This window comes from Gallibacterium genomosp. 3 (assembly GCF_001678475.1).
GTDB lineage: Bacteria > Pseudomonadota > Gammaproteobacteria > Enterobacterales > Pasteurellaceae > Gallibacterium > Gallibacterium faecale.
The window spans coordinates 115,343-172,728 of record NZ_JTJR01000035.1; the positions used below are offsets into that span (position 1 = coordinate 115,343).

Consider the following 57,386-nt stretch of genomic DNA (forward strand, 5'->3'; position numbering starts at 1 on the left):
AAACGATTTTGCTAAACTAATTATCGAATCATACAAACTTTTAGCCACAGAAAAATGATAACAGAATAAACCTACTTATATTCTGTCATTCTCATCTCTAATATTATTAGAAAATAACTAAACATCTTTTTCACAATCTAGTATAGAAAGATTATTCTCTAAACCGAAAGAACACACTCACAATGAAAAACCATACTATGCAAAAATTCTACTCATACCCAAAACAAAGAAGAATCTTTGCAGTTAAAATTTTTGGAATTAGAAGCAGAACATATAAAAAATTGATATTATCCGAGAAGTAAAAACACACTTCTCGTTAAAATTGTGGTTAATTTACATTCAGTTAAGGAGGTATAGTTTTTTATCATTTATATAATAAAAACTTAACCTTTAAATTGAAATCAATTTTTTGAGATCAAAATTAGAATTTTTATATTATAAACTTTATTCAAACTCATCTAACCAACAGAGAAAAATCGCTTCTAAAATACGTTCATTTGATTTTTCTGGGTCATCGTCAAATTCATCTAATTCACAAATCCAACGGTGCATATCAGTAAACCGAACAGTACGAGGATCCAGATCTGGAAAACGCTCATACAATGCTTCACCAATTTGTTGTGCATCTTGCCATTTCATCTTAGTGCTCCTCTTTCGCATGGTTAATGGTGTAACGTGGAATTTCAACCACTAAATCTTCATCGCCTACTACTGCTTGGCAACTTAAGCGGCTATCTACTTCAAGCCCCCACGCTTTATCTAACATATCATCTTCTAAATCAGAGCTATCATTAAGCGAATCAAACCCTTCTCGCACAATCACATGACAAGTTGTACAAGCACAAGACTTTTCACAAGCGTGTTCAATTTCAATCCCAGAACGCAATGCCGCATCTAAAATCGTTTCACCTGTATTGGCATCAACTACCATACCTTCTGGACAATGTTCTTGATTTGGCAGAAATACAATTTTTGGCATTTGTTATTTTCCTTCTTATTATTCAGTAAATTGATCAACAGATTGACCTGCTAAGGCTTGTTTAATTGAACTATCCATTCTTCTCGCTGCGAATTCACGTGTTGCTTGATCTAACTGTTTAATACCTTGTGCAATACGTTGGCTGTCATCTTCTTTAATTAGTGATTCTAAGGTTTGTAAGGCAACCTTTATTCCAGCAAGTTCTTGTTCATTGAGTAATGCAGCATCTTCGGCTAAAGCACTATAGACATTTTCTAGTACGCGAGCGGCTTCAACACGTTGTTCAGCGAGTTCACGTGCCTGCAAATCCGCTTTAGCATTTTCGTGTGAAGATTTGATCATTTGAGTGATCTCTTCATCGGTTAAGCCATAAGATGGTTTAACTTGGATTGATGAATGTACACCAGTTGATTTTTCCATTGCAGTCACACTTAATAATCCGTCTGCATCGACTTGATAAGTTACGCGTACATGTGCAGCTCCTGCTACCATAGGTGGAATGCCTTTGAGGCTAAAACGTGCTAATGATCGGCAATCTTGCACTAACTCACGTTCACCTTGCACGATATGTACTGACATTGCGGTTTGACCATCTTTAAATGTAGTGAACTCTTGTGCTCTTGCCACAGGGATAGTGGTGTTACGAGGAATAATTTTTTCAACTAATCCGCCCATGGTTTCAATCCCTAATGATAATGGAATGACATCCAATAATAACATCTCACTATCTGGTTTATTGCCCGCTAAAATATCCGCTTGAATTGCAGCGCCTAACGCCACAACTTTATCAGGATCAATTGAAGTTAATGGCTGTTTACCAAAAAATTCTGCAACTTGTTCACGCACAAATGGCACACGAGTAGAACCACCCACCATCACAGTTTCAATCACTTCTTCAACAGTCACCCCAGCATCTTTCAACGCACGACGGCAAGCTAGTAGGGTACGTTTCACTAATGGTTGGATTAATTGATTAAATACTGCACGTTCAACAGTGACTGCTTGTTGATTGACGGTTATTGTTACTGACTCTGCCGCAGAAAGCTGAATCTTAACTTGGGTAGCAAGATCTAATAATTGACGTTTTTCTTGGTCAGTTTTTGCAGTGAATTGCGCTTGAGTAGCTAAATAATCGGCTAATAAGTGGTCAAAATCATCACCGCCCAATGCAGTATCACCACCTGTTGCTAACACTTCAAACACCCCTTTACTGAGGCGTAAAATAGAAATGTCGAATGTACCGCCACCTAAATCGTAAACTGCAATGACACCTTCTTGTCCACTATCTAAACCATAAGCAATCGCAGCAGCAGTCGGTTCATTCAATAAACGTAATACATTTAAACCAGCTAGGCGTGCTGCGTCTTTTGTGCCTTGACGCTGTGCATCATCAAAATAAGCGGGTACGGTAATAACGCAACCAACCAATTCACCGCCTAAACGCTGTTCAGCTAAACGATTTAAACGGCGTAAAATATCCGCCGACACTTCAACTGGGCTTCGGGTACCTTGTTTGGTTACTAATAATGGCAACCCATTTTCACTCGCTTGGAAAGTATAAGGTAAATTCGGATAACGCGTTTGCACATCCGCTAAACTACGTCCCATTAAACGTTTTACAGAAATAATCGTATTATGCGGGTCTTGTTCTGCATAGGCTTTAGCTTCATTACCCACCACTAATTGATCATCACCATAATAAACAACAGAAGGAATCAAAGCTCTTTCTTGTTCATCGAGTAAAATATCTGCCTTACCGCTACGAACGGTGGCGACCAAAGAATTGGTTGTACCGAGATCAATACCTACGGCTAATCTAGCTTGGTGAGGTGCTGCACTTTGCCCTGGTTCTGCAATTTGTAATAATGCCATTACCTTATTTTCCCACAATTAAAAATCAAATAACTTTTCTTCTAAACGTTCTATTTCTTGTTGTAATTTTTGAATAAACTTCAAACGATCTATCATTTGTTTAGTGCCAACCCAGTCTTGTTGTTCAATTTTATCAGTTAAACTGGCTAAATTTTCTTGATAGCTCTCTTTTGCTTGTGCCAATAATGTTTCAAGCAAAACTTCGTCTTGCTGCTGTTCCGCTTGTTCTAATTGTTCACGTAATTCCATTTGTTGCATTAAAAATTCAAGATCATGCGTTGTATTTTCGCTTTCTACTGGCTTTTGTAATGCTAAACTTAAAATCGCTTCCGCACGTAAGATCGGATCTTTTAATATCTGATAAGCATCATTAACTTGCGTTGATTTCTGCAAGGCTAAACGTTGTTCTTGTTCTGTTGCGGTAGAAAAATTATCTGGGTGAAGTTGCTTTTGTAATTGCAAATACTGTTGTGATAATTGTGTCAGATCGAGTTGGAAACTTACTGGCAACGTAAACAATTCAAATGGATTAAACATAATAGTATAAATAATGATAAGGGATTAAACGTGGAAACTTTCTCCACAACCACATTGATCTTTTACATTCGGGTTGGTAAATTTAAACCCTTCATTTAGACCTTCTTTGACAAAATCTAACTGAGTACCATCTAAATAAACAAGGCTCTTATTATCAACAATAATTTTTACCCCGTTATCTTCAAAGACTTGATCATCTTCATTTAATACATCAACAAATTCTAGAACATATGCTAGTCCTGAACAGCCTGATGTTTTGATCCCTAAACGTAAACCAATTCCTTTTCCACGATTGGCAAGAAAATCTCTGACTCGTTGTGCCGCACTTTCGGTTAATGAAATTGCCATGTTTTACTCCTAAAATGGGAAAGGTGTTATCCATAGATAACACCTAAAAGATTATTTAACGTTTTTCGCTTTATAGTCGGCGATTGCTGCTTTGATTGCGTCTTCTGCAAGAATTGAGCAGTGAACTTTTACTGGCGGTAACTCTAATTCTGCAGCAATATCACTATTTTTAATCGCTTGTGCTTCATCTAATGATTTACCTTTTACCCATTCTGTAATTAATGAGCTAGACGCAATCGCTGAACCACAACCATAAGTTTTAAACTTCGCATCTTCAATAATACCGCTATCATTTACCTTAATTTGTAGCTGCATTACGTCACCACAAGCTGGTGCACCAACCATGCCACTCCCAACAGTCGGATCTTTTTTATCGAATGATCCGACATTACGTGGGTTTTCATAATGATCAATAACTTTTTCACTGTAAGCCATAATTCACTCCTAATTAATGTGCTGACCATTCAACGGTGCTAAAATCAACACCCTCTTTATACATATCCCATAATGGAGAAAGTTCACGCAATTTCGCTACCGCTTTCTTCACTAATTCAATCGTATAATCGATCTCTTCTTCTGTGGTATAACGTCCAATCGTAAAACGAATTGAGCTATGTGCTAATTCATCATTTAAACCTAATGCACGTAACACATAGGAAGGCTCTAAACTTGCAGAAGTACAGGCTGAACCTGATGAAACCGCAATATCACGTAATGACATCATTAATGATTCACCTTCTACATAGTTGAAACTCATATTTAAATTTGTGCCAACACGGTGTTCCATTGAACCATTTACATAGACTTCTTCAATATCTTTTAATCCGTTATATAAACGATCACGCAATGCGGTTAAACGAGGCATTTCAGTAGCCATTTCTTCTTTGCAGATACGATAGGCTTCACCCATTCCCACAATCTGATGTACTGGCAATGTACCTGAACGCATTCCTCTTTCATGACCACCACCATGGATAATTGCTTCTAAACGTACACGTGGTTTACGGCGAACATATAATGCACCGATTCCTTTTGGTCCGTAGAGTTTGTGACCTGACATTGACATTAAATCCACTTTTAAAGTCGATAAATCAATTGGTAATTTTCCCACAGATTGGGTTGCATCTACGTGGAAAATAATCTTACGTTCACGACATAATTCACCAATTGCAGCAATATCTTGGATCACACCGATTTCATTATTCACGTGCATAATAGAAACTAAAATCGTATCGTCACGCATTGCAGCTTTTAATTCTTCAAGATCAATTAAACCGTCTGATTTTGGTGAAAGATAAGTTACTTCAAAACCTTCACGTTCTAATTGGCGACACGTATCTAATACTGCTTTATGTTCTGTTTTGCAGGTAATAATATGTTTACCTTTGGTTTGATAGAAATGTGCTGCACCTTTAATCGCTAAATTATCTGACTCTGTTGCGCCAGAAGTAAATACAATTTCACGTGAATCTGCACCAATTAAATCAGCGATATGATTACGTGCAACATCTACCGCTTCTTCTGCTTGCCAGCCAAATTTATGCGAGCGTGATGCTGGGTTACCGAATGTGCCATCTACGGTTAAATATTCCATCATTTTTTTAGCAACACGTTCGTCAACTGGACAAGTTGCGGCATAGTCTAAATAAATAGGTAGTTTCATTATTCACTCCAATAATTCATTAAGAAGTTGTTTCTTAACTTTCTGTATGTTCTAGACGTTGCTGTACGCTGATTTCTGCACGATAACGCTTTTGCATTTTTTCTTGTTGAGAGCTAACCAATTCAGCGACAGTAATTTCATTGAGAAATTCTTCGATACGATCACTTAACTTTTGCCATAAAGAATGGGTTAAACATTGCACCCCATCTTGGCAGTTACCTTTACTACGGCATTTAGTCGCTTGAACATTTTCATTCACAGCAGAAATAATCATACCGATAGAAATCTCTTCGCAGCGATAACCTAATTGGTAACCACCACCAGGGCCACGTGTACTTTTCACAAGACCATGGCGACGTAATTTGGCAAAGAGTTGTTCTAAATAAGAAAGTGATATTTTTTGACGTTCAGAAATATCCGATAAAGTAACCGGGCCATCTTCTGCATTTAGTGCAATATCTAAAATAGCAGTTACTGCATAACGCCCTTTTGAAGTAAGTTTCATCGTAAATTCCCTAACCTTGTTTCAAACGGGGAAAATTCTCACATAACCTACTAAAACAGTCAAGTATTATTCTTTCTATAATACTTTTTTTAATTATCGTTAATTTCTATCTTTTGTGATTAAACGTTCTACTGCGGTGAGCATACCTTGCAAGATATTTAATTCATTACGCTGAATAGCCGTGCGTAAATAGAGGCGGCGTAATTTTTTCATCACTGCACTATTCTGAATAAAACCAAGTTCCTGATAGACTTTCTCAGTTTTTTGGAAAAAATACTCTAACTCTTCAGCGACAACGCCTTCTGCCGCGGTAACTTTCGCAGGTTCTACACCTTCCGGTAATTGCGCTTGTAGATAAGCCATTCGAATTTCATAACTGACTAGCTGTACTGCCATCGCTAAATTAAGAGATGAATATTCCGGATTGGCTGGAATATTTAAATGGTAATGACATTTTAAAAGTTCTTCATTAGTCAGGCCAATTCGTTCACGACCAAAGACTATTGCTACTTTTCCTGCATGAAGATGTGCTATCGTTTTTTCGCCACAATGACGAGGAGTAATCGCGGTTGTGCTCAAATGTCTTGCTCTTGCACTGGTCCCAATAATCAATGAACAATCAGCGACGGCTTCATCAAAGGAGGAAACAATATGTGCATTTTCCACAACATCTGCTGATCCTGCGGATAATGCGATTGATTCTTCATTGGGTAATACTTTAGGAGAAACTAAATATAACTGTGATAAGCCCATAGTTTTCATCGCTCTAGCAGCGGATCCAATATTCCCAGGGTGTGATGTTTCTACAAGAACAATTTTGATTTGGTCTAACGACATACTCTTCTGTAATAGCAAAAAATGATGGCAAATTTTAACACGTTTCCAGTTGTGATGAAATTACTCGCAATTTGAATTAACTTTCCCTATAATGCACACCGTTTTAATTCATAGCTAAAACTGTTCTTTAAAATCTGGTGGAGAAAATAATGAATCCAATGTTAAATATCGCTATTCGTGCAGTACGAAAAGCAGGCAACATCGTTGCCAAAGGCTTTGAACGCCGAGATGAAATCCAAACAAGTGAAAAATCAACAAATGATTATGTGACCAATATCGATAAAGCTTCTGAAGCGGCAATCATCGAGATTATTCGCAAATCTTATCCTGATCATACAATTATTGGTGAAGAAAGTGGTGCCTTAGAAGGTAAACAAAGTGATGTACAATGGATCATTGATCCACTAGATGGTACGACTAACTTTGTCAAAGGTTTACCCCATTTCTCTATTTCTATTGCTGTTCGTGTAAAAGGTCGCACCGAAGTAGGTGTAGTTTATGATCCTATCCGTAATGAACTCTTTACTGCAGTGCGTGGTGAAGGCGCAAAATTGAATGAATACCGTTTACGCTTAGAAGGCCGTAATGAATTAACCGGTGCGGTATTAGCAACAGGTTTCCCATTTAAAGTTAAACGCCATGTTCCAGTACATCTCAATATGATTACAACATTGATTGAAGAGTGTGCTGACTTCCGTCGTACAGGTTCTGCGGCTCTTGATCTTTGCTATGTAGCTGCTGGTCGTGTTGATGGTTATTTTGAACTTGGTGTTAAACCTTGGGATTGCGCTGCTGGTGATTTAATTGTCCGTGAAGCCGGCGGTCTAGTAACCGACTTCGTTGGTGGTCATAACTATTTAACTTCTGGTAATATCGTTGCTGGTGCGCCTCGTATTACCAAACAAATTCTCACTAAATTACAACCTTGCTTATCTAACGAATTAAAAGGTTAATTGCTCTGTATCAATAAAAAAGCTAGCGTAGAGGCTAGCTTTTTTTGTTTGATTATTTTTCAAAATAAACTTTTTTTAATCCTAACTCTAATCCCCTAAATTCAGCTAATCCACGTAAACGCCCTATCGCAGAATACCCAGGGTTTGTTTTCTTCTTGAGATCATCTAACATTTGGTGACCATGATCAGGACGCATTGGAATTAAACGTGTATCACCTTGATTTAATCGGCGATATTCTTCGGTCAATAGCGCTTTTACAACATTAAACATATCTACATCGCCTTCCAAATGTGCTGCTTCATGAAAGCTTAACGGATTATCTTCTCGGCATGTTGAACGCAAATGAGCAAAATAGATTCGATCAGCAAATTTTTCTGTCATTTGCACCAAATCATTATCTGAGCGAACACCATAAGAACCTGTACACATTGTAAACCCATTCGCTGACAAAGGCTCTGTTTCAACAAACCATTGCATATCTTCAATTGTCGAAACAATACGAGGAAGCCCTAAAATTGGACGAGGTGGATCATCTGGGTGAATTGCGAGTTTAATACCAACATCTTGTGCTACTGGAACAACTTCATGTAGAAAATACGCTAGATGAGTACGGAATTTTTCTGGAGAAATCTCTTTATAACGATCTAATTGAGCCTGAAACTCTTCCAAAGTATAACCTTCTTCTGCACCAGGCAATCCAGCAATAATATTTTTTGTTAATTGCTCAATTTGTTCTGCTGACATTTTTTCATAGTAAGATTTAGCCGCTTGACGTTCTTGCTCACTATAACTTTGCTCCGCACCTGGACGTTTCAGAATGTGTAATTCAAATGCTGCAAATGCAATTTGATCAAAACGGAGTGCTTTAGAACCATCTGGTAATTGGTATGCCAAATCAGTACGCGTCCAATCCAATACTGGCATAAAATTATAACAAACTGTATCAATTCCACATTTAGCTAAATTACGTAGTGTCTGTTTATAATTATCAATCCATTGCTGATAATTTCCTGTCTGTGTCTTAATTTCTTCATGTACAGGTACACTTTCCACCACAGACCATGTTAATCCAGCCTGCTCAATTAATGCTTTACGTTTTTCAATTTCATCAATACTCCAAATTTGACCATTTGGAATATGATGTAATGCAGTCACAATACCTGTTGCTCCTGCTTGTCTAATATCTGATAATGACACAGGGTCATTAGGGCCATACCAACGCCAAGTTTGTTCCATTTTCTACTCCTTACATTAAAAATTTTTATGTCTATTCTGTTTCTATTCCCACAATAACAGGACTAACATTAAATAAATAACCATCAAAATTAGGATCATCTACATCAGAAAGCTCAAATAATTTTTGTTTTACATTTTCTAAATGTTGCCACATTGCTTTCCTAGCCAATACGGGATCTTTCTTCTGCATAGCAGATACAATATTTTCATGATCTTTAATCCATAAATAGCGATAGTTTTGATTAGGAATATGCATATGTAATCCCTGCCACATCTTGCTATTCATTCTTAAATCCCATAAAGCTTTTTGCATCTGAATAATCACTTCATTTTGTGTAATTTCCGCAATTGTCCGATGGAAATCTTCATCTGCCACATAGTCTTCATCACCATGTTCCAAAGTTTTTCTTTCTCTAAGAAGAATATCCTTTAATTTAATAATATCCGCTCTTGTTGCTTGAATTGCAGCAAACTCAGCAATACTACTTTCTAACAACTGCCTTGCCTGTAATAATTCAAATGGACCTACATCTATTTGGTTAATTGATTCATCATTTTCAGCTACTCGAGGTAAATCAATTAGATATACCCCAGATCCTTTTCTTACTTCGACAAACCCTTCTATTTCCAACATGATCAAAGCTTCTCTAATTACTGTACGGCTAACGTTAAAAAAATCAGCTAACTCTCTTTCTGTTGGTAATTTGTCACCAATTTTGTATGTTCCTTCAAATAATTGTTTTTTTAATTCATTTCCTATTTTTTTATAAGAACGTAAATCCTCATTAATCATAATGATTTCCTAACTTATTCATCTATATCAGATAGTAAAACCGCTCTATCTAACGGTAAGCTTCTACCATTAATGAATAATTCTCTGCTTTCATTATTTGGCAACCTAAAAAATATTTTTTCATATTTAGGCATAAATGTTCCTGATCTAGATAAAACAATATTAATACGATCACTTAAACAAATAACCTTAATACGTAACATTAAATATTCTTCATTTAAATAATTATAACTTTCTCCATCATCATCGAAAATTTCAAGATCGTATTCCCCGATACCAATCGGTGGCATAACCAATAATTCCCTACAAATATCTTCCTTAGTATTTCTGACATTTTTTGGATTCATTGGAATAATTGATCCCGCCTTAATAAATAAAGGGATTCTTTCTAGCGGGGCAGAAACAGTGATTTCTTGTCCACCTTTATACCATTCATGTGTATAAAAATCGTACCACCCTATATAATTATTTGGTAAGTAAACTCTTCTCTCTCTTTGATTCGGCTCTACTACAGAAGCTACTAATAAATCTTTACCTAATAGATAATCATCTGTTTCAACAAAAGTATGAATATCATGTTCATGATCCAAAAATGTTGGACGTAATATTGGTTCATCATACTTATGCGCCATCCATAACAAATTATATAGGTAAGGCATAAAATGATAACGTAATTGAATAGTTGAGCGAATAATGTCTATTACCTCTGGATACATCCAAGGTTCATTTACAGAATGATCATCATTCCAAGAATGAATAGTAAAACGAGGATGCATTACTCCATTTTGAACCCATCTTACAAATAATTCTGGATCTGGTTTATCCCCAGAAAAGCCTCCAACATCATGCCCTATATTATATAAAGCAGAGAGGCTCATCCCTAATCCCATTTTGATATTATATTTTAAAGTATTCCAATTCGTTCTGTTATCACCACTCCATGTTTGAACATAACGATTCATTCCTGGAGAACCAGAACGAGAAATTAAATACGGTCGATTATTTGGTTTATATGATAATTGAGCTTCATAAGACGCTTTCATCATTAATAGTGGCATTAAAGATCTTAGTAATTTTATTGGTTTTTCATTACCAAAATAATTACAACGAGCTTGATCATCCCAAATTTCAAACTCGTTATTATCATTCCATGTAGAATCAATTCCATATTCTAATAATTGAGTTGTTACATTTTTCTTCCACCAATCTATAGTTTTGGGATTCGTAAAATCTAAATGCGATCCTTCATCATCCCAAAACATAGAACGTTCTGGAAAATCAGATATTGAATCTTTAATAAATAGTCCACTATTAGCAACTTCTGCATATTTAGGGTGATCTTGTAATAGACAAGGTTTAATATTGGCAGCTAACTTCATATTAGCTTGGTGAAAATAATCGCTCATACCTTGTGGGTCTGGAATCTTATCTCTATTCCAATTAAAAACATAACGTTTATTATTTATTGAGGTATATCCAGATGAAAGTTGAAAAGAATCACAAGGAATACTATGAACATCACATAAATCAACAAATTTTTTCAATTGTTCTTGTGCATCCTCTGCATCTGTATAGTGCATTGTTGAGCCACTATAGCCTAAACTCCATTTAGGCCCAAAAATTGTCCCCCCTGTCAAATTACAGTATTTCTTTGTTACTTCTAAAATTTTTGGTCCTAAAATAAGATAATAATCAAGATCTCCATCTTCTGCTTTATAAGAACGATAGGCTGCATGATAATTATCTAATTCATTACCTAAATCAAACCAACAATTTGCAAGATTATCATAATATAATCCATAGCTAACTTTTTCTGTATGAGCAATATAGAAAGGAATATGCTTGTACAATGGATCTGTTTTTTCCGCATTATATCCCATCGCATCCAAGTTTCTCATTTCAAACCGACGACCATAGCGATTTAAATTTCCAGACTTTTCGCCCAAGCCATAATAGTTTTCATCAGAATTTCTCTGCATAAAATGTGAAATTTTATTCTGTGAAATTCCAAATAAATAAGCCCCACTCTTTCTATCTTGTGCAAAAGTAATCCATTCTTTCCCATTATAGTATTGCCACTCAAGCCATAATGGCTTATGGATAATAACTTTTAATTTCTTACTAAAAATTTCTATTTTCTCATCATATTCCTGTAATTCATATGATGGCAAAGTAAATCCATCTAATGACCATTTATCTCTTCCTGTCCATTTAATATCTGCTTGATTTGGCGTAATTGCCCATGTTTCTGGAATACGAAATTGTTCATTTTGAGAAAAGGCAACTCTAAAAATATCTTCTTCTAATACAAAAATATGTAGTTTGAGATTGTATTCACATTCAATATCAATACGATTATTAATATGCTGCTGATATATCCAATTTTTTAATGTTTTCATTTATTATCTCCTTATCAATCAATAACCCAATAACATTCTTGGTAAAAATAAACTAATTTCTGGAATATAAGTCACTAAAAACAATGTAAGAACTAAAACAGCATAAAATGGTAGAAGAGGCTTAATTACTTGATTAATTTTAACGCCACCAACAGAACATCCGATGAATAGTGCACTACCGACTGGTGGTGTACATATCCCAATAGAAAGATTGAACGCCATTAATATCCCAAAATGCACGGGATCCATTCCTAACTCGGTAACAATTGGAAGAAAAATAGGGGTAAAAATTAATAGTGCAGGTGTCATATCCATGAATACACCAACAACTAAAAGAATCACATTAATAATGAGTAAAATTACAATTGGATTATCTGAAATCGATAACAATGCATCACTAATTGTATAAGGAATATCTGCATTAGCCATTGCCCAAGACATTCCCATTGAAGTTCCAATTAACAATAAAACTATTGCGGTAGTGATAACTGAGTCTAGAATAATTTGCGGTAATTCTTTTAATTTAACCTCACGATAAACAATCATTGCAAGAACAAGAGTATAAACAACAGCAAAGGCTGATGCTTCAGTTGCAGTAAAGATTCCACCAATAATTCCTCCCATAATTACAATAATAAGACCTAAACTTGGTAACGCATCTAGTGTTTTCTTTAATGCTTCACTATAAGTAGGTTTTGGAGATACAGGATAATGGCGCTTTTTCGCAATAAATCCAATAATGAGCATAATTGATAGCCCCATCAATATTCCAGGTATATACCCTGCTAAAAATAATGCTCCTATTGATGTCCCACCAGAAATTAGAGAATAAACAATAAATGTATTACTAGGTGGAATAAGTAATCCTGTAGGGCAAGAAGAAATATTTACTGCGGCTGAAAAGGCTGGATCATATCCTTCCTTTTTTTGTAATGGTGACATAATACCGCCCATTGCAGCACCAGATGCTACAGCGGAACCAGATATAGAACCAAACATCATATTAGCTAACACATTAACATGAGCCAAAGAGCCTGGTAATCTTCCACCAATAACCTTAGCAAATTCGATTAGCCTTAATGCAATCCCTCCTCTATTCATAATATTGCCTGCCAAAATGAAGAATGGAATTGCTAATAAAGAAAAACTATCTAATCCTGATGCCATTTTCTGAGCAATAACGGCAATTGCTGAATCTAGTGGCAATGAAAGCATAATAGTCAATAATGACGCTATACCAATGGCAAATGAAATAGGTACCCCAATAAACAACAGAAAAAAGAAGCTACCACTAAGAACAAGAACTGTTGACCATTCCATAATAAAATTTCCTTATTTAATGAGAAAGTTGCTTAGCATTTTCGAAAATGTCACGAACTAAATAAATCAGCATAAATAATCCACTAATAGGAATAGCCAAATACACAACCCCCATTTGGATACCTATTACAGGAGATATTTGCCCATGTGCAATTGTGTCCTGAACTAATCTCATCCCGCCATAACACATAATAGAAAGAGTAAAAAATAACCCAATAATATTGATGCATAAATTTAGTAAGTTTTGTTTACTAGGAGATGTTTCTAATTTTGTAGCCAATAAATCTATAGCTAGATGTTTTTTCTGTCCTAAAGCATATGCAGCACCAATTAATCCGACCCAAATAAATAAAAATCTAGCTAACTCATCTGTATAAGTACTCGGTGTATTTAATACATATCTAGAACATACTTGCCATACAACACATAGCACTAAAATAGAACAGAGTACAACACACATACTTGAAAGAATCTTATTTATGATCTTAATAAATCCACTCATTTTTCTTCTCCCTTTTGTTTTAAATTGGTATTCCAATTTTGATTAAAATAAACCAAATATCAATAAAATTATCTTTATTTTGTGATTTGGATCACCAATTTAAAAAAATTGGATTGCCAATCATCGAAAAACGCCTATATTTAAACCAACAATATATTTTATATTGTCGTTAAAGCAAAATTGATATACCAATTTTAAATGTTAACAATGATACTACTATTACCAGCAGGAGATCTTTTATGAAAAAGACTATTATTTCTGTAGCGTTAACCTCTTTACTCTCCATGGGGATTGCTTTATCAGCGCAAGCTAAAACAGTCCTTAAACTCAGTCATAACAATGACAAAACTCACCCAGTACATATTTCTATGCAACATATGGCTGATGAAGTAAAAAAATTAACTAATGGTGAAGTAATAATTCGAATTTATCCAAATAGCCAATTAGGAACACAGCGTGAATCAATGGAACTATTACAATCAGGCTCTTTGGATATGGCAAAATCAAATGCTAGTGAAATGGAAGCTTTTGAACCATCTTATGGCGCTTTTAACTTACCTTATTTATTTAAAGATAGAGAGCATTATTATCGTTCCTTAAGTGATCCTGAAGTAGGACAAAAAATTCTTGGTTCATCAAAAGATAAAGGTTTTATCGGATTAACCTATTATGATGGTGGTGCTAGAAGCTTTTATGCAAGTAAACCAATTAAATCTCCAGCTGATCTGAAAGGTATGAAAATCCGTGTACAACCAAGTCCTTCTGCTGTAGAAATGATGAAATTAATGGGAGCTTCCCCTACACCTTTAGCTTATGGGGAACTTTATACAGCATTACAACAAAAAGTTGTTGATGGCGCAGAGAATAATGAAACCGCATTAACTCTTGCCCGTCATGGTGAAGTGGCTAAATATTTTAGTGAAGATCAACACACTATGATCCCAGATGTTTTATTAATTAGTGTGAAATCATGGAATAAATTGACTCCTAAACAACAAGCTACACTAAAAAAAGCTGCTGATGATTCTATGCTATTCCATAAAGATCTTTGGACTAAGATGATTGCTGAAGAAGTTGAGAAAGCAAAAACACAATTAAATGTACAATTTATACAAGTTGATAAACAACCTTTTGTTGATGCAGTAAAAAGTATGCATGATACAGCAAAACAGAACCCTATTCTAAAACCATATATTGAAAGAATCGTAGAGTTAGGAAAATAAATCCTATTATTTAAATCACTTAACGGCATTTTCTTACAATGCCGTTTATTTTCTTAAATAAAATAAGGAGTTAAGAATGAATATAGCTCAAAATCATAATTTAAAGGACAAACTTATAGTTATTTCAGGTGCTGGTGGTGTTCTCTGCGCTTTCCTTGCTAAAGAACTTGCAAAGACTCAAGCTAAAATTGCATTACTCGATATTAATTATGATGCCGCTAATCAAGTAGCAAATGAAATTAATCAAGCTGGAGGAATAGCAAAAGCTTATAAAACAAATGTACTAGAATTGGAAAGTATTCAACAAACTCGAGATAAAATCTACGAAGAACTTGGTACCTGCGATATCTTAATCAATGGTGCTGGTGGTAATAATCCAAAAGCCACAACAGACAATGAATTTCATCTATTAAATCTTCCAGAAAATACAAAAACATTCTTTAGCTTAGACAAATCTGGTATTGAATTTGTATTTAATCTTAATTACTTAGGAACATTATTGCCAACACAGATCTTTGCTAAAGATATGATAGGAAAAGAAGGAGCCAATATTATTAATATTTCTAGTATGAATGCGTTCACTCCTCTCACTAAGATCCCCGCCTATTCTGGTGCAAAAGCAGCAATTAGTAATTTTACTCAATGGTTAGCTGTTTATTTTTCTAAAGTTGGTATTCGTTGTAATGCCATTGCTCCAGGCTTCCTTGTAAGTAATCAAAATAGGGCCTTACTATTTGATAATGATGGTAATCCAACTCCTCGTGCAAATAAAATTTTAACTAATACCCCAATGGCACGATTTGGTGAACCTGAAGAACTTTTAGGAACATTACTTTTTTTAATTGATAGTCAATATTCTAGTTTCGTGAACGGTGTGATTATTCCTGTTGACGGTGGCTTTTCTGCATATAGTGGGGTGTAATAATGAAACCGTTTATGGATGAAGATTTTTTACTATCCACTAAAACTGCAACTCTGTTATATCATCAATATGCCGCATCCCAGCCTATTTTTGATTATCACTGTCATTTAAGTCCTAAAGATATTGCTGAGAATCGGCAATTTAATGATCTAACGGAAATATGGTTAACTGGAGATCATTACAAATGGCGAGCAATGAGAACAGCCGGTATTCACGAAGACTTGATTACAGGTACAGCTAGCAATTATCAGAAATATCTCGCCTGGGCAAAAACAGTTCCTCTTTGTATCGGCAATCCAATCTATCACTGGACACATCTAGAATTACGTCGTCCTTTTGGTATAACAAATACACTATTTAACCCAGATTCTGCTGAGAAAATTTGGTATCAATGTAATGAATTATTACAACAACCTGAATTTTCTACACAAGGCATCTTGCAGCAAATGAATGTCAAACTTATAGGCACTACTGATGATCCTATCGATTCTCTTGAATATCATCAGCAAATTGCCAAAGATTCTACATTCAAAATTCAAGTTGTTCCAAGCTGGCGACCTGACAAAGTATTTAAGATAGATTTGTCTGGGTTCATAGATTATATTTCTCATTTGTCTGAGGTAAGTAACGTAGATATTCATTCTTTTTCTACTTTGAAACTAGCACTAATAAAACGTTTAGATCATTTTGATAAACATGGGTGCAAATCTGCTGATCATGGTATTGAAATTGTTCGTTTTGCTCCTATCCCAGACGAAAAAACATTAGACAATATCTTACAAAATCGCTTGCAAGGCAAAGATTTGTCTGACTTACAAATAGCACAATTCACTACAGCAATTCTAGTATGGTTAGCACAGCAATACTCAGAACGTAACTGGGTTATGCAAATGCATATTGGTGCTTTACGTAATAACAATACTCGAATGTTTAATATATTGGGTCCAGATAGTGGCTTTGATTCTATTGCAGATCGTTGTTATGCTGAGCCTTTAGCAAAATTATTAGATCTTATAGATCAAACAAATCAATTACCAAAAACAATCCTCTATTGTCTAAACCCTAGAGATAATGAAATGATTGCCAGTATGATAGGTAATTTCCAAACTGGAGGAATCCCTGGAAAAATCCAATTTGGTTCAGGTTGGTGGTTTAGCGATCAAAAAGATGGTATGGAACGTCAATTACAACAGCTATCTCAATTAGGTTTATTAAGTCAATTTATTGGTATGTTAACCGATTCTCGTAGTTTTCTATCTTATACTCGTCATGAATATTTTAGACGGATTCTATGTGAAATGATTGGTAAATGGGTAGAAAATGGTGAAGTTCCAAATGATATTGATTTACTAGGAAATATGATAAAAAATATTTGCTTTAACAATGCTCAAAACTACTTTAAATAATGCTTTTTTAAAAACAAAAAAACCGCCAACAAAGGCGGTTTTTTATTGGATTACAGATTAATCACTCAATTATTTAGAGATATGAGCAACTAAGTCTAATACTTTGTTTGAATAACCAGTTTCGTTGTCATACCAAGAAACTACTTTAACGAAAGTATCAGTTAATTGAATACCTGCTTTAGCATCAAAGATTGATGTTAATGCACAACCGTTGAAGTCTGTTGATACAACATCATCTTCTGTGTAACCTAAAACACCTTTAAGTTCATTTTCAGAAGCACGTTTCATTTCTGCACAGATTTCAGCGTAAGTTGCTGGTTTTTCTAAGTTTACAGTTAAGTCAACAACAGATACGTTTGGAGTAGGAACACGGAATGCCATACCAGTTAATTTACCATTTAATGCTGGAATAACTTTACCTACAGCTTTAGCAGCACCAGTTGATGATGGGATGATGTTTTGAGAAGCACCACGACCACCACGCCAGTCTTTAGCTGATGGACCATCTACAGTTTTTTGAGTTGCTGTAGTTGCGTGAACAGTTGTCATTAAACCGTCTTTGATACCCCATTTGTCATTTAATACTTTAGCAATTGGTGCTAAGCAGTTTGTTGTACAAGATGCGTTAGAAACGATGTCTTGTCCAGCATAGCTATCGAAGTTAACACCATTTACAAACATTGGAGTGCTATCTTTTGAAGGACCTGTCATAACAACTTTTTTCGCACCAGCAGTGATGTGTTTACGAGCTGTTTCATCAGTTAAGAATAAACCAGTTGCTTCAACAACAACATCAACACCGATTTCGTTCCATTTTAAGTTTGCTGGATCACGTTCTGCAGTAACGCGGATTGTTTTACCATTTACTACTAAGTTACCATCTTTAACTTCAACAGAACCGTCGAAACGACCGTGAGTTGAATCATATTTCAACATATACGCCATGTAATCAACATCGATTAAGTCGTTGATACCAACTACTTCGATGTCATCACGGTGTTGTGCTGCACGGAAAACGATACGACCGATACGGCCAAAGCCATTAATACCAATTTTAATTGCCATAGTATTTTTACCTATATTGAATGTTAAACAAAAAATCTAATTAAGCCACGTTTTATCCTATTTAAAATAGAACTTTCCATGACATAACTGTGGCGAATTATAGCATAAACTTCTTTTTTACGAAAATCCGCCATCTTGCAGTCGCAAGATAACAGATAACTTTTTTGTGATCTACATCAAATTTTATTGATTAAAGTTTTCTGGTAAATGTTGCTGCATAGATGACCAGATAAGACCGCTTTCAATACCATATTGGCGAATACAAGGTCTGACCTGATCTATCTCTCCAGATTGACAAATACTTTGTAATTGATGATAAAACTTTAGTGCTAGCTCTCTACTTAAAGCATTTGAAAAGTAGAAGTGTCCTACCCGCTCATATAAACTTTTTAGGCTATTTAAAATCAAGCCATACACGGGATTTTTAGAGGCAAAAGCAAGTTTACGGAAAAGTTCATAATCAAAAGAAGTATAATCTTCCGCGGTATCTTTGAGTCTAGCTAATGGTTCAAAAACAGCTAATGACTCCTCTTTTGCAATACGAAACGCTTTACTAATATAAATACCAGAGATATTTGTTCTTGCCGATAAAATATTGGCAATAATAGTAGGTACTCTTGTCCCATCTAATTTAATCAGCGCTTCTAAAATATTAAGCCCCGATGTTTCCCAAATATTATTAACACGTGTTGGTTTACCGTGCTGAATACTTAACCAACCATCACGAGCTAAGCGCTGTAATACTTCTCGCAAAGTAGTCCGTGTTACCCCAATTTTATCGGCTAATTCTCTTTCTGCGGGGAGATCACTTCCCGGTGGAAAATGATTATTCCAAATACTTCTGATTATGTATTCTTCTGCTAATCCTGCAGGGCTATGTGCTTTGATGACATCATTATTTGCCATTATCGTACCTTGTTCCTAATTACACTCTAACAGATCATACATAACACCTTTTCTACTGATTTTCATTAATCAAAAAAGGTTACATACTTTCTTAATAACTAATATTTTGTGCATTTCGCATTAAAAAATGCACTGAATAAGCGAAAAAGACGAAAATCTTTGATCATCCACAAATAAATCGAATATCGAATGAATAAATCTGCAAGATTGTATTACAATCGAGCCAGTTGTAAATTAAAAAAACACAACATCACTAATAAATAATGTTCTAAAAGTCTATGGAGATGACGCTATGACCTATTTGCAAGCAAGTATGCAAAATTTTTTAGGGCAGAGTCCAAATTGGTATAAATTATTTATCATTGGCTGCTTAATCCTTAACCCTATCATTTTTTACATTAATCCCTTTCTAGCTGGTTGGCTTCTTGTTGCAGAATTTATTTTTACTCTTGCCATGGCGTTAAAGTGTTATCCCTTACAACCCGGTGGTTTGCTTGCATTAGAGTCTGTCATTATTGGTATGACAACGCCTGAACATATTAAGCATGAAATTATGGCGAATTTTGAAGTCATTATGTTGTTGATGTTTATGGTGGCAGGTATTTACTTTATGAAGCAATTATTACTATTCCTGTTCACCAAACTTCTCCTCGCCATTCGTTCCAAAATTACCTTATCTTTAGCTTTTTGTATTAGTGCTGCATTCTTATCTGCATTCCTTGATGCACTTACTGTTGTTGCCGTTGTGATTAGTGTCTGTATGGGCTTTTATGGGGTTTATCATAAAATTGCATCAGGCAATAAATTTGATGATTCTACGGATATTACCAATGACGATAAAATCACCAGTGCCAAAAAGACATTAGATGAATTTCGTGCTTTTTTACGTAGTTTAATGATGCACGCAGGTGTAGGTACTGCATTAGGTGGCGTAATGACTATGGTTGGCGAACCACAAAACTTAATTATTGCTGAACAAGCTGGATGGCATTTTGGTGAATTCTTCTTCCGTATGGCACCTGTAACACTCCCTACCTTAATTTGTGGGCTTCTAACTTGCTTCATACTTGAAAAATTTAAACTCTTTGGCTATGGTGCACATTTACCTCGTCGTGTTTGGTTAGTGCTAGCAATTCTAGATCGCAGTCAAAGTGAAAAAATGAGTCGTAATGATCGAATCAAATTATTTGTACAAGCACTGATCGCTGTTTGGTTGATTATTGGGTTAGCCTTCCATCTTGCTGCGGTTGGTTTAATTGGATTAACGATCATTATTTTATCAACTTCATTCTGTGGTATTACTGACGAACATACCATTGGTCGTGCCTTCCAAGAGTCTTTACCATTTACGGCTTTACTTGTTGTTTTCTTTACTGTGGTGGCAGTGATTATCGATCAGCACCTATTTGGCGGAATTATCCAATTTGTATTAAGCGCTAGCGAAAGTTCACAATTAATCCTGTTCTATATCTTTAATGGTTTGTTGTCATCTATTTCAGATAACGTATTCGTTGGTACCGTTTATATTAATGAAGCAAAAGCAGCTTTAGAAGCAGGTAAAATTTCTTTAACTCAATTTGAAAATATTGCTGTTGCTATTAACACAGGTACTAACTTACCATCTGTAGCAACGCCAAATGGGCAAGCAGCTTTCTTATTTTTGCTAACTTCATCATTTGCCCCATTAATTCGTTTATCTTATGGTAGAATGGTGCTCATGGCGTTACCTTATACAATTGTGTTATCTGTTGTCGGTTTAATTGGCGTAGAGTTTTTCTTACCTGAACTTGCTGCACTCTTCACACAATGGGGATTAATTCCAACGCCACATATTCCACCAGTACATTAATAAAGGATAGGCGATGCTTACTGTATTTAAATCTTGGTCTTTAACTCGAACAGCGTGGCTAATTATGGCGCTATCAGGATTAGCGCTGGAAAGTGCTGCGCTTTATTTTCAACATGGCTTAGGATTACATCCTTGCGTAATGTGTATTTATGAACGTGTAGCATTGCTTACTATTATTTTTGGTGCACTCATTGGTGCCATTTATCCCTCATCACTATTCTTTCGTATTGCAGGTATTATTGTTGGTGCCTGGGGTGCAATCAAAGGCGTATTACTTGCCCTAGAACACGTAGATTTACAACTTAATCCAGCGCCTTGGAAACAGTGTGAATTTCGTCCTGACTTTCCACAAACACTTCCACTTGATCAATGGTTCCCACAAATTTTCCAAGCAAGTGGTTCTTGTAGTGATATCACTTGGCGTTTTCTTGGTTATACTATGCCGCAATGGTTAGTTGTTGTTTTCGGGATTTATATCGTACTTTGGCTACTTATTGCATTAAGCCAATTTAAACGTGGTTATTCAACACGCCAAAGACGTTTATTTAAACATTAACGTTCAATGATCAAAAAGGATAAATTTAAGCCATAATTTATCCTTTCTTTTTATCTATTTCTGCCAAGGATTAACTATGCTTGATATTAGACATTCTGTGCAAAAATATATTGATTGGGTTATTCGTCTAGGGAGATTACGTTTTTCTCTGCTTGGCATTGCTGTGCTTGCCGTTTTTGCACTCTGTGTACAAATTCTTCTCAGTATTTTTGTCACTGGGCAGATCTATTGGATGGATATTATTCGTTCTATCAGTTTTGGTTTGATTTCCGCACCTTTCGTTATTTACTTTTTTAATGTTATCGTGGAAAAGCTCGAACGTTCTCGCCAACGTTTACACGAATCAAACCAAGAGCTCTCCGAAACACTAAAACTATTAGAAAAAGAGATTACAGAAAAAAACAAAGCTCAACTCGCTTTACAACAAAAAGCCGATTTTCTCCGTTCTTTTATCGATGCGTCTCCTGACCTTGTGTTTTCACGCTCTGAGAGTGGTAAATTTCTAGAATGTAATCGTGCTATGGAATTACTCACTGGGAAAAGTGAAAGTGAGCTACAAGGATTAACCATTCAACAAACTTTCCCTGCTGATATTGCTAAATATATTCAAGGCACAGATAAAGCTGTCTTAGAAAATAATATTGGTATGACTTATGAACAATGGTTTAAATATCCAAACGGTAAAGTCGCTTGTTTTGAAATCAGAAAAGTCCCTTATTATGATCAAATTAATCAACAACACTGTTTGCTAGGTTTTGGTCGGGATATTACTGAACACAAACGCTATCAAGAAACTATCGAAAAAGCGAGCCGTGATAAATCAACATTAATGACAACCATTAGTCACGAATTACGTACTCCATTAAATGGTATTATCGGGCTAAGCCGAATTCTTTTAGATAGCCAACTCAATGAAAAACAACGTAATTACTTACATACAATTAACGTTAGTGCCGTTTCACTTGGGCATATCTTCAGCGATATTATTGATTTAGAAAAATTAGATTCTCGCCGTATTCAGTTATATAAGAAAGAAACTGATGTTCTACGCTTATTAAGTGATATTGAGAACTTTGCCACCTTTATGGCAAATCAGAAAAATCTCTACTTTAAGTTGGAATATGATGACAACTTACCTAAGTTCTTAATGTTAGATTCTGCGCGAGTGTCACAAATTTTATGGAATCTGATTAATAATGCTGTGAAATTCACGACAGTTGGTGGGTTAACTTTGCGTTTCTCTCGTCTTGATCAGCACACTTATAGTTTTGCATTAACCGATACAGGGGTAGGTATTCCGGCGAATGAGCAGAAAAAAATCTTCGCAATGTATTATCAAGTCCGTTCTGGCAATCAAAAAGCGCTTGGCAGTGGGATTGGTTTATCCATTTCAAAACGCATTGCTAAATTAATGAATGGAAACTTAACCGTAAGCAGTGCACCAAATAAAGGCTCGACATTTACCTTTACATTTAAGGCAGAAGAAGCTGTAAAACTACCGCCAATTGTCACTATTCCTGAATTGCAACATCTTTCTATCTTATTAGTGGAAGATATTGAAATTAATGTGATTGTTGCACGATCTATCCTAGAAAAATTAGGTTATCACGTTGATGTCGCTATGACAGGAAAAGACGCGATTAAGATGTGTGAAGAAAAACAATATGATCTTGTTCTACTCGATATTCATCTACCTGATATGACTGGCTTTGAAATTGCCGAATACTTACATCAACAATATGAACAAGAAAAATATGATTACTTACCGCCATTAGTGGCGTTAACGGCTAATGTTGTATCGAATAAACAAGATTATTTCAAACATGGTATGGATGATGTTTTACAAAAACCGCTTTCATTAGAGGCTCTTAATCAATGTCTATTACACTTGTTTAATTTACAACCTCAACCTATTGCAGAGCCAACCTTTACTGAAACTGCGCTACCGACAAAAAGCAAGGATTCTGAAGTTTGGCAAAAATTAGATATCGTGATATTAAATGAATTAGCCAATATTCTCGGCAAAAAGACCATTCAAAATAACTTAAATTTATTCGCCTCTATGATGCCGAACTATCTACAAGAGTTATCTGCTCAATACCAAGCTTATTTAACTGACCCTCAACATAAACAATCATTATGCGAAATTGCTCATAAAATGAAAGGAGCGGCATCTTCTGTTGGGTTAAAACAGTTGCAAGAAATCAGCAAGCATATTCAAGATGGTAATGAAGCAGATTGGGAAGAACATTTAGCTGAACGGATTGAGTTGTTACAACAATGGCAACAGCATACAGATTGCTTACAACGTTGGCTAGATCAGAAGTATTAAATTGATATGCAACATCTTATCTTTTTACATGGTTTTTTAGGATCACAACAAGATTGGCATGCGGTAGTTACACAATTATCCAATGTACAATGCCACTGTTTAGATCTTCCAGGACATGGCGCGAATCATCATATTCAAATCAGTGATTTTGCAGAAAGTGCAATTTGGCTTTCAAAACAGATTCAACAATTAGTTGGTCAAGCACCCTATTATCTGATTGGTTATTCCTTAGGTGGTCGGTTAGCTGCTTATTTTGCTACACAAACTATAACACCAGTACATAACTTACAAAAAGTAGTGCTAGAAGGCGCAAATTTAGGACTAACCTCTCAAATAGAACGGGAATTACGTTGGCAAAATGATACGATGTGGGCAGAACAACTTGCTACCCAACCAATTAGACAAGTATTACAAGCTTGGTATCAACAACCTGTTTTTGCCGATCTCACTGAACCACAACGCCAAGATTTAATTAACATTCGTGCTAATAATCAACCAACTGCATTAAGCCAAATGCTGTTAGCCACGTCTCTTGCAAAACAACCTGACTTGTGGCAACAAATTCAGGTACAACCAGAAAAGTTCTACTACTTTTGTGGTGCAAATGATGAAAAATTTCGCCAATTAGCAGAAAAGCATCAATTAAACCTAACATTAATTGAGAAAGTTGGGCATAATGCACACGTTCATCAGCCAATCGCATTCGCAACCAAATTGGCTGCACTATTTTGTTAATAAAAAAGGAAAAATTATGTTATATCCAAGCGAAGACTTTTTATACGCACCTGTTGAATGGCAAGATTGTAGCGCAGGTTATACCGATATTCTTTATCATAAATCTGCTGATGGTATTGCCAAAATTACGATTAACCGTCCTCAAGTACGTAATGCATTTCGTCCACAAACCGTAAAAGAGATGATTCAAGCCTTTGCTGATGCTCGCTTTGATGAAAAGATCGGGGTTATTGTTTTAACTGGTCAAGGTGAAAAAGCATTCTGTTCTGGTGGGGATCAAAAAGTCCGTGGTGATTACGGCGGTTATAAAGATGATCAAGGTGTACATCATCTCAATGTACTCGATTTCCAGCGTGATATTCGCACTTGTTCAAAACCAGTTGTCGCAATGGTTGCAGGCTATGCAATCGGTGGTGGTCATGTATTACATATGATGTGTGACTTAACAATTGCCGCAGACAATGCAATTTTTGGTCAAACTGGACCAAAAGTAGGTTCTTTTGATGGTGGTTGGGGTGCGTCATATATGGCCCGTATTGTAGGTCAAAAGAAAGCCCGTGAAATTTGGTTCCTTTGCCGTCAATACAATGCGCAAGAAGCATTAGATATGGGACTAGTGAACACTGTTGTACCTTACGCAGATTTAGAAAAAGAAACCGTACGTTGGTGTCGTGAAATGTTGCAAAATAGCCCGATCGCATTACGCTGCTTAAAAGCGGCATTAAATGCAGATTGTGATGGTCAGGCGGGATTGCAAGAACTTGCTGGTAATGCAACAATGTTGTTCTATATGACTGAAGAAGGTCAAGAAGGACGTAATGCATTCAACGAAAAACGCCAACCAGATTTCAGTAAATTCAAACGTAATCCTTAATCACACAATATGGTCAGCAGATGCTGACCATTATTTTCACTATACGAAACAAATATTACCAATTAAATATCTTATGTCCTAGTATCTAATATGATGCCCTTACCTCTTTTCTGAATTAATTTCTTCTATCAATATTTTTGGTAATAATATTTGAGATTCACTAAATTTATAACCTATATTATATGAACCTATTGGCGTTAGGTGATCTTGATCCTTATAAATTGGACCACTATCTATATTATATTCTGTTGGTAGGAATGAAAGAAGATCAACCCAATGCACATTAGGAATGTTATTTATAGTGTTATAAATCTTATCATTACTAGATTTAATATCTCCTATAGATGTAATTGGTGGTAAGTATTTATCTAAACCAAAAGGCTTTAAGTGTAGTATTCTTAATGGAGAATAACTAATAGCAGGAATATTAGAAAATACATATACTTGTTTATCTTTAGCTAAAAATCTTACAAAATTTTGTAATTTTAAATAAAAATTTTTTTCTCTATACGAAAGAGGATCACTTCTTGGAACAGGATTCTCCCCTGAATATAAATCATAAAAAAAACTAATAAATATTACTGGGTATTTATCTATTTTATTCATAACAGATAAACAAGACTCACTCTGAATAATACTGCCATTTTTATCAATTGGAAATTTACACCCCATATTATTTATATTGATTATATCTGCTTTCCAACCTTCCTTTTTTCCAACATAATCTAAAAAGAATGAAAGGTGATCAGCATGAGAATCTCCTATCATTAATACTTTACTTGGTAATGTATTTTCTATAACTAAGCTATCCTCCTTTGTATATTGTCTATCTATTTTTCGGATATGATTTCTTAATAAATAATTCATCCCTACAATCAAAATAGATGGAATTAAGTATATATAGACGAATGCTTTCCAGAAAGATATTTTTCTATAACGTATAGGTTTCTCAACTAAATAATACCCAAGAAAAGATAGTAAGAAAGTAAGAACACCTTGTAAAGTTATAAATAAAATACTTTTTGATACATTTCCTAAAACATAATTAAATATCGTAATGATAACCCAATGCCATAAATATAAAGAATAAGATAACAATCCTATTTTTACTATAAATGATAGACTTAGAATATTTTTAATAACCTTTCCTGATTGTGAAAAATAGATGACTCCTGCTGTAAGAAAACAAGGTATAAGTAAAGCTATTCCAGGAACAAACAGTGTCTTTTCTGAATAATAGAAGAAACAATATATAATTAGCACTAAACAAATAAAAGAAATAAGATCTGCAATAATTAAATAATTACCCCCCCCCTTACCTTTATATGGTGACAATAAAGATAAGCCAGAACCAATTAATAATTCAAAAAAACGTAGTTGTGGTAAATAATAAGTGTTTATATATTTAGTATAATATGAACTAGGAATAAACGTTGAGGCTAAACTTAAAAAGAATAGAATCATTATTGCTTGAAACAATAACTTCTTATTCAGAGATTTTCTATATATTAAAATGACTAATAAAGGAAAAAACAGGTAGTACTGTTCTTCTACGGCTAAAGACCATATGTGTAGTATAGGGTTACTTGTTATATCTAAATCAAAATATCCTTGAGATTTTGCAAAAAAGATATTTGCACTTAATACAACAGAAAATTCGATCCCTTTTCTTAAAGTATTAAAATCATTATATGTGAATATTAAAGCGCCTACTATAGAAGTAAAAAACATTATAAAAATAAATATTGGATATATTCTTTTTATCCTTCTATTATAAAAATTCTTATAAGTAAAAATTTTATTTTCTATTTCTGTAACAATAATTTTCGTAATTAAGTACCCAGAAATAACAAAGAATATATCAACGCCAAGAAAGCCACCAGGTAGCCAATTACTATTCAGATGAAAAATAATTACTGAAATAACAGCTATAGCTCTTAAACCATCAATTTCAGCACGATATTTTATACTAGACATTTATGTGATCTTATATAATTGTAAAAAAGGTTAAAATAAAAAAATAAGTAGAGATAGATTTATCTCTACTTAGCTTCTTATAGATTATTGTAATAAAGAAATATCCGCTACTTTAAAGAACAGATCACGTAAATTCTTCAATAATGCTAAACGATTTTGGCGAAGTTTTGCATCTTCCGCATTTACCATAACATTATCAAAAAAGTTATCTACACTTTCACGTAATCCAGCGAGTTGATCTAAAGCAGTTTGATAATCGCCTTTTTCAAACAATGGTTGCAATTCACGCTGTAACTCTAAAACACGTTCAGCTAATGTGATTTCTTGCACCTCTTTGCATAATGCAAGATCGATATGCTCAGGTAATTCGCCTTCTACTTTAGAAAGAATATTTTGTACACGTTTATTTGCTGCGGCAAGCGATTGTGCCGCTTCTAAAGTACGAAAATGACTTACAGCTTTTACGCGTGCATCAAAATCAGCTGGTTTAGTTGGGCGACAAGCTAATACCGCTTGAATGGTATCAATTGCGTACCCTTCATCTTGATACCAAGCACGGAAACGACCAAGAATAAAATCAACAACATCATTTACAACCGCTGTATTAGTTAATTTATCACCATAGAATTGTGCAGCTTTCTCGGTTAAATCGACTAAATCTAATGGTAAATTTTTCTCTACAATAATTCGCAATACCCCTAATGCTGCACGACGTAACGCAAATGGGTCTTTATCACCTTTTGGATGTTGCCCAATACCGAAAATGCCCACTAAGGTATCGAATTTATCCGCTAAAGCAACAGAGCAAGCCACTAGACTACGCGGTAATTCGTCACCGGCAAAACGTGGCATATATTGTTCATTTAACGCAACCGCTACTTCTTCGTCTTCACCATCATGGCGAGCATAATGCATTCCCATTACGCCTTGTGTATCTGTAAACTCAAATACCATATTTGTCATTAAGTCACATTTTGACAATAAACCTGCACGTTGAGCTTGTTGTACATTAGCACCAATTTGTTGAGCAATTTCACCACTTAATTTCTCAATTCGTTCTGTTTTATCAAATAATGTACCTAGTTGTTGTTGGAATAATACGGTTTTTAGGCGTGGTAAGTTATCAACTAAACGTTGTTTTAAATCCGTTTTAAAGAAGAATTCTGCATCACTTAAACGAGGACGTACAACTTTTTCATTCCCTTGAATTACCGCACTTTGATCCGCTGGATTAATATTTGATACAAAAATGAAATGTGGTAATAACTTGCCACTTTGATCATAAATTGGGAAATACTTTTGATCTCCTTTCATGGTGTAAACCAAGGCTTCGGCTGGAACAGCTAAGAAGCGTTCTTCAAATTTTGCCGTCATCACCACTGGAAATTCAACTAATGAAGTCACTTCCTCTAAGAGATCTTCTTCAATATCTGCTACTCCACCAACTTTGGCAGCAGCTTGCTCTGCATCACGGCGAATAATAGTTTTACGTTGATTAAAATCAGCAATCACGCTGCCTTTATCTGCTAATAATTGTGGATATTGATCAGCATGATCAATCGTAAACTCGGCCTCACCTAAAAAACGATGTCCACGAATAGTACGTGCACTTGCAACACCAAGGATCGTCCCTTCAATTAACTCACCACCAAATAATAATGTCACAGTATGTACAGGACGGATAAATTGCTCACTTTTATCTCCCCAACGCATTGGTTTAGGAATTGGTAATTTCGCCAGTGCATTAGCAACTAAATCCACTAATAATTCTTTTGTTTGTTTACCTGCTTCTACAACTTGATAGAATAACCACTCACCTTTATCTGTACTGATACGTTCCGCTTGATCAACTGTAATTCCGCAACCTCTTGCCCAACCTTCTGCCGCTTTAGTCGGTTTACCTTCTGCATCAAATGCTACTGATACGGCTGGACCACGCTTTTCAATCGTTTTACTTGGTTGTTCAGTAATTAAGTTATGTACTTTCACTGCCAAACGGCGTGGTGCTGCAAACCATTCCACTTTATCAAAAGTTAAGCCAGCATTATTTAACTCCGCAGTGAAATTATCTGCAAATGCCACCGCTAATTTTTTCAGAGCTTTCGGTGGTAGCTCTTCAGTGCCGATTTCGGCGAGGAAGTTTTGTGTTGTCATTATTTAATCCAATTAAAAAATAATAAATTTATGAAAAATCTTTTTGTCTATCTGGGTTAATTATCCATTCAATAGTTAACTCATCTCTATCATCATTTCTAGAGTCATCTTTAATATCAACCACTTTTATTAGGCAATAAAATCCTTTTTTATTAACTAAAATCGCTATTTCTCCTTCATTCAGCTTTCTAGTTCTAGATGTAAAATCAAATACATCTGGATTTCTAATTTCATAAAAATCATATACACCTTTTGCTAAAGCTATCTTATCAATGTTAGGAGGATCATTATATAAATAAATACTTGTATCTGATGCTTTACTCCACTTAGTTGTAAAAATAGCATCGTCTTCTCCTATATTAAAATTCCCATTATTTGATGAGTAATTAAAGCTATCTCTCCCTTTAATTCTTTTACTCGCATAATTTGGAGAGTACTTGATAAAATTTGCTAAACTAGCAATTCCACCAAAAAGAATTGTTAGAGGTTCTAATCTCGAACAGTCCGTAATAAACCAAATAATAGAAACAACTATAAACGATGAAGTAAAAAAAATAACAATTTTACTCTGTAAAATACTTAATTTATACATAATTATATTTTTTCTATCCTTAAATTAATACTTTACCTACTAAATAAAAAAATTAAAATTATTACAATAAAAATTAATAAATAATTATTCCATTTTTCGTTAGCTTTCTCATATTGTTTTTTCCTATATATTTCTAGTTCTTTAGCTAATTCTTTTTTCCGTTTACATTCTTCTATCTCTTGTTCCCTAGTATATTTATCAACTAATCCTCTATATAAATCATATTTAAAATATTCCTTAACAATAAGGACCTTTGGATTATTTATTTTTTTGATATTAATAGCTTTTCTTATAGCCCAAATTGCTCTTTCTAAAGAACAATTAAACCACTCTTTACCCTCTCCAATTTCATAGCCATTTATCCTATCTTTAAAAATTATCGAATGAGCTGACTGTTCTATTTCCCAAGGATTTTCTATTAAAACAAAATATTGTACTATTGGTGTTTCGGATAATTTTTGCCTATATTTAATACTCTTTGCCCGTTCATTTGGCTCCTTTAATGTATATCCAATCTTGTGTTTATCTCTTCGATTCGGATAAGACATAACATATAAGTATCCTTTTTTTCCAATAGATCTAGTATCTTGATATTTACTCATAATAATTTTTATAATAACCTTATTTTTACCTTATATTATTATCAATAATTTCTACCCTTGTATTTACAATTCTAATTTAAGTATCTTCCATAACTTTCAATTCATAAGTATTCCAATCGAACTATAAAGATTCAACACATAGCACATGCCAAACACAAATACTATACATATCGGCAAAATATTAACAACTAGGAAAAATACAAATTGTTTTATGTTAATTTTATGCCAGATCGCTTTGTACATTATCCAGGTTACTTCTTAGCAATACTTATTTTTATTATTGAATTCTGCCAAGCCTTTAAGCATTATTTGTGAGCAAACTTTCTTGATACTTATTGTTTATCATCTGACAAAATATCGCACATAGTTAATGTATTAACTGCCTACTCTATGAATTTAATCTCTCCAACATTAAAAACTTGTATGCTTTGTTGTTTTAAGAAAAAGTAACTTTATCCTACTGTTTGAACAGTCATAGTCATCTTTGTAGCTACTAATCACCAGTTCTCCTGAAAGTTTAGCTGCATACCATTAAAACTGCAGTGAAATTATCTGCAAATGCCACCGCTAATTTTTTCAGAGCTTTCGGTGGTAGCTCTTCAGTGCCGATTTCGGCGAGGAAGTTTTGTGTTGTCATCTTATTGTTCTCTAATAACAAATATATCTATATCTTATGGAAAAACTTGTTTAAAATTTTCAGACCAAATTTTAGGATTTAAAGGTCTTGTACAAAAACCTTTCGTTTTATCATTTGCAATCATCATTGCATCTTTCGCTTTATCCTCTCTTTCAAAGGATTTAATTTGAATCTGCTGCTTATCAGTTATCCCTGAAAGTTTTCTTTGTTTAATTTGTTCAACAAATCGCTGTGCAATTTGTTTTAATTCAGCATTCTTTTCAATTTCTTGTTTAGCCAGATAATTACTTTCATTTTGAACATTAATCACATTTTCAATCTTAATTATGATCTCATCATTAACTAACGCCCATTTTCCCGTCATTGCATAGCTGTAATACAATATGCTCAGAAACTTAGCATCAGGCAATTCCTTTGCTGGAAACATTAACATCGAAAAAATCTGAGCTGTTCCATTCTTATGCAAGCGATAATCTGCTAAAACTTTTGCATTATGATCTTTATGTTCAATTTGGCAATGCCAATCACCATAAAGATCTTTTACACTGTATTGCACACTTTTCGCACTCACAAAAGAACTGATCAACAGTAAAAAAGAAAAGATAACTTTCTTCATTGTATATCTCCAAGTCTTATTGAGGCTCATATCGATATTCCACTATCGATATTGGTTTAGCTAATTTATCGCTTGTAATAAGCTATCTTCTATCAATGCTGCTGTAATTCACGATTACGCTTTTGGTGAAAAATAAACTGCAAGTTGAGCAGTATCTAAAATCACATCATCACCAACAACTAATGCTGGAACACCTGCATAACCATTCGCTTTCACAGCATCGAAAGCTGAATGTTGATCACGTAAACGTAAAAAACGTTTCAGATTTGCCATACTCTCCAAAATACTAACGCTTTCATATTCCACATTTAAGCGAGATAACTCTGCCACAAAAGGCGCTGTATCAGGGCAAAGATGGGCAAAAAATAAAACTGGTTTTGTCATTTTGATCATCCTAAAATTGTTTATGCTGTTGGTTTTGTTGTTTGCAGACAAGGATATTTTTCATCCATTTTCGCTGCCCATGTGACTAATTTAGGAAAGTGTTCTGCTAAGTTAAATCCGGTATTTTCTAAACGGAATGTCCACCAATCAATTAAACAGACAGCGCTTAATGTACCAATATTTAATTCATCACCAAACTGAGCAAGCTTTTCTTCAAGCTGCACAAAACTACGGATATTTCTTTCCATTAGTTGTTGGTGTCTTGCAGTCCACCACTCATTTTCAGGGCGAAAACGACGTTCAGCCACAATAGTCGGTGTTGTATTTTCCAAAATACCTTCTACTAAAGCATGGAGTGCCAATACTTGCCAGCGTTTACCATTCATTGGAAATAATGTCGGTTGTGAACCGATACTATCCAAGTATTCACTAATCAATAAACTCCCAAACAACCATTCACCATTTTCCATCTGTAAAGCAGGGATTCTGCCTAATGGATTATCTTTATTATGAGGAGAGTTAGGATCAAATGAGTTGGTGATTTTTAATAATTCAATCTGATCTTCGAGTTGATGATATTGTAATGTTGCTCTTGCTTTACGAGCGAAAGCACTTGTTGTGGAATACCAAAGTTTCATCTTTATTCTCCTCATAATTAAAGGGTTAGAAATTATTTTTTGCAACCAGGGAAACCTAATGCTTCACGGCTTGCATAATAGGCTTCAGCAACACCTTTCGTTAATGCACGAATTCGTAAGATATAACGTTGGCGTTCAGTTACTGAAATCGCTTTACGTGCATCCAGCAAGTTAAAACTATGTGCAGCTTTTAAAATTCTTTCATAAGCCGGTAATGGTAACGGTTTCTCTAAAGAGAGTAAGTATTGTGCTTCTTTTTCATATTGCTCAAAACATTTAAATAAGAAGTCAACATCAGCATATTCAAAGTTATATGTTGATTGCTCTACTTCATTTTGATGGAACACATCACCATATGTTGTTTTACCTAATGGCCCATCCGACCAAACAAGATCATAAACACTGTCCACACCTTGAATATACATTGCCAAACGTTCTAAACCATAGGTAATTTCACCTGTTACCGGTCTGCACTCCAAACCGCCGACTTGTTGGAAATAAGTAAATTGTGTCACTTCCATACCATTTAGCCATACTTCCCAACCAAGCCCCCATGCACCTAAAGTTGGATTTTCCCAGTTATCTTCAACAAAACGGATATCATTTTGGGTTGGATCAAAGCCAAGCATTTTTAACGAACCTAAATAAAGTTCTTGGATATTGTCTGGTGAAGGTTTAATTACTACTTGGAACTGATAGTAGTGTTGTAAACGGTTTGGGTTTTCCCCATAACGACCATCAGTTGGACGGCGAGAAGGTTGTACATAAGCAAATGCCATTGGTTCTGGGCCTAATGCGCGTAATGCCGTCATCGGGTGCGATGTTCCTGCACCAACTTCCATATCAAACGGCTGCACAATCGTACAACCTTGTTCTGCCCAATATGCTTGTAACGCCAAGATCATGCCTTGGAATGTTTTGATATTAAATTGTGTAGTCATAATAAAATCTTCGATCAGTTTACATAAATTCGCATATTCTACTTGATTTTTATTGGATTGAGTAGGCTAAAGCAGTCAGCATCTTCTGATTTTTATATGCTGTTTTAATCCGGAATACTTCTAGCAAAAAGTATTTTTGCACAGACTATCTTCACCATTTTTTAATTTTTAAATGCAAACAATATTGAATAAAAATCTACCATTTTCTGCACAAAAAACATTCTTAAAAAACTAAGAAAAAATGAACTTTGGAGCAAAATTAATGTTATAATAAAAATAATGAAGTTTTATTTTAAAATTTATCCATTAAACAAGGAGCCATCTTATGCGTCTTATTCCATTACAAAACGATCAACAAGTTGCTAAATGGGCAGCTCGCCATATTGTCGATAGTATCAATCGTTTTGCTCCAACCGCAGAACGTCCTTTCGTTTTAGGTTTACCAACTGGCGGTACCCCACTCGCCACCTATAAAGAATTAATCAAACTTTATCAACAAGGGGAAGTCAGTTTTAAACACGTTGTTACGTTTAATATGGATGAATATGTAGGATTACCAAAAGAACATCCTGAAAGTTATCACTCTTTTATGTTCAATAACTTCTTCAATCATGTTGATATCCAACACGAAAATATTAATATTCTTAACGGCAATACTGATGACCACGATGCAGAATGCCAACGTTATGAAGATAAAATTAAATCTTACGGTAAAATTCACTTATTTATGGGCGGTGTAGGTGAAGATGGTCATATCGCATTTAACGAACCAGGTTCATCTCTATCTTCTCGTACCCGTATCAAAACATTAAATGAAGATACCCTGATTGCGAATTCACGTTTCTTTAATAATGATATTAACCAAGTACCAAAATATGCATTAACCATTGGTGTTGGTACATTATTAGATGCTGAAGAAGTAATGTTATTAATCACTGGTTATCGTAAAGCCCTAGCATTACAAGCTGGAGTTGAAGGAGCAGTAAATCATCTTTGGACAATCAGTGCATTACAAATGCATAGTCGTGCAATTTTTGTTTGTGATGAAGCCGCTACCCAAGAATTAAAAGTGAAAACTGTTAAATACTTTAAAGAACTAGAATCACACGCTATTCACAGTGTAAGAGAATTAAAATGAAACAATATGCATTAACTAACTGCGTTATCTATACTGGCTCGCAAGTATTGTATGATCACGCAGTTATTATCAACGAAGACAAAATTGAAAATATCGTAAAACACCAAGATCTGCCTGCAAATCTTGAACAAGTTGATCTAAACGGTGCTAACTTATCTGCTGGCTTTATTGATCTGCAACTTAATGGTTGTGGTGGAGTAATGTTTAATGATAATTGCTCTGTTAAAACCTTAGAAATTATGCAGGCAACCAATCTCAAATCAGGGACAACTAGCTTTTTACCTACTTTTATTACTGCACCTGATGAAGAAATGAAGCACGCTATTACCGTAATGCGTGACTATTTAGCGAAGCATAAAAATCAAGCATTAGGCCTACATTTGGAAGGCCCTTATCTCAGCAAAGAGAAAAAAGGCGTCCATCGTGAAGAGTTTATTCGTGAAATTTCTGATGAAATGTTAGCGTTCTTGTGTGATAACGCCGAGGTTATTAGCAAAATAACTATTGCAGCAGAAAATCCAACCGCTGACTTTATTCCTCAATTTATTGATAAAGGAATTATTGTTTCGATTGGTCACTCTAATGCAAGCAGTGAAGTCGCAAATCAACGTTTTGCTCAAGGCGCTACCTTTGCAACTCACCTACATAATGCAATGTCGCCCGTTTCCTCTGGTCGAAATATGGGAGTAGTGGGTGCTGTATTAGATAATCCTAATGTTTATACTGGCATTATCGTAGATGGTTTACACGTCACTTATGGTAATGTGCGTATCGCTAAACAGTGTAAACAAGACAAATTATGTTTAGTCACTGACGCTACTGCCGCAGCAGGGGCAGATATTGAATCATTCCAATTTGTCGGTAAGACTGTCTATGTCCGAGATCATAAATGTTATGATGCTAATGGCACTATTGGCGGTTCAGCAGTCACAATAATCGAAGCCATTCAAAATTGTGTAAATGAAGTTGGTATCAATTTAGATGAAGCAATTCGTATGGCAACATTATACCCAGCAAGAGCAATTCGTGTTGATCATCAACTAGGCAGTATCGAAGCCGGTAAGATTGCAAATCTCACTGCGTTTAACCACAAATTTGAGGTATTAGGTACCGCTGTTAATGGTAAGTGGTTATTTAATTAATACTTTTCTATATAGATTGTGATGAATAAATCTCATCACAATCTTTCTCTTTTCTATGGTTTTTCCTCTATCTATTCATTAAATTTGTAAAAAAATGAACAAATTGTCTATTCTCTATGCGAACAAGCTAAAAAATCTTTTTTTCTAAAAAAAGTTGTTGACGAGGATAGGATATATCAGCATAATTAGCGCCGCAAAAGCGAATGGCTATGTAGCTCAGTTGGTTAGAGCACAACACTCATAATGTTGGGGTCACAGGTTCGAATCCCGTCATAGCCACCAGTTAGCGGGAATGGCGAAATTGGTAGACGCACCAGATTTAGGTTCTGGCGCCGTGAGGTGTGTGGGTTCAAGTCCCTCTTCCCGCACCATTTTAAAGTTGGGGTATCGCCAAGCGGTAAGGCACCGGGTTTTGATCTCGGCATCCCTAGGTTCGAATCCTAGTACCCCAGCCATCTTCTGAAATCTACTTTTACTATATTCCTGTTGGGGTATCGCCAAGCGGTAAGGCACCGGGTTTTGATCTCGGCATCCCTAGGTTCGAATCCTAGTACCCCAGCCATCTTTCTTTTGTTAACTCTTTTTCTTGTTTTTAATTACATCATTTCTGGATCTGGATATTGATATACAAAGTCTAAATCTTGGCAGATTTTATCCGCTGAGATGATACGTTCCATTGGTTCACTTTCCTCTGCAAACTGTGGTAATGGCAATGCTAATTTTTCTGCTGCCTTTGTATAATACTCAGCTTTTAATGGGTGGATCGGTGCCGCTAAATTATAACGTCGGTGATATGAAGGGGTTTCTAATAATAGCTGAATCGCGCGTAAACAATCTGTTAAATGCACCAAATTAATGGTTTGTTGAGCGCCTTGAATATTTTGTTTACCTGATAAATGATGTACTGGATGTCTATCTTCACCCACTAAGCCTGCAAAACGAATAATGTCCACATCAATATCTTGCAATTCCCATAACCGTTGTTCAATTTCTAATAACGCCTTACCAACATCTGAAGTAGGCTGTGGTAAGTAATCTTCATCAAAAACACCAGAAATCATTGGATAAACCGAAGTTGAACTAATGAAAATAATATGTTGCACATTATGTAATAATGCTTCGGTAAGCAGATTTTCAACACTAAGAACGTAATTGTTGAGGTCAAAAAAATATTCACTTGGCGGGATGTTAATGATCAGGCTATCTACACTTAATAGGGCTTCTAAATCATCAGGATCAGCATTAATCATAGGGGTTAGTTCAAGATAATAGCTCTCAACTCGCTGTAACCGCATCTGCTCCACGCCTTCATGCGTTCGTTTACTTCCCTTCACTTCCCAACCTAGACTTTGTAAATAACGTGCAAGAGGGAAACCTAACCAGCCTAATCCAACGATTGCAACACTTTTCATACTTGTTTTATCCAGCGTTTATCTTCAAAATAGTTTCTCATTTTCTCCTCATTCTAAGACAATAAAATGAAATCACAAGCGATTATGTTTGTTATCACTACTAGGAGCTTTCTATGTCATCAAAATACCCAACACTTCAAATTTTCTTACATTGGCTATCCTTATTCTTCGTGTTAATTACCTATTTCAGCATTCAAGCCCAAGATGTAGATCTTACTTTGGATTGGTATGATTTAATGGTGAATACACACTATACCTTTGGTATTTGTGTCTGGGGAATTATCTTCGTTCGACTTATTGTTCGTCATCTTTATTTAAAACAGACACCAGCAATTACACCAACACCGCCAGTATGGCAAACTAAACTTGCCCACTACGTTCATTTAGCTTTATATCTTTTCTTTATTTTGATTCCAATTTTTGGCGCTTTAACTGTATTAAATAAAGGAAGTGATCTCACTTTTGCGAATTACTCAATTATTGCTGGCTTTAATCCTAATCCAGAAACAGCGCATACCTTAAAGGAAATCCATGAAACATTAGTTAATATCGCTATGGCTTTGGTCGTTTTACACGCTATCGCAGCATTATTCCATCACTATATCGTCAAAGATAATACCTTATTAAGAATGATGCCTCACAAATCTAAATAAATTCCTTTAGTAAAATTGAGCGAACAATAAACAACTACCCGTTTTTATCGTTCGCTTTCTCGACATATTACTTATGAATAAGCTATAATCGGGCGTTCAATTTTTTAATACACTCGTATTATTGTACACAATCAATAATTATCTTTTGCGTGTTCGGTAGATAGGTTGCCGAGTACAATCATTTTTTTGAGGTAGCATAAATGCAAATTTCAGTAGAAACAACTCAAGGATTAGAACGCCGTATTAGCATTACCGTACCGGCAGATGTAATCGAACAAGCTGTTCGTGAAGAATTAAAAAGAGTAGCAAAAACTGCTCGTATTGATGGTTTCCGTAAAGGAAAAGTACCACCTAGCATTATCGAAAAACGTTTCGACGCATCTGCTCGTCAAGACGTATTAGCTGATGTGATGCAACGTCATTTCTTCGATGCTATCATCCAAGAAAAAATTGACTTAGCAAGCCGTCCAACATTTGCACCAGAACAATATAAAGTAGGTGAAGACCTTACTTTCTCTGCAACTTTTGAAGTTTATCCAGAAGTTGAAATTAAAGGTTTAGAAAATATCAAAGTAGAAAAACCAGTTGTTAAAATCACTGATGCTGATGTAGATAAAATGGTTGATACTCTACGTAAACAACAAGCAACTTGGGAAGAAAAAGCAGAAGCTGCACAAGCAGATAGCCGTGTAACTATCGATTTTGTTGGTACTATTGATGGTGAAGAATTCGAAGGCGGTAAAGCAACTGACTTCGTATTATTCATGGGGCAAGGTCGTATGATTCCTGGTTTTGAAGATGGTATTGTTGGTCACAAAGCTGGCGAACAATTTGATGTTGATGTTACTTTCCCAGAAGAATATCACGCCGAAAACTTAAAAGGTAAACCAGCGAAATTTGCAATTACTTTGAAGAAAGTAGAAGTCATGGTATTACCAGAACTTACTGATGAATTTGTTGCTAAATTTGGTCCAAACACTAAAACAGTTACTGACCTCCGCAATGAGATCGTGAAAAATATGCAACGTGAACTTGATAATGCAGTAACAGCAAACATCAAAACTCAAGTATTAGATGGTTTAATTGAGCAAAACGATATTGATGTACCAAGCTCTGCGGTTGATCAAGAAGTTGATGTATTACGTCAACAAGCTGCACAACGTTTCGGCGGTAATGCACAACAAGCATTAGAATTACCACGTGAAATCTTTGAAGAACAAGCTAAACGTCGTGTTAAAGTTGGTTTGTTACTTAGCACAGTCATTTCAAGCAACGAATTAAAAGTGGATGAAGATCGTGTGAAAGCAATGATTGCAAGTATTGCTTCTGCATACGAACAACCACAAGAAGTTGTTGATTATTACAGCCAAAACAAAGAACTTTCTAATAACATCCGTAATGTTGTTTTAGAAGAACAAGCTGTTGATGTAATTCTTGAGAAAGCACAAGTATCTGAAGTTGAAAAATCTTTTGATGATATTATGAACGCACCTCGTGCATAATTCAGTCGAAATTAATCTTCATTCAAGCTATTAAGTGCGGTTATTCTAGACCGCACTTTTTCTATTTTTAATTGCTGCCTCATTCTGAGGTTTGCTGACAACAGGAGAAAATATGGCATTGGTCCCTATGGTTATCGAACAAACTTCACGTGGTGAACGCTCGTTCGATATTTATTCTCGATTACTTAAAGAACGTGTTATTTTTTTAACTGGCGAAGTAGAAGATAATATGGCAAACCTTATCGTTGCCCAATTATTATTCTTAGAATCAGAAAACCCAGATCAAGATATTAATCTCTATATCAACTCCCCTGGTGGTTCCGTCACAGCAGGTATGGCAATTTACGACACTATGCAATTTATCAAACCTGATGTACGTACTCTCTGTATCGGTCAGGCTTGTTCAATGGGAGCCTTCCTTCTTGCCGGTGGTGCAGCAGGTAAACGTTTTGCTTTACCACATTCTCGTGTGATGATTCACCAACCATTAGGTGGTTTTAGAGGTCAAGCATCTGATATTCAAATTCATGCACAAGAGATCTTAAAAATTAAGGAAACCTTAAATCAACGCCTAGCTTTCCATACCGGTCAGCCATTAGAGGTTATCGAAAAAGATACTGATCGTGATAACTTTATGTCAGCGGAAGCTGCCAAAGCTTATGGCTTGATTGATACTGTATTAACTCATCGCGATCAATAAGTGAGTAAAGTATGTCAGATAAACCAGAAAATAATGAAAAATTCTACTGTTCTCTTTGTGGTAAAGAAAAACATGAAGTAGAAAAATTAATTGCTGGCGTTTCAGGCTATATCTGTAATGAATGTGTAGAAACCTGCCACGACTTATTGTCCGCTGAAGCAAATTCAGCTGCAGAAGAAGAGTCATCAGATCAAACTGAATCAGATGCAATTCCTACTCCGCACGAAATTCGTGCCCATTTAGATAATTATGTCATTGGACAGGATCAAGCAAAAAAGACCCTAGCTGTTGCAGTCTATAACCACTATAAACGTTTACGCAGTAATGAAAGCGATCTTGATGTTGAACTTGGTAAAAGTAATATTTTATTAATTGGGCCAACTGGAAGTGGGAAAACATTCTTAGCCCAAACGCTAGCTCGCCAGCTCAATGTTCCTTTTGCGATTGCCGATGCAACAACATTAACTGAAGCTGGTTATGTAGGCGAAGATGTAGAAAATATTATCCAACGCCTTTTACAAAACTGTGAATACGATACAGATAAAGCAGAGAGAGGCATTATCTATATTGATGAAATTGATAAGATTTCACGTAAATCAGAAAATCCATCAATTACTCGTGATGTCTCAGGTGAAGGTGTGCAACAAGCCTTATTAAAATTAATTGAGGGAACAGTTGCTTCTGTGCCACCACAAAGCGGTCGTAAACATCCACAACAAGAGTTTTTGAAAGTAGATACCTCAAAAATTCTATTTATCTGTGGTGGGGCATTTGCTGGACTTGATAAGATTATCGGTAAACGAACTGACAAAGATCGTGGAATTGGTTTTAGTGCTGAAGTCAATAGCAAACAAGATGAGCAAAATATTACTGAACTCTTCGCTCAAGTTGAAACAGAAGACTTAATTAAATTCGGTTTAATTCCTGAATTTGTCGGACGCCTACCAGTAATAGCAACCTTAGCGGAATTAGATGAAGAAGCATTAATCAATATTCTTACCGTACCGAAAAATGCACTAATTAAGCAATATCAAGCGCTATTTAAACTCGAAAATGTAGAACTTGAGTTTTCACCAGAAGCCTTAAAAGCGATTGCACAAAAAGCATTAGCACGTAAAACAGGAGCACGCGGTTTACGTTCTATTGTGGAAAATATCTTACTCGATACTATGTATGATCTTCCGTCTTTAACTGGCTTAAAGAAAGTAGTAATTGATCAAGATGTGATTGAGAATAAGTCATTACCGAAATTAGAGTATTAATTTAAAGTGGGGAAATTACCCCACTTTATCATTTTTGTAGTGATAGGAATTATCTCTGTTATATCAATAATTATTATTAAAAAGAACTATATATCTAAAAATATAGATATTCTCCTTCTCAACTCAACTTAATATCTATCATAAATGACGCATTTTGATGATTTCTCAAGTCTTTTTATAGAGAAGAAAAATATATTTAGATCAGAATATATATCCTATTTAATAAACATTTGGATTTAATATGAATAAGAAATTTATTAACTTACCAATTAGTTATTTCAGTATTACCTTAGGGCTATTTGCTTTAGGTCTCGCTTGGAAACAATTTGAACAAAGTAAGCAATTATCAAATATTATATCGTCTAGCCTATTAGCTAGCACATCAATTATATGGTTCCTATTTATCTTACTTTACTCAATTAAGATCATTGCTCGCCAAGAAAGCGTAAAAAATGAATTCTTAAATCAAATTCAGTGTTGTTTTTTCAGCCTTTTACCTATAACACTACTATTATTTAGTTTAAGCATAAAACCTTTTATTTTACCTAGTATATCTACTAGTCTAATTTTTATTGGCACAATCTTACAACTCGCATTTTCTACTTACCGTGCCGCTGGATTATGGAAAGGTAATCATCCTTTTGAAGCCACCACACCTATCCTCTATTTACCCACTGTTGCCGCCAATTTTGTTAGTGCTATCGCCTTAACTTCATTAGGTTTAACCCAATATGCAGTAATCTTTTTTGGTATGGGAATGATTTCTTGGATTACATTAGAACCTGCAATTTTACAACGCCTACGCAATAGTTCTAGTATTGAAGAAGGTTTACGCCCAACATTAGGGATTCAACTCGCTCCGGCTTTCGTTGCTGCCAATACTTACTTACACATTGTTGATGGTCATATAGATTATTTCGTTCTCGCCATTATTGGCTATGGTATGTTACAGCTATTATTTTTATTTCGTTTACTACCCTGGATTATAAACAATAGCTTTAAAATTTCACTGTGGGCATTTTCATTTGGTGCAGCGGCAATGGCAACAGTTGGGGTTTATCTAATACATACCACCGAATTTCAACTAGATATACTTGGCTATTTATTTTTTATTTTAGGGAATATCATTATAATATTTTTAACTTTAGGTACATTAAAACAGCTTATTACAGGAAAATTCTTTCCTCTTCAATAGAAAAATGCGGTTCTTATACCGCATTTCTTATAATAAAAAAGAAAAATAAAATTTTTCCTAAAAATATTAACACATCTACAGTAAGAATTTTTTTGTGTAGTAAAATAGTTACTAAAAAGTGGCTTAAAGCCTTGTACTATATGCTTTTAAACCACTTTTTACCAATTTTTTTGTCCTATATGCTTGAAAATAACTGTCCAACTTTTACAGTAGATCAGTTAGAAGAAAGACGTGCTAAAAATATTTCACACGTTGATATAACTGTTTAAATTTCTCGTATTTTGCACGATACAACTTAAATTGTTGTGGATCTGGTAAATAACGCGCCTCTAGTTGTAAAGGCGGACAAAACTCAGCAATAGGTTGTTCTGGATGTAATGCCATTTGTGCTAATTTCGCTGCACCCAATGCAGGTCCCACATCACCACCGAGGCGATATTCAAAGGTTTTACCGCTAATATCTGCCAATAATTGCCGCCAGAAATGACTCTTCGCTCCACCACCAATTAAGGTAATGGATTCAGCAGTTACGCCTGTTTCATGCAATACTTCAATACCTTCCGTTAATGCAAAACTTACGCCTTCTACAACGGCTCTCGCCATTTCAGCCTGTGTTGTATCATGGTGTAATCCCCAGAATACACCTGTTGCATAAGGATCATTATGTGGAGTACGTTCGCCAGAAAGGTATGGTAAAAATAGTACATCTTTACTACTTTTCGCCTGTTCTGCTAAAGCAAAGAATTTCGCAATATCATTAATTCCTAACGCTTTATTTGCCCAATCAATACAAGAAGCTGCACTCAACAATACTGACATTAAATGCCAACGTTCTGGTAAAGCATGGCAGAAACTATGTACCGCTTTAGTTGGATTACTCACATAGTAATCCGTCACCACAAAGTAAACACCAGAGGTACCGAGAGATAACATTGCTTGTCCTGCTTTATATAAGCCAACCCCAATCGCACCAGCAGCATTATCTCCACCACCAGCAATCACTGGTACAGCTTGCATTCCCCACTCTTGAGCCAACTCTGGTAGTAACTTCCCTGTAATTGCATTTCCTTCTACTAAACGCGGCATTTGTTGCTCGGTCAATCCACACGCTTGCAACAACTCATTACTCCAACATCTATTACCAACATCTAGCCACATCGTACCTGCTGCATCGGACATTTCACTCACATAATCCCCTGTGAGCAATAAACGTAAATAATCTTTTGGTAATAATACTTTCGCTATCTTACGAAATACCTCAGGTTCATTTTTCTCAATCCATTTGATTTTTGGTGCCGTGAAGCCAGGCATCATTAAATTGCCTGTGATTTCACGTGAATTTGGTACTAATTGTTCTAATTCATGACATTCTGCAAAACTACGTCCATCGTTCCACAAAATGGCTGGATATAACACCTCATCCTGAGCATCCAACATCACTGCACCATGCATTTGTCCAGTTAAACCAATGGCTTTTACTACGGATAAATCCTGCTCTGTCGCTAATTGACTTAAACATTGTTGCAATGCTAGCCACCAATCTGCCGGATCTTGTTCTGACCATAATGGCTGACGGCGTGTTACTGTAAGGGGTGCTGTGGTTGTAGCAACAATATGTTGCTGTTCATCCAACAATACCGCTTTAATTCCTGATGTCCCTAAATCAATACCGAGATACATAGTACCTCCCCATACCTTTTATTTAACCAATCACTTATAAATAAAGAAGAAGGAACAAAAACTTGTTCCTTCTTTTGTCTCCTTTTTATTTATAGATATAAGAATTTACGATATTTTCTAATAGTTCTTGACGACCTGATACTGGTGCTGGAGCAAGATCTTGTTGTACAACATGGTTCGCTAAATCAGCAAGAGAAAGTTTTCCAGTAAGAATATCTTGACCAAATTTCGCATCCCAACCTGCATAACGTTGATCTTTAAGTGCTTGTAAACGATCATTTTCAATCATTTCAGCTGCAATTAAGAGTGAACGTGCTAACACATCAATACCACCAATGTGTGCATGAACAAGATCATAGCGATCAATACTTTGTCTGCGGATTTTCGCATCAAAGTTGAAACCACCAGTGCCTAAACCACCAGCTTTTAAGATTTCATAAATCACTAACGCATTTTCTTCAACGCTATTTGGGAATTGGTCTGTATCCCAACCAAGTTGAGCATCACCACGGTTTGCATCAATAGATCCTAAAATACCTAATGCTGCAGCAGTAGCGACTTCATGTTGGAATGTATGTCCTGCAAGTGTTGCGTGGTTTGCTTCGATATTTACTTTAATTTCTTTTTCTAGACCAAATTGTTTTAAGAAACCATAAACTGTTGCAACATCATAATCATATTGGTGTTTAGTTGGTTCTTGTGGTTTTGGTTCAATTAACAATGTACCTTTGAAGCCAAGTTTATATTTATTTTCTACCACTAATTGCATGAAGCGACCAAGTTGTTCACGTTCACGTTTAAGATCAGTATTTAATAAAGTTTCATAACCTTCACGTCCACCCCATAACACATAGTTTTCACCACCTAATTTATGTGTTGCTTGCATTGCGTGGAACACTTGAGTTGCTGCACAAGCAAAAACTTCTGGGTTTGGATTACTTGCAGCACCTGCCATATAACGTTTATTAGTAAAGCAGTTTGCTGTACCCCATAAAAGTTTAATTCCTGTTTCTGCTTGTTTTTGTGCTAATACATCAACAATCGTTGAGAAATTATAGATATAGTCTTTGAATGAATTGCCTTCTGGTGCAACATCCACATCATGGAAACAATAGTAAGGAACGCCTAATTTTTTAATAAATTCAAATGCAATATTTGCTTTTTCTTTCGCTGCATCTAATTCAGTTGGATTTTTTTGCCAAGGACGATCCAATGAAGCAGTACCAAACATATCTGTACCATTCCAGCAGAAAGTATGCCAATAACATACAGCTAAACGTAAATGTTCTGCCATAGTTTTGCCTAATACAACACGATTTGCATCGTAATAACGATAAGCAAATGGATTTGTAGATTGTGGACCTTCATATTTTACTTGTTCAATTTGATCAAAATAAGTTGTCATTTTTAAGCTCCTTGCATGAGTAATAAATTAGCGTTGTGCAAAGAGTAAATATGAAAAAACAACTCTTCAATTATGTTATTTCTTTTTCTAATTTAGATAATTATTTTTTGTGATAAATATCACATTTCAAGAAAAATCTCTTTATTTTCAATATTGTGAGAAGTATCACAGAAACAAAAAATCATAATCCAATAATCAAATTTTACAATTTTTCTAATGAAAGTTTTCTTTATATTCATCTGTAATAATTCATACACACTTGCTAAAAAAATGAACAAATATAATTTTGATAAACTTACAAATCGTTATAACACTTATTCCGCAAAATGGGACGAGGCAATCTTACGTAATTATCTAAATGTGATCCCACTTTCAGTAGCTGACATGGATTTACCTACTGCTCCAGAAATAATTAATGCTATTTCTAAAGCAAACAATGGTATATATGGTTACACTATTTGGGGTACTCAATATCAACAAACAGTTGCAAATTGGTTAGCTCGCCATCATAACTTTCATGTTAATCCTAAAGAAATTGTTCATTGTCCTCGAGTAATTCAAGGAATCTCTATTTTTCTTAATCAATTTACTAAAGAGGGAGACAATATTGGTATTTTCACTCCTTCTTATGCACCAATAATGAACTGTATTAGCCTTAATAAGCGTTGCATTGTACCTTGTGAGCTAATATATCAAAATTATCAATATCAAATTAATACAGAAAAATTAGAATCTTGTTTTCAAAAAATTAAGGTTTTCATCCTTATCTCACCACATAATCCAACTGGCATTGTATGGAATAAAGAACAGCTTAAACTAATCTGTCAGCTTGCAGAAAAATACCAAGTTTTTATTATTTCTGATGAAGTTCATGCTGATTTTGTATTTGATACACAACACCTGGTTATTGCTAAATTAAGTAACTATGTCGCAGAACATTCTATGATTTGTACCTCTCTAGCAAAAACATTTAATATTCCAGGGTTAGAAATTAGTAACTTAGTAATTAAAAATGAACAAATCCGAACTGAATTTCAACAAACACTAATACGCTTTGGTTTTCATAATCCAAATTATTTTAGCATTCCTGCTTTCTATACTGCTTATACTCAATGTGATCAATGGCTTCTAGAATTAAAACAATATATTGCAAAAAATAAGCAAATTGTCGCTGACTACTTCTCACAATATTTACCACAATTAAAAATCATAAAAACACAAGGTACTTATTTAATGTGGATAAATTATGCAGATCTCGCTTTAACACCAGCCGAATTTAAACAAGTTATTTTACAGCAGGCAAATATTGAACTCTCGTGGGGAGAAGATTTTGGCCAGGAAGGAAAATATTTTTTCCGTTTAAACGTTGCGTTACCACAAAGAGCCTTGCTGGATTGCTTAAATAGAATTCACCTTGCATTAACCACATACAAAGGAGATTAATGATGAAGAACAAACAACACCGCTTACCCACACTTTTTGAAGCACTGATACCTATCTTATCTATGCTAGTATTGCTCGGTTTAGGCTATGCCTTTTTTAATCTACCGCCTGAACCGCTAATGGTCATCGCCACGGTTATTGCTGGCGTAATGGCGATTCGGCTAGGCTATAGCTATAACGATATTCTCAATGCTATTGCTGATAAAATTGCCAAAACAATGCCCGCACTTTTAATTTTAATTAGTGTTGGGCTACTAATTGGAACCTGGATTAGCGGCGGAACTATCCCAATGTTGATCTATTATGGTTTAAAAGTGATCGACCCTAAATTTCTCTATGTTACCGCCTTAGTGCTTACTTCTGTCGTGTCTATCTGTACAGGAACATCTTGGGGATCGGCTGGTACTGTTGGTGTCGCCTTTATGGGCGTGGCAATAGGGCTAGATGCCAACCTTGCCGCCACCGCAGGGGCTGTGGTGGCAGGTGCTTACTTCGGCGATAAGCTCTCCCCTCTTTCCGACACCACCAATATTGCCGCAGCCGCCACCAAAGTGAATTTATATGAACATATTTTTCACTTACTTTATACTACCTTACCCTCATTTCTACTGGCCGCAACAGTCTATATTATTTATGGGCTAAATATTGAAGTAACTGAAGTTGCCACGCCTGAAAAAGTCGCTAATATGCTGACTGGGCTTGAAAGCATCTATCATTTCAACCTACTTTTACTTGTGCCAGTAGTGATTATTTTATGGGGATCTATCAGCAAAAAACCTACTATTCCAGTGATGTTAATCTCGGCATTAGTCGCCATATTTAATGCCGTGTTTATTCAACATTTTCAATTTGCTGATGTGATGAACAGTGCATTAAATGGCTTTAATGTCTCAATGATTCATAATGACGCTATTCAAGTGAATGCCGATTTAAGTCGATTACTCAATCGTGGCGGAATGAACTCAATGATGGGAACATTGCTCATCTGTTTCTGTGCTTTATCATTTGCTGGCACATTATCAGTGAGTGGCTCACTGAATATTATCTTAGAAAAATTGCTGACTATGGTGAAATCAACCGCCTCTCTTATCATCACCACTATTGCTTGTGGTTTAACGATGATCGGCGTAACCTGTAACGGACAGATCTCTATCTTAATCCCTGGAGAAATGCTACGCAAAGCCTATATTGAACGAGGTTTACATCCTAAAAATTTAGGCCGTACCGTAGAAGATTCTGCAACGATTATCGAACCAATTCTCCCTTGGACAGCCGCAGGAGCTTATATGGCTGGCACGCTCGGTGTAGCAACCTTGTCTTACCTACCTTGGGCAATTTTATGCTGGAGTGGTATATTCTTTGCCACCTTATGGGGATTAACTGGTTTTGGCATTGCGAAACTTTCTTCAGAACAGCAAAAACTATTTTTAAAAGATGCATAAATAATCAACTTGTATATTTGTTAGGCAAGAAGAACAATTCTTGCCTAATTTTTTATAATCAATCGTTCTTTATAGCAAAAGATACTCATTAATAGGTACAAAAATAAAACTATCAACCTTTTGATTTAATTACTTTTTATAACCATTAATTGGTACAAACAGTAACTTTTATCTCATTTCTATTTTCTTTCTCTAAAACTTTTTGATTAATCTCAAAAAACTGCAATATAACCTTAGAATTATTGTGAGTATTTGGATAAAGTAAGCGATGCTTATAACTATATCTTCCTTGTATTTCCAAGGGATGGAGATACAAAGATAAATAAAACGTTGTTATTAGTGAATAACTATTTATGTTGGGGTAATTATCGTGAAAACTTTAAAACAAGCGATGTTTTTATTATTAGCAAGTGCCGCCACTGTGGGAGTGAACGCTGCACATGCTGCTGATCAAACAGCAACAAATCCTGCATCGGATCAAACACAGCAAAAAGCAGACAAATTTAAAGATATGAAATTTGATATTGATAAAGTATCTGTACGCAATGATCTTTATGCAGAAAAATATCCTTTACAATATCAATCTTGGCTAAGCACCAAACAATCAGAAAAAATTGGTGATGCATTAGCAGAAGATCCTCGCTTAGTGGTGTTATGGGGAGGATATTTATTCTCCGTAGACTATAACCATCCTCGTGGTCACTATTATGCTATTACTGACGTACGTAACATTTTGCGTACTGGTGCACCAAAAGATGAAACTAGTGGTCCACAACCAGCCGCTTGTTGGACTTGTAAAAGCCCTGATGTTGCACGTTTAATTACTGAAAAAGGTGAAGATGGCTATTTTGGTGTGAAATGGGCAAAATGGGGTAATGAAATCGTTAATCCTATTGGTTGTGCTGACTGTCATGATACTAATTCTGCTGCCTTTGCTAAAGGGGAACCAGCACTTCGCATTGCTCGTCCACACGTTTTACGTGCATTAGATAAAGTCAATTGGAACTTTGAACGTTCTGACCAAACCGATAAACGTGCAGCAGTTTGTGCTAACTGTCACGTTGAATATTACTTTGCAGGTGACAAGAAAACCGTTACTTTCCCTTGGGATAATGGCTTGAGTGTGGAAGATATGGAAGCTTACTATGACAATCTTAAATTTAAAGATTGGGTACACTCTCTTTCTAAAGCACCAATGTTGAAAGCACAACACCCAGACTTTGAAATCTGGACAATGGGTATGCACGGTAAAAATGGTGTAACCTGTGTAGATTGTCATATGGCAAAAACTCAAGCTCCAGATGGACGTGTTTATACTGATCACAATATCGGTAACCCATTTGATAACTTCCAAAATACCTGTGCAAATTGCCATGATCAAAGTAAAGAAAAATTACAAGGTATCGTGAATTCTCGCAAAGAACGTGTTACCCAAATGTTGATTAAATTAGAAGATCAACTTGTTCATGCGCACTTTGAAGCGAAAGCGGCTTGGGATGCTGGTGCTACAGAAGATGAAATGAAAGATGCACTACAAGATATTCGCCATGCTCAATGGCGCTGGGATTATACTTCTGCAAGCCACGGTGCTTATATGCACGCACCTGAAGTAGCATTAAATGTATTAGGTACTGGATTAGACAAAGCAGCTGATGCACGTCGTAAACTTGCGGTCATCTTAACTAAACATAATGTTAACCAACCAGTTGCAATTCCTGATATCTCTACCAAAGAAAAAGCTCAGGCAGCGATTGGTATCGATATGGATAAACATAAACGTGAAAAAGAAGAGTTCTTAAAAACTGTTGTTCCTCAATGGGATAAAGAAGCAAAAGAAAAAGGCTTATTGCCAGCTGATGCAAAATAAACCTTATCCTAGTTTGCCTCAGTCTTAAGACTGAGGCATCCAAAAAACGCTGTATTTAGTCGAGGAAAAAATAATGAACTTCTACGCTATGTTGAAAAAAGGGCTAGTTACCAGCATCACTGTTGGGTTATTTGCCTTTGCATTCAGTGCAAATGCTGAAAACAATACCAATCCTACTGGTAATTCAGCCAATACGTTGACCTATCAACCAAAATTGGAAAATCAACGTGATCCAAACCAATATTGTGCAAAATGCCATAAATTTAATGATCAACAATTTCATGGTACGCATTTAAGCCAAGTTAGCCCAAATACGGGTAAACCTATTACCTGCGTAAGTTGTCATGGCAAAATTTCTGAAGATCACCGTCGTGGTGTTAAAGATGTGATGCGTTTTCATGGTGATATTTTTGATGGCAAAACACCAATGTACACAGTGCAAGAACAAAACCAAGTTTGTTTCGCTTGTCATAAACCAGAAAAATTAAGAGAAAAATTCTGGGCTCATGATGTTCATGCGATGAAATTGCCTTGCGCAAGTTGCCATACATTACACCCTGAACATGATGCCATGAAAGATATTCAGCCAAAACAACGAGTGAAATTATGTGTGGATTGTCATGGTAAACAACAAGCAATCCGTGAAGAAAAAGCAAAACAACCAACTAAGGATGCACAATGAATTGTTCACGCCGCAACTTTGTTTCAGGTATTGGCGCACTAATGTTAGTTGCAGGAACAACGAATAAAACATTAGCAACGGCCTTATCTGAGGAAAAAGACAAACGCTACGGAATGTTGCACGATGAACGCAGCTGTATTGGTTGTACAGCTTGTATGGATGCTTGTCGAGAAGTAAACCATGTCCCTGAAGGGGTTTCTCGTCTGCAAATTATCCGTAGTGAACCTTATGGTGAATTTCCAAATGTAGAATATGAGTTCTTTCGTCACTCTTGCCAACATTGTAGTAATGCACCTTGTGTTCATGTTTGCCCTACTGGAGCATCATTTATTGATGCAAAAACAGGAATCGTTGACGTTAATAAAGATCTCTGTGTCGGCTGCCAATACTGTATTGCAGTTTGTCCATATCGTGTTCGTTACATTAACCCGCTTACTAAAGCTGCGGATAAATGTAACTTCTGTCGTGATACAAATTTAGCAAAAGGTAAATTGCCAGCGTGTGTGGAATCTTGTCCAACTAAAGCACTAACTTTCGGTGATCTGAATGATCCAAATAGCGAAATTTCTAAGAAAATTCGTCACGATCAAGTTTACCGTACTAAAGTTGAACTTGGCACAGAACCAAATCTTTACCATATTCCAAGCAAACACGGGGAGATCAGACGATGAGTAGTCCATTTCATTTCCCATCTCTCGTGTGGGACGAAATTATTGCCATTTATCTCTTTTTATTAGGGATTTCAGCTGGTGCTACAATGTTAGCTGTATTATTAAAACGCAGTGGTCTAGCAGGCTCAAACCCAGCACAGAATAATGTGATTCGTTGTGCAGCAATTATTGCACCTGTCACTATTATTTTAGGTTTAGTCATTTTGATCTTCCACCTTACCAAACCTTGGACATTCTGGTATTTGATGTTCAATTACCACCACACGTCAATTATGTCTATGGGGGTAATGTTATTCCAAATCTATATGGCATTCCTTTTATTATGGTTAGCCTTTATTTTCCAAGATTTGGTAGCACAACTAATTAATCGTTTTGTACCAAAACTTAGCTTTATTCATCGTATTATCGTGAATTTAGCCCGTTTTAGTTCACCAATAGAAATCATCTTAATTTTCCTTTCTGTTCTGTTAGGAGCTTATACTGGTTTCTTATTATCAGCATTAATTAGTTATCCAATGTTGAATAACCCAGTATTGCCTGTTTTATTCCTTGCATCAGGAACATCTTCAGGTATTGCAGCATTAATCTTGGCGACCGTATTATTTACCAAAGAAAGTACTCATTCAGCAGCACTTAACTTTGTCCACAAATTTGAATTGCCTGTTGTCTTAATTGAAGCTTTCCTATTATTTGCATTCTGTATTGGTTTATATTTAGGCGGCGGACAAAAGACTGTGGCAATCTATAATGCAGTCGGCAGTGGTTTCTGGGCATATGTATTCTGGATTGGTTTAGTCGGTATCGGATTAGTTGTACCAACACTATTAAACGCAATCGCTTCAAATGATATGAAACATCGCAAAGGTTTCATCATTTTGGTGACAACATTAAGTTTAATTGGTGTATTATGCTTACGTTTCTGGGCATTATATGCGGGGCAAATGACCCTTGCTTAACTACAAGGACTTAGAGAGAAAGTGATATGTTGTTAAACAACATATCACTTTCATTTTTTAACTTTACTCCTGATGTAATGATATTTTTATGCTAGCGGAATTAGGATTTATCAGCTTATTATTCGTGACAATATTCACGGCGTGTTTAACACTACTGCCTGCCTACGGCATCTGGCGTAAAAATTCATTTCTAATGCAACTCGCTCAGCCATTGAGCTTACTCTATGCTATTTTTACTACCACAACGCTAGTAATTCTGGCTTATGCCTTTGCGACCAATGATTTTTCATTAGAATATGTTGCCCAACATTCTAATTCTCATCTTCCCCTGTTTTATCAAATTGCAGCAACATGGGGTGGGCATGAAGGCTCAATGTTATTCTGGTTATTCTCACTTTCAATTTGGACAGGTTGCTTTGCGTGGTTCAATCGTCACACTGATCCTCGATTGATCACAATGACACTTTCCATTATGGGGTTAATCGGTTTTTGTTTTGCCCTATTTATTTTAGGTTTATCTAATCCTTTTCAACGCTTATTCCCTGCTGCACTTGAAGGACGTGATCTCAATCCAATGTTGCAGGATATTGGCTTAATCGTACATCCACCGTTGCTATATCTAGGATATGTTGGTTTTGCAATTAATTTTGCCTTAATCATTGCCTCACTAATCACCCAACAATTTAATGCAGCATTAGCACGCCTATGCCGTCCTTGGGTTCTCGCCTCTTGGGCATTTCTCACAGTAGGTATTATTTTAGGATCCTGGTGGGCATATTATGAATTAGGTTGGGGTGGCTGGTGGTTTTGGGATCCTGTCGAAAATGCCTCTTTAATGCCTTGGTTATTAGCCACTGGTTTATTACACGGCTTAATCATTTATGAAAAACGAGGCATTTTGATTTACTGGGTAATGCTATTATCTATTTTTACCTTTGCTTTAAGCCTGTTAGGCACTTTTATCGTACGTTCAGGTGTTCTCGCTTCTGTACACGCATTTACCATTGATCCACAACGTGGTCACGCTCTATTGGCAATCTTCTTTTTATTTACCATAGGTGGCTTAATCCTGTTTGCACTACGTGCCAATAATCCTCCTTCCATTGTACGTTTCCATGCGATATCTAAAGAATCAGCACTACTTATTACTAATATACTATTTGCATTAGCAACACTGATTGTCTTTGTCGGTACTTTTTATCCAATGATTTTTACTATGATGGGCTGGGGTAGTATTTCTGTCGGTACACCTTATTTTAACCGTCTGTTTCTGCCATTATTATTTCTCTTATTAGGTTTGATGATTTTTGCCCCACAAGCAACCTGGCAAAAGCTTCCACTTGCCAAGATAAAACGAGCTAGCTATTGGGTTATTCCCGCAATTATACTGACCTTTTTACAAATTTGGCAACAACACACTTTTCAAACGATTGAGATAACTTCATTATCCCCGATTGCTATCAGTTTATTAATCCTTGCTTGGTGGATGTTGTTTAATACATTATTTGCTCGTTGGTATTTTGACCTAAAACAGTGGGGTATGCGTTTAGCTCACATAGGTCTAGCAATCAGTGTTATTGGTGGCACAATCAGCAATTATTACGCTGAAGAAATCAGTGTCAAAATGAAAGCAGGAGATACCCAAACCTTACACCAATATCAATTTACTTATTTAGGTTATCGTAACGAAATTGGTCCAAACTATACGGCAGAAAAAACTTTTTTTGCAATTCATCAATGGCAAAAACCGATTGCTCAGGTCAGTGCAGAACGCCGTTTTTATGATGTGCGCACGATGAATATGAGCGAAGTTGGTATTGTTTGGGGTTGGTTCCAAGATCTCTATATTGTGATGGGGAATAAACTCTCTCCCGATGAATTTGCTTTCCGCCTACACTATAAACCTTATATTCGTTGGTTATGGTTTGGTGGATTATTAGTTATGCTAGGTGGTTTCTTAGCTATGTGGGCGGCAAGAAAACCAAAATTAAAAGGATAAATTATGAAACGCTGGTTACTCTTTATTCCTGTAATAGTGATCTTTGGGTTTGTCATTACGTTATTTTTCGGCTTAACCCAAGATCCATTACAAAAAATGCGAGATCATTTGCAAAAACCTCTTCCTACTTTCGCCCTAGCTGACTTAGAAAACAGTAGCAAAACCTGGCAGAATTCAGATTTTCCGCAGGGGCAAGTCTATCTAATCAATATTTGGGGTAGTTGGTGTCAATATTGCAAACAAGAATTTCCATTACTGCATAAAATCACTCAACAATATCAGATTCCAATCATTGGTATTGATTACTTAGATAAACGAGAAAATGCGCTAGCAACCTTACAGCAATTAGGCAATCCATTTAAACTCAATGCTTATGACAGTAAAGGCATATTAGCCGCAGAACTTGGAATTAATGGCGCACCTTATACCTTTATCATCGATAAAAAAGGGATAATCCGTTACTTTTTCGATGGTGGTGCAATCAATGAAACTATTTGGCAACAACAGATGTTACCCTTGATTCAACAATTACAAACGGAATCACTATGAAACGCATAATTCTCCTTTTGTTCGCTATTTGTAGCCTTGCTCAGGCAGAAATTGTTGATACATTTCAGTTTCATTCACCTGAAGCCCAACAGCGTGCAATTGCATTAGCAAAGACTTTACGTTGCCCACAGTGCCAAAATCAGAATTTAGTCGAGTCTAATGCCGCTGTTGCTTATGATTTACGCCTTGAAGTCTATCAAATGGTGAATCAAGGCAAAAGTAATGACGAGATTATTGCCATAATGACCGATCGTTTCGGTAATTTTGTTCGTTACGATCCACCATTCACTACCAATACCTATTTATTGTGGCTATTGCCACTATTTGGCGTAATTTTGGCTCTTGTGTGTAGTGGATTTTATTTATATAAACGTAAACAAACACGCCATTTGAGCGCACAACAACAGCAACAATTACAAGCCTTTCTGCAACAACAGGATCACCATGACTAATCTATTTTTCTTTATCTGTATCGGCTTAGCATTGATGATTATTCTCTTAATATTGTATTGCTATCGCCCTAGTCAAACACCTGATTATGAAAACCAGCAGCTAAATCAACAGTTATTAACACAACAATTAGCATATAGTAAGCGTTGCAATCCTCAATTAGTTAATGAAAGTGCTTACCGTTTCCTACAAGAACAAAAAACGTTTACTACATCACAAAACTTAAGCTTTTATCATCGTAATAGGGCAATATTATTAGGCATAATCATTTTTCTCTTAGTGCTAACTTATTATGCAACTACTCAACGTTGGCAAGCTGTTTTGCATCATCAAGCACAACCCGTTGTCACCTCTACACCACAAAAGCAGAATGAGGATATGATTCTCACTATACAGCGCAAACTACGTGAAAATCCCAATCAAGGCGAAAATTGGTATGAATTAGGTTTAGCCTATGCACAAAATAATGAATTTGATCATGCTTTAGAAGCCTACTCCCGAGCAGTCATTATTTTAGGCCGACAACCACAAATTCTTGGCGCCGCCGCAACTGCACTTTATTATCAAAATAATCAAACGATCACTGAACAAGCACAGCAATGGCTTGATGAGGCACTTAAAAAAGATCCAGAAGATACCACTTCACTCTTACTATTAGCTAATTATGCTTTCCAACAAGAAAACTATTCTCAAGCGATTAAGCTATGGCAACAAATCTTGGATAGTCAACGTAAAGTCGATCGGAAACTATTAATTAGAATGATGAATATTGCAGAGGAAAAAATTAGAGTGCAGTAATCTGTATTACTCAAATTGTTGACCAAACCTGAAATTAATCACAAATCTTAATAAATGTCTAATGGATTCCCTCTCACACTTGCCCG

The 57,386-nt window shown here is 35.6% G+C and carries 53 protein-coding genes and 4 tRNA genes; 30 read left to right on the plus strand and 27 right to left on the minus strand.

Annotated features, from left to right (window positions below; genetic code table 11):
- Positions 1–444 precede the first annotated feature (444 nt).
- From iscX to trmJ, 9 genes are all read right to left on the minus strand, one after another.
- Positions 445–639: a Fe-S cluster assembly protein IscX gene (gene iscX / locus QV06_RS08900; RefSeq protein WP_065237834.1), complete on the minus strand. Its 195-nt coding sequence runs from the start codon at positions 637–639 to the stop codon at positions 445–447.
- Position 640: 1 nt separating this feature from the next.
- Complete coding sequence (fdx, locus tag QV06_RS08905) at positions 641–979, minus strand: ISC system 2Fe-2S type ferredoxin (protein WP_065237835.1); 339 nt, start codon at positions 977–979, stop codon at positions 641–643.
- 18 nt (positions 980–997) lie between these two features.
- A complete protein-coding gene (hscA, locus tag QV06_RS08910; RefSeq protein WP_065237836.1) occupies positions 998–2,851 on the minus strand; it encodes a Fe-S protein assembly chaperone HscA in 1,854 nt (617 codons plus the stop codon).
- An 18-nt stretch (positions 2,852–2,869) separates the two neighbouring features.
- A complete protein-coding gene (gene hscB, locus QV06_RS08915; protein ID WP_065237837.1) occupies positions 2,870–3,388 on the minus strand; it encodes a Fe-S protein assembly co-chaperone HscB in 519 nt (172 codons plus the stop codon).
- Positions 3,389–3,412: 24 nt separating this feature from the next.
- Entirely contained in the window at positions 3,413–3,736 is a 324-nt protein-coding gene (gene iscA, locus QV06_RS08920) for an iron-sulfur cluster assembly protein IscA (protein ID WP_065234008.1), read from the minus strand.
- 51 nt (positions 3,737–3,787) lie between these two features.
- The gene (gene iscU / locus QV06_RS08925; protein WP_065234007.1) at positions 3,788–4,171 is read right to left on the minus strand and encodes a Fe-S cluster assembly scaffold IscU; all 384 of its coding nucleotides are present in this window, start codon (positions 4,169–4,171) and stop codon (positions 3,788–3,790) included.
- Between the two features lie 13 nt (positions 4,172–4,184).
- A complete protein-coding gene (locus QV06_RS08930; protein WP_065237838.1) occupies positions 4,185–5,399 on the minus strand; it encodes an IscS subfamily cysteine desulfurase in 1,215 nt (404 codons plus the stop codon).
- Positions 5,400–5,433: 34 nt separating this feature from the next.
- The gene (gene iscR / locus QV06_RS08935) at positions 5,434–5,904 is read right to left on the minus strand and encodes a Fe-S cluster assembly transcriptional regulator IscR (protein WP_065234005.1); all 471 of its coding nucleotides are present in this window, start codon (positions 5,902–5,904) and stop codon (positions 5,434–5,436) included.
- Between the two features lie 99 nt (positions 5,905–6,003).
- Positions 6,004–6,741, minus strand: coding sequence for a tRNA (cytosine(32)/uridine(32)-2'-O)-methyltransferase TrmJ (gene trmJ, locus QV06_RS08940; protein ID WP_065237839.1), 738 nt, complete (start codon positions 6,739–6,741; stop codon positions 6,004–6,006).
- Positions 6,742–6,890: 149 nt separating this feature from the next.
- Here trmJ and suhB point away from each other — a divergent pair, with 149 nt between their 5' ends.
- On the plus strand, positions 6,891–7,694 hold the full coding sequence (gene suhB / locus QV06_RS08945) for an inositol-1-monophosphatase (RefSeq protein ID WP_065237840.1): 804 nt from the start codon (positions 6,891–6,893) through the stop codon (positions 7,692–7,694).
- Positions 7,695–7,746: 52 nt separating this feature from the next.
- Here suhB and uxuA read toward each other — a convergent pair whose 3' ends face one another.
- Genes uxuA through QV06_RS08970 form a run of 5 tightly spaced genes read right to left on the minus strand, consistent with a single transcriptional unit; the run spans position 7,747 to position 13,945 of the window.
- Positions 7,747–8,931: a mannonate dehydratase gene (gene uxuA / locus QV06_RS08950; protein WP_065237841.1), complete on the minus strand. Its 1,185-nt coding sequence runs from the start codon at positions 8,929–8,931 to the stop codon at positions 7,747–7,749.
- Between the two features lie 31 nt (positions 8,932–8,962).
- Positions 8,963–9,724, minus strand: coding sequence for an FCD domain-containing protein (locus tag QV06_RS08955; RefSeq protein WP_065237842.1), 762 nt, complete (start codon positions 9,722–9,724; stop codon positions 8,963–8,965).
- A gap of 14 nt (positions 9,725–9,738) precedes the next feature.
- The gene (locus tag QV06_RS08960) at positions 9,739–12,123 is read right to left on the minus strand and encodes a glycoside hydrolase family 31 protein (protein WP_065237843.1); all 2,385 of its coding nucleotides are present in this window, start codon (positions 12,121–12,123) and stop codon (positions 9,739–9,741) included.
- A gap of 18 nt (positions 12,124–12,141) precedes the next feature.
- The gene (locus tag QV06_RS08965) at positions 12,142–13,443 is read right to left on the minus strand and encodes a TRAP transporter large permease (protein ID WP_065237844.1); all 1,302 of its coding nucleotides are present in this window, start codon (positions 13,441–13,443) and stop codon (positions 12,142–12,144) included.
- 16 nt (positions 13,444–13,459) lie between these two features.
- Complete coding sequence (locus tag QV06_RS08970; protein WP_065237845.1) at positions 13,460–13,945, minus strand: TRAP transporter small permease; 486 nt, start codon at positions 13,943–13,945, stop codon at positions 13,460–13,462.
- A gap of 239 nt (positions 13,946–14,184) precedes the next feature.
- On the opposite strand from QV06_RS08970, the gene QV06_RS08975 reads away from it, so the two are divergent.
- The 3 genes from QV06_RS08975 (at position 14,185) to uxaC (ending at position 17,496) form a co-directional block, all read left to right on the plus strand.
- Entirely contained in the window at positions 14,185–15,168 is a 984-nt protein-coding gene (locus QV06_RS08975) for a TRAP transporter substrate-binding protein (RefSeq protein ID WP_065237846.1), read from the plus strand.
- Positions 15,169–15,244: 76 nt separating this feature from the next.
- Entirely contained in the window at positions 15,245–16,090 is an 846-nt protein-coding gene (locus QV06_RS08980) for an SDR family oxidoreductase (RefSeq protein ID WP_065237847.1), read from the plus strand.
- Between the two features lie 2 nt (positions 16,091–16,092).
- A complete protein-coding gene (gene uxaC, locus QV06_RS08985) occupies positions 16,093–17,496 on the plus strand; it encodes a glucuronate isomerase (RefSeq protein ID WP_065237848.1) in 1,404 nt (467 codons plus the stop codon).
- A 69-nt stretch (positions 17,497–17,565) separates the two neighbouring features.
- Here the strand turns inward: uxaC and gapA are convergent, their stop codons facing one another.
- Together gapA and fadR are read right to left on the minus strand one after the other, a co-directional pair.
- Entirely contained in the window at positions 17,566–18,561 is a 996-nt protein-coding gene (gapA, locus tag QV06_RS08990; RefSeq protein ID WP_065233993.1) for a glyceraldehyde-3-phosphate dehydrogenase, read from the minus strand.
- 183 nt (positions 18,562–18,744) lie between these two features.
- The gene (gene fadR / locus QV06_RS08995) at positions 18,745–19,467 is read right to left on the minus strand and encodes a fatty acid metabolism transcriptional regulator FadR (protein ID WP_065237849.1); all 723 of its coding nucleotides are present in this window, start codon (positions 19,465–19,467) and stop codon (positions 18,745–18,747) included.
- A 292-nt stretch (positions 19,468–19,759) separates the two neighbouring features.
- On the opposite strand from fadR, the gene nhaB reads away from it, so the two are divergent.
- The 5 genes from nhaB to menB all read left to right on the plus strand — a co-directional run bounded on the left by nhaB (position 19,760) and on the right by menB (position 25,813).
- Positions 19,760–21,316: a Na(+)/H(+) antiporter NhaB gene (gene nhaB / locus QV06_RS09000; RefSeq protein WP_065237850.1), complete on the plus strand. Its 1,557-nt coding sequence runs from the start codon at positions 19,760–19,762 to the stop codon at positions 21,314–21,316.
- 13 nt (positions 21,317–21,329) lie between these two features.
- The gene (dsbB, locus tag QV06_RS09005) at positions 21,330–21,872 is read left to right on the plus strand and encodes a disulfide bond formation protein DsbB (RefSeq protein WP_065237851.1); all 543 of its coding nucleotides are present in this window, start codon (positions 21,330–21,332) and stop codon (positions 21,870–21,872) included.
- Positions 21,873–21,948: 76 nt separating this feature from the next.
- Positions 21,949–24,204, plus strand: coding sequence for an ATP-binding protein (locus QV06_RS09010; protein WP_065237852.1), 2,256 nt, complete (start codon positions 21,949–21,951; stop codon positions 24,202–24,204).
- 6 nt (positions 24,205–24,210) lie between these two features.
- Positions 24,211–24,939 carry a 2-succinyl-6-hydroxy-2,4-cyclohexadiene-1-carboxylate synthase gene (menH, locus tag QV06_RS09015; RefSeq protein WP_065237853.1) on the plus strand — a complete coding sequence of 243 codons (729 nt, stop codon included), beginning with the start codon at positions 24,211–24,213 and terminating at the stop codon, positions 24,937–24,939.
- A 16-nt stretch (positions 24,940–24,955) separates the two neighbouring features.
- Positions 24,956–25,813: a 1,4-dihydroxy-2-naphthoyl-CoA synthase gene (gene menB / locus QV06_RS09020; RefSeq protein ID WP_065237854.1), complete on the plus strand. Its 858-nt coding sequence runs from the start codon at positions 24,956–24,958 to the stop codon at positions 25,811–25,813.
- A gap of 99 nt (positions 25,814–25,912) precedes the next feature.
- On the opposite strand, the gene QV06_RS09025 is transcribed toward menB, so the two are convergent.
- From QV06_RS09025 to glyQ, 8 genes are all read right to left on the minus strand, one after another.
- On the minus strand, positions 25,913–27,790 hold the full coding sequence (locus tag QV06_RS09025) for an acyltransferase family protein (protein ID WP_065237855.1): 1,878 nt from the start codon (positions 27,788–27,790) through the stop codon (positions 25,913–25,915).
- An 84-nt stretch (positions 27,791–27,874) separates the two neighbouring features.
- Entirely contained in the window at positions 27,875–29,944 is a 2,070-nt protein-coding gene (gene glyS, locus QV06_RS09030; protein ID WP_065237856.1) for a glycine--tRNA ligase subunit beta, read from the minus strand.
- Positions 29,945–29,972: 28 nt separating this feature from the next.
- Positions 29,973–30,536: a hypothetical protein gene (locus tag QV06_RS09035; protein WP_065237857.1), complete on the minus strand. Its 564-nt coding sequence runs from the start codon at positions 30,534–30,536 to the stop codon at positions 29,973–29,975.
- Positions 30,537–30,568: 32 nt separating this feature from the next.
- Positions 30,569–31,138: a GIY-YIG nuclease family protein gene (locus tag QV06_RS09040; protein ID WP_065237858.1), complete on the minus strand. Its 570-nt coding sequence runs from the start codon at positions 31,136–31,138 to the stop codon at positions 30,569–30,571.
- Positions 31,139–31,809: 671 nt separating this feature from the next.
- A complete protein-coding gene (locus tag QV06_RS09045; protein ID WP_065237859.1) occupies positions 31,810–32,391 on the minus strand; it encodes a hypothetical protein in 582 nt (193 codons plus the stop codon).
- 114 nt (positions 32,392–32,505) lie between these two features.
- Entirely contained in the window at positions 32,506–32,775 is a 270-nt protein-coding gene (locus QV06_RS09050) for a hypothetical protein (RefSeq protein ID WP_065233983.1), read from the minus strand.
- Positions 32,776–32,795: 20 nt separating this feature from the next.
- Positions 32,796–33,413 (minus strand): glutathione S-transferase, encoded by a 618-nt coding sequence (locus QV06_RS09055; RefSeq protein ID WP_065237860.1) that lies wholly within the window; start codon positions 33,411–33,413, stop codon positions 32,796–32,798.
- A gap of 32 nt (positions 33,414–33,445) precedes the next feature.
- Positions 33,446–34,354: a glycine--tRNA ligase subunit alpha gene (glyQ, locus tag QV06_RS09060; protein ID WP_065237861.1), complete on the minus strand. Its 909-nt coding sequence runs from the start codon at positions 34,352–34,354 to the stop codon at positions 33,446–33,448.
- A gap of 325 nt (positions 34,355–34,679) precedes the next feature.
- On the opposite strand from glyQ, the gene nagB reads away from it, so the two are divergent.
- From nagB to QV06_RS09090, 6 genes are all read left to right on the plus strand, one after another.
- Positions 34,680–35,492: a glucosamine-6-phosphate deaminase gene (gene nagB, locus QV06_RS09065; RefSeq protein WP_065237862.1), complete on the plus strand. Its 813-nt coding sequence runs from the start codon at positions 34,680–34,682 to the stop codon at positions 35,490–35,492.
- On the plus strand, positions 35,489–36,634 hold the full coding sequence (gene nagA / locus QV06_RS09070) for an N-acetylglucosamine-6-phosphate deacetylase (RefSeq protein WP_065237863.1): 1,146 nt from the start codon (positions 35,489–35,491) through the stop codon (positions 36,632–36,634). Before nagB ends, nagA begins: the two co-directional genes overlap by 4 nt.
- Before the next feature lie 205 nt (positions 36,635–36,839).
- A tRNA-Met gene (locus QV06_RS09075) sits at positions 36,840–36,916 on the plus strand.
- A gap of 4 nt (positions 36,917–36,920) precedes the next feature.
- Positions 36,921–37,005: transfer RNA gene (locus QV06_RS09080), tRNA-Leu, on the plus strand.
- A 9-nt stretch (positions 37,006–37,014) separates the two neighbouring features.
- Positions 37,015–37,089 (plus strand) — tRNA-Gln (locus tag QV06_RS09085).
- A 32-nt stretch (positions 37,090–37,121) separates the two neighbouring features.
- Positions 37,122–37,196, plus strand: a tRNA-Gln gene (locus QV06_RS09090).
- A gap of 34 nt (positions 37,197–37,230) precedes the next feature.
- On the opposite strand, the gene QV06_RS09095 is transcribed toward QV06_RS09090, so the two are convergent.
- Positions 37,231–38,046 carry an NAD-dependent epimerase/dehydratase family protein gene (locus QV06_RS09095; RefSeq protein WP_065233978.1) on the minus strand — a complete coding sequence of 272 codons (816 nt, stop codon included), beginning with the start codon at positions 38,044–38,046 and terminating at the stop codon, positions 37,231–37,233.
- A gap of 113 nt (positions 38,047–38,159) precedes the next feature.
- Between QV06_RS09095 and QV06_RS09100 the strand changes: the two genes are divergently transcribed.
- From QV06_RS09100 to tehA, 5 genes are all read left to right on the plus strand, one after another.
- Positions 38,160–38,699 carry a cytochrome b gene (locus tag QV06_RS09100; RefSeq protein WP_065237864.1) on the plus strand — a complete coding sequence of 180 codons (540 nt, stop codon included), beginning with the start codon at positions 38,160–38,162 and terminating at the stop codon, positions 38,697–38,699.
- A 200-nt stretch (positions 38,700–38,899) separates the two neighbouring features.
- Positions 38,900–40,201, plus strand: a complete 1,302-nt coding sequence (tig, locus tag QV06_RS09105; protein WP_065237865.1) for a trigger factor — start codon at positions 38,900–38,902, stop codon at positions 40,199–40,201.
- 112 nt (positions 40,202–40,313) lie between these two features.
- Positions 40,314–40,901 carry an ATP-dependent Clp endopeptidase proteolytic subunit ClpP gene (gene clpP / locus QV06_RS09110; protein ID WP_065237866.1) on the plus strand — a complete coding sequence of 196 codons (588 nt, stop codon included), beginning with the start codon at positions 40,314–40,316 and terminating at the stop codon, positions 40,899–40,901.
- Positions 40,902–40,912: 11 nt separating this feature from the next.
- Positions 40,913–42,163 (plus strand): ATP-dependent protease ATP-binding subunit ClpX, encoded by a 1,251-nt coding sequence (clpX, locus tag QV06_RS09115; RefSeq protein ID WP_065237867.1) that lies wholly within the window; start codon positions 40,913–40,915, stop codon positions 42,161–42,163.
- 241 nt (positions 42,164–42,404) lie between these two features.
- Positions 42,405–43,358, plus strand: a complete 954-nt coding sequence (gene tehA / locus QV06_RS09120; protein WP_065237868.1) for a dicarboxylate transporter/tellurite-resistance protein TehA — start codon at positions 42,405–42,407, stop codon at positions 43,356–43,358.
- Positions 43,359–43,592: 234 nt separating this feature from the next.
- Here the strand turns inward: tehA and xylB are convergent, their stop codons facing one another.
- Both xylB and xylA read right to left on the minus strand, forming a co-directional pair.
- Complete coding sequence (xylB, locus tag QV06_RS09125) at positions 43,593–45,038, minus strand: xylulokinase (protein ID WP_065237869.1); 1,446 nt, start codon at positions 45,036–45,038, stop codon at positions 43,593–43,595.
- Between the two features lie 85 nt (positions 45,039–45,123).
- On the minus strand, positions 45,124–46,443 hold the full coding sequence (gene xylA, locus QV06_RS09130; RefSeq protein ID WP_065233972.1) for a xylose isomerase: 1,320 nt from the start codon (positions 46,441–46,443) through the stop codon (positions 45,124–45,126).
- Between the two features lie 270 nt (positions 46,444–46,713).
- Here xylA and QV06_RS09135 point away from each other — a divergent pair, with 270 nt between their 5' ends.
- From QV06_RS09135 to QV06_RS09180, 10 genes are all read left to right on the plus strand, one after another.
- The gene (locus QV06_RS09135) at positions 46,714–47,886 is read left to right on the plus strand and encodes a MalY/PatB family protein (protein WP_065237870.1); all 1,173 of its coding nucleotides are present in this window, start codon (positions 46,714–46,716) and stop codon (positions 47,884–47,886) included.
- Positions 47,887–47,888: 2 nt separating this feature from the next.
- Positions 47,889–49,328 carry a Na+/H+ antiporter NhaC gene (gene nhaC / locus QV06_RS09140; RefSeq protein ID WP_065237871.1) on the plus strand — a complete coding sequence of 480 codons (1,440 nt, stop codon included), beginning with the start codon at positions 47,889–47,891 and terminating at the stop codon, positions 49,326–49,328.
- Between the two features lie 391 nt (positions 49,329–49,719).
- The gene (nrfA, locus tag QV06_RS09145) at positions 49,720–51,195 is read left to right on the plus strand and encodes an ammonia-forming nitrite reductase cytochrome c552 subunit (RefSeq protein WP_156542035.1); all 1,476 of its coding nucleotides are present in this window, start codon (positions 49,720–49,722) and stop codon (positions 51,193–51,195) included.
- A 73-nt stretch (positions 51,196–51,268) separates the two neighbouring features.
- Entirely contained in the window at positions 51,269–51,877 is a 609-nt protein-coding gene (gene nrfB, locus QV06_RS09150) for a cytochrome c nitrite reductase pentaheme subunit (protein WP_065237873.1), read from the plus strand.
- Complete coding sequence (gene nrfC / locus QV06_RS09155; protein WP_065237874.1) at positions 51,874–52,548, plus strand: cytochrome c nitrite reductase Fe-S protein; 675 nt, start codon at positions 51,874–51,876, stop codon at positions 52,546–52,548. The genes nrfB and nrfC overlap by 4 nt, the downstream gene beginning before the upstream one ends.
- Positions 52,545–53,504 carry a cytochrome c nitrite reductase subunit NrfD gene (nrfD, locus tag QV06_RS09160; protein ID WP_065237875.1) on the plus strand — a complete coding sequence of 320 codons (960 nt, stop codon included), beginning with the start codon at positions 52,545–52,547 and terminating at the stop codon, positions 53,502–53,504. Before nrfC ends, nrfD begins: the two co-directional genes overlap by 4 nt.
- Before the next feature lie 88 nt (positions 53,505–53,592).
- Positions 53,593–55,503, plus strand: a complete 1,911-nt coding sequence (locus QV06_RS09165; RefSeq protein WP_065237876.1) for a heme lyase CcmF/NrfE family subunit — start codon at positions 53,593–53,595, stop codon at positions 55,501–55,503.
- A gap of 3 nt (positions 55,504–55,506) precedes the next feature.
- On the plus strand, positions 55,507–56,052 hold the full coding sequence (locus tag QV06_RS09170) for a DsbE family thiol:disulfide interchange protein (protein ID WP_065237877.1): 546 nt from the start codon (positions 55,507–55,509) through the stop codon (positions 56,050–56,052).
- Positions 56,049–56,504: a heme lyase NrfEFG subunit NrfF gene (gene nrfF, locus QV06_RS09175; protein WP_065237878.1), complete on the plus strand. Its 456-nt coding sequence runs from the start codon at positions 56,049–56,051 to the stop codon at positions 56,502–56,504. Before QV06_RS09170 ends, nrfF begins: the two co-directional genes overlap by 4 nt.
- The gene (locus tag QV06_RS09180) at positions 56,497–57,300 is read left to right on the plus strand and encodes a TPR domain-containing protein (protein WP_065237879.1); all 804 of its coding nucleotides are present in this window, start codon (positions 56,497–56,499) and stop codon (positions 57,298–57,300) included. The genes nrfF and QV06_RS09180 overlap by 8 nt, the downstream gene beginning before the upstream one ends.
- The last annotated feature ends 86 nt before the right edge of the window (positions 57,301–57,386 follow it).

What these genes read in the sequence shown, in the direction of transcription:
- iscX (WP_065237834.1), bottom strand. Translation starts at nt 639, where the DNA reads ATGAAATGGCAAGATGCACAACAAATTGGTGAAGCATTGTATGAGCGT.
- fdx (WP_065237835.1), bottom strand. Translation starts at nt 979, where the DNA reads ATGCCAAAAATTGTATTTCTGCCAAATCAAGAACATTGTCCAGAAGGT.
- hscA (WP_065237836.1), bottom strand. Translation starts at nt 2,851, where the DNA reads ATGGCATTATTACAAATTGCAGAACCAGGGCAAAGTGCAGCACCTCAC.
- hscB (WP_065237837.1), bottom strand. Translation starts at nt 3,388, where the DNA reads ATGTTTAATCCATTTGAATTGTTTACGTTGCCAGTAAGTTTCCAACTC.
- iscA (WP_065234008.1), bottom strand. Translation starts at nt 3,736, where the DNA reads ATGGCAATTTCATTAACCGAAAGTGCGGCACAACGAGTCAGAGATTTT.
- iscU (WP_065234007.1), bottom strand. Translation starts at nt 4,171, where the DNA reads ATGGCTTACAGTGAAAAAGTTATTGATCATTATGAAAACCCACGTAAT.
- QV06_RS08930 (WP_065237838.1), bottom strand. Translation starts at nt 5,399, where the DNA reads ATGAAACTACCTATTTATTTAGACTATGCCGCAACTTGTCCAGTTGAC.
- iscR (WP_065234005.1), bottom strand. Translation starts at nt 5,904, where the DNA reads ATGAAACTTACTTCAAAAGGGCGTTATGCAGTAACTGCTATTTTAGAT.
- trmJ (WP_065237839.1), bottom strand. Translation starts at nt 6,741, where the DNA reads ATGTCGTTAGACCAAATCAAAATTGTTCTTGTAGAAACATCACACCCT.
- suhB (WP_065237840.1), top strand. Translation starts at nt 6,891, where the DNA reads ATGAATCCAATGTTAAATATCGCTATTCGTGCAGTACGAAAAGCAGGC.
- uxuA (WP_065237841.1), bottom strand. Translation starts at nt 8,931, where the DNA reads ATGGAACAAACTTGGCGTTGGTATGGCCCTAATGACCCTGTGTCATTA.
- QV06_RS08955 (WP_065237842.1), bottom strand. Translation starts at nt 9,724, where the DNA reads ATGATTAATGAGGATTTACGTTCTTATAAAAAAATAGGAAATGAATTA.
- QV06_RS08960 (WP_065237843.1), bottom strand. Translation starts at nt 12,123, where the DNA reads ATGAAAACATTAAAAAATTGGATATATCAGCAGCATATTAATAATCGT.
- QV06_RS08965 (WP_065237844.1), bottom strand. Translation starts at nt 13,443, where the DNA reads ATGGAATGGTCAACAGTTCTTGTTCTTAGTGGTAGCTTCTTTTTTCTG.
- QV06_RS08970 (WP_065237845.1), bottom strand. Translation starts at nt 13,945, where the DNA reads ATGAGTGGATTTATTAAGATCATAAATAAGATTCTTTCAAGTATGTGT.
- QV06_RS08975 (WP_065237846.1), top strand. Translation starts at nt 14,185, where the DNA reads ATGAAAAAGACTATTATTTCTGTAGCGTTAACCTCTTTACTCTCCATG.
- QV06_RS08980 (WP_065237847.1), top strand. Translation starts at nt 15,245, where the DNA reads ATGAATATAGCTCAAAATCATAATTTAAAGGACAAACTTATAGTTATT.
- uxaC (WP_065237848.1), top strand. Translation starts at nt 16,093, where the DNA reads ATGAAACCGTTTATGGATGAAGATTTTTTACTATCCACTAAAACTGCA.
- gapA (WP_065233993.1), bottom strand. Translation starts at nt 18,561, where the DNA reads ATGGCAATTAAAATTGGTATTAATGGCTTTGGCCGTATCGGTCGTATC.
- fadR (WP_065237849.1), bottom strand. Translation starts at nt 19,467, where the DNA reads ATGGCAAATAATGATGTCATCAAAGCACATAGCCCTGCAGGATTAGCA.
- nhaB (WP_065237850.1), top strand. Translation starts at nt 19,760, where the DNA reads ATGACCTATTTGCAAGCAAGTATGCAAAATTTTTTAGGGCAGAGTCCA.
- dsbB (WP_065237851.1), top strand. Translation starts at nt 21,330, where the DNA reads ATGCTTACTGTATTTAAATCTTGGTCTTTAACTCGAACAGCGTGGCTA.
- QV06_RS09010 (WP_065237852.1), top strand. Translation starts at nt 21,949, where the DNA reads ATGCTTGATATTAGACATTCTGTGCAAAAATATATTGATTGGGTTATT.
- menH (WP_065237853.1), top strand. Translation starts at nt 24,211, where the DNA reads ATGCAACATCTTATCTTTTTACATGGTTTTTTAGGATCACAACAAGAT.
- menB (WP_065237854.1), top strand. Translation starts at nt 24,956, where the DNA reads ATGTTATATCCAAGCGAAGACTTTTTATACGCACCTGTTGAATGGCAA.
- QV06_RS09025 (WP_065237855.1), bottom strand. Translation starts at nt 27,790, where the DNA reads ATGTCTAGTATAAAATATCGTGCTGAAATTGATGGTTTAAGAGCTATA.
- glyS (WP_065237856.1), bottom strand. Translation starts at nt 29,944, where the DNA reads ATGACAACACAAAACTTCCTCGCCGAAATCGGCACTGAAGAGCTACCA.
- QV06_RS09035 (WP_065237857.1), bottom strand. Translation starts at nt 30,536, where the DNA reads ATGTATAAATTAAGTATTTTACAGAGTAAAATTGTTATTTTTTTTACT.
- QV06_RS09040 (WP_065237858.1), bottom strand. Translation starts at nt 31,138, where the DNA reads ATGAGTAAATATCAAGATACTAGATCTATTGGAAAAAAAGGATACTTA.
- QV06_RS09045 (WP_065237859.1), bottom strand. Translation starts at nt 32,391, where the DNA reads ATGAAGAAAGTTATCTTTTCTTTTTTACTGTTGATCAGTTCTTTTGTG.
- QV06_RS09050 (WP_065233983.1), bottom strand. Translation starts at nt 32,775, where the DNA reads ATGACAAAACCAGTTTTATTTTTTGCCCATCTTTGCCCTGATACAGCG.
- QV06_RS09055 (WP_065237860.1), bottom strand. Translation starts at nt 33,413, where the DNA reads ATGAAACTTTGGTATTCCACAACAAGTGCTTTCGCTCGTAAAGCAAGA.
- glyQ (WP_065237861.1), bottom strand. Translation starts at nt 34,354, where the DNA reads ATGACTACACAATTTAATATCAAAACATTCCAAGGCATGATCTTGGCG.
- nagB (WP_065237862.1), top strand. Translation starts at nt 34,680, where the DNA reads ATGCGTCTTATTCCATTACAAAACGATCAACAAGTTGCTAAATGGGCA.
- nagA (WP_065237863.1), top strand. Translation starts at nt 35,489, where the DNA reads ATGAAACAATATGCATTAACTAACTGCGTTATCTATACTGGCTCGCAA.
- QV06_RS09095 (WP_065233978.1), bottom strand. Translation starts at nt 38,046, where the DNA reads ATGAAAAGTGTTGCAATCGTTGGATTAGGCTGGTTAGGTTTCCCTCTT.
- QV06_RS09100 (WP_065237864.1), top strand. Translation starts at nt 38,160, where the DNA reads ATGTCATCAAAATACCCAACACTTCAAATTTTCTTACATTGGCTATCC.
- tig (WP_065237865.1), top strand. Translation starts at nt 38,900, where the DNA reads ATGCAAATTTCAGTAGAAACAACTCAAGGATTAGAACGCCGTATTAGC.
- clpP (WP_065237866.1), top strand. Translation starts at nt 40,314, where the DNA reads ATGGCATTGGTCCCTATGGTTATCGAACAAACTTCACGTGGTGAACGC.
- clpX (WP_065237867.1), top strand. Translation starts at nt 40,913, where the DNA reads ATGTCAGATAAACCAGAAAATAATGAAAAATTCTACTGTTCTCTTTGT.
- tehA (WP_065237868.1), top strand. Translation starts at nt 42,405, where the DNA reads ATGAATAAGAAATTTATTAACTTACCAATTAGTTATTTCAGTATTACC.
- xylB (WP_065237869.1), bottom strand. Translation starts at nt 45,038, where the DNA reads ATGTATCTCGGTATTGATTTAGGGACATCAGGAATTAAAGCGGTATTG.
- xylA (WP_065233972.1), bottom strand. Translation starts at nt 46,443, where the DNA reads ATGACAACTTATTTTGATCAAATTGAACAAGTAAAATATGAAGGTCCA.
- QV06_RS09135 (WP_065237870.1), top strand. Translation starts at nt 46,714, where the DNA reads ATGAACAAATATAATTTTGATAAACTTACAAATCGTTATAACACTTAT.
- nhaC (WP_065237871.1), top strand. Translation starts at nt 47,889, where the DNA reads ATGAAGAACAAACAACACCGCTTACCCACACTTTTTGAAGCACTGATA.
- nrfA (WP_156542035.1), top strand. Translation starts at nt 49,720, where the DNA reads ATGTTTTTATTATTAGCAAGTGCCGCCACTGTGGGAGTGAACGCTGCA.
- nrfB (WP_065237873.1), top strand. Translation starts at nt 51,269, where the DNA reads ATGAACTTCTACGCTATGTTGAAAAAAGGGCTAGTTACCAGCATCACT.
- nrfC (WP_065237874.1), top strand. Translation starts at nt 51,874, where the DNA reads ATGAATTGTTCACGCCGCAACTTTGTTTCAGGTATTGGCGCACTAATG.
- nrfD (WP_065237875.1), top strand. Translation starts at nt 52,545, where the DNA reads ATGAGTAGTCCATTTCATTTCCCATCTCTCGTGTGGGACGAAATTATT.
- QV06_RS09165 (WP_065237876.1), top strand. Translation starts at nt 53,593, where the DNA reads ATGCTAGCGGAATTAGGATTTATCAGCTTATTATTCGTGACAATATTC.
- QV06_RS09170 (WP_065237877.1), top strand. Translation starts at nt 55,507, where the DNA reads ATGAAACGCTGGTTACTCTTTATTCCTGTAATAGTGATCTTTGGGTTT.
- nrfF (WP_065237878.1), top strand. Translation starts at nt 56,049, where the DNA reads ATGAAACGCATAATTCTCCTTTTGTTCGCTATTTGTAGCCTTGCTCAG.
- QV06_RS09180 (WP_065237879.1), top strand. Translation starts at nt 56,497, where the DNA reads ATGACTAATCTATTTTTCTTTATCTGTATCGGCTTAGCATTGATGATT.